This is a genomic window from Bacillus sp. N1(2025), assembly GCF_053470005.1.
Genome location: NZ_JBLTJB010000002.1, coordinates 516481 through 570742 on the forward strand (window position 1 = coordinate 516481; position 54262 = coordinate 570742).

Consider the following 54262-nt stretch of genomic DNA (forward strand, 5'->3'; position numbering starts at 1 on the left):
ATCAGAAATGTGTGGACCGCATTACGGAATTTAAAGAACGCGGCAAAACGATCTTTTTCGTCAGTCATTCCATCGGACAGATTGAGAAAATGTGTGATCGGGTGGCTTGGATGCATTACGGCGAAATGCGCATGTTCGACGAAACGAAAGCCGTTGTGAAAGAATATAAAGCTTTTGTGGATTGGTTCAACAAGCTTTCAAAGAAAGAAAAAAAGAAATATCAAAACGAGCAGATTGAAGGCAGAACGCGGGCAGCCGAGGAACAGAAAATCACTCAGGCGCAGCAAAAGAAAGCGAAGCCTAAATTCATTGCCAATACGATACAGATTACGCTGCTTGCATTGCTGGCTGTCGGCGCAGGCGCTTCGATGTTTTCAGACAAGCCTCTGCGTGCGATCGCATCTTTCGGTGACGTCAAACAGAGCGATGCCGGCCTTTATGAGTCTGTGAATAAACCTGCTTTGGTAAAAGCTGAAAAGGCGGACCTTTATACTGAAAAAGATATAAAAGGAAAAGCCTCCGCAAGTGTAAGTTTCGGCACGAAGGTGCAGATAGAAGCCGAAAATAACCAGGCGGCCAAAGTGAAATTAAACGATAAAGAGTACTTTATGAAAAAGACTGATCTGTATAAAGTGAACGCTTTAAAAAAGACGGGTGTTCAGCTTAATGATTTCAGCGGCAGTTTATCAAGCCAAACAGCAGAAGAGTTTCTCTCATATCTCAATAAAAGCCGGGACGATGTACAGAGTAAATTGAAAAATCCAGCTGCCGGACAAACGGCTGACGGACGGAACGTATTAAAAACATCCGATGCCAAAACGGATGTTGTGATTGACAATGATACAGTCTCCGAAGTGATTTTTCATTTATCGCGTCCCGCAGACATCTCAGCTTTAAGTGAAAAAGGCGGCAGCAAAATCAATCAGAATTTGCTCATGCTTAAAAACCAGGAATATACTTTTTCTGTGAACAATGCTGATAAAACACTGACGGTAACGTCTAAAAAGTAAAGATCACATAAAAAAAGCTGCCGGATTCGGCAGCTTTTTCTATTCGTCAGCTTCTTCTTTTTCAAGAAGATCCTTCATGAACGGAATCAATTTATGGCGGATATCCTGATCCTGTAAGGCAAATTCAAGCGTCGTCTCGATAAATCCGAGTTTTTCACCGACATCGTAACGTTTTCCTTCGAAATCATAAGCGAAGACACGCTGAATGTCATTGAGCTTTTGGATGGCGTCCGTTAATTGAATTTCTCCTCCTGCACCGACTTCCTGCTGTTCCAGGTACATGAAAATTTCAGGAGTGAAAACGTATCTTCCTAAAATAGCCAAGTTGGAAGGAGCTGTGCCCGGTTCAGGCTTCTCTACAAAATTTTTGACCTGGTAACGGCGGCCTTCATTTGTTAACGGATCGATAATTCCGTAGCGGTGTGTGTCGCTTTCAGGAACTTGCTGAACACCGATGATTGAAGACAATGTTTTTTCGTATTCATCCATCAGCTGACGAAGTCCCGGTTTTTCAGCCTGGACAATATCATCGCCGAGAAGAACGGCGAAAGGTTCATCGCCGATGAAGTTGCGTGCGCACCAAACGGCATGACCGAGTCCTTTTGGCTCTTTTTGGCGAATATAGTGGATATCCGCAATATTTGACGATTTTTTCACTTTTTGAAGCAGTTCGATTTTCCCTTTTTCTTCTAAATTACGTTCCAGTTCAGGGGCATTGTCGAAATGGTCTTCTATTGCTCTTTTTCCTTTTCCGGTTACGATAATAATATCTTCGATGCCGGATTCGACAGCTTCTTCGATAATATACTGAATTGTAGGCTTATCAACGATTGGAAGCATTTCTTTAGGCATTGCTTTAGTGGCCGGCAAAAAACGAGTGCCTAAACCTGCTGCCGGAATAATGGCTTTGCGTACTTTCTTCACTGAATAACACCATCCTTGTTTCTGCAAAATCTTTTTTTCAGAACTATAACCTAGTCTTTTTCCACTTTACCACAATTGATTAAAATTCACACCTTTTAATCCGCTTTCAAAGAGTGTTATAAAGGTTTTTGCTTTGTTTGCCATTAAGCTTTACAATATCTAAGAAACGGCATAAATATGTTAACATGAAGGGATATCCGACATATAAAACGAGGTGCAGACAAACCGTTGAAAAAACTAAAAGTAATGACCGTATTCGGTACAAGACCTGAAGCAATTAAAATGGCTCCGCTCGTATTAGAGCTTGAAAAATATCAGGAAATTGATTCGCTGGTGACTGTAACCGCACAGCACAGACAGATGCTGGATCAAGTGCTTGAAGCATTCAGCATTACGCCTGATTTTGATTTGAATATTATGAAAGAGCGTCAAACGCTTTCAGAAATTACATCTCATGCTTTGCTGAAACTGGACAAGCTGTTCCAAGAAGTAAAACCAGATATCGTTTTGGTCCACGGAGATACGACGACAACGTTCGCCGGAAGCCTTGCCGCCTTTTATCATCAAATCGCCGTCGGCCATGTGGAAGCCGGTCTGCGTACGCATAATAAATACTCTCCTTTCCCTGAGGAAATCAACCGGCAGATGACGGGCGTGATCGCTGATGTGAATTTTGCGCCGACAAGCCAGGCCGAGCAGAATCTGCTTTCTGAAAATAAAAAGCCGGATTCTATATTTGTCACGGGAAATACAGCGATAGACGCGCTTCAAACGACAGTGCGGGAAGATTATTTTCATCCGATTTTTGACAAGCTGGAAGGAAGCAGGATGATTCTTTTAACAGCGCACAGACGTGAAAATTTAGGCAGGCCGATGGAACAGATGTTTAAGGCCGTCAGAAGAGTCGTTGAAGAGTTTGAGGACGTACAAGTCGTTTATCCCGTTCATTTGAATCCCGCAGTTCGTGAGGCCGCAGAAGCCCATTTTGCTGATTCGGACAGGGTGCACTTAATAGAACCTCTGGAGGTCGTGGATTTCCATAACTTCGCTGCGAAAGCAAGTTTCATTTTGACCGACTCAGGCGGGGTTCAGGAGGAAGCGCCTTCTCTCGGAAAGCCGGTCTTGGTGCTTAGGGACACAACCGAGCGCCCCGAAGGAGTGAAAGCCGGGACATTAAAGCTGGCGGGTACAGATGAAGAAACGGTGTATCAGCTGACAAAACAGCTCTTAACCGATCAGGCTGAATATGAACGGATGTCAAAGGCGTCAAACCCTTATGGTGACGGATCGGCTTCAAAACGGATTGTGGAAGAACTGCTTTATCGGTACGGCTATAGAAAAACCCGTCCGCAGCCTTTTACAGAATAAAAAAACTCTGCATCATATGCAGAGTTTTTTATTATTTCAGGCTTTCTTTTAATTCTTTTTTGACTGAAGCGAGGCTTGCTTCATCTAATTTGTAATAATAGATATTGTTGATTCTCGTTCCCGTTCCCTTCAGTTCATGCTGAGTGACTTTGCTGCGGGCGTTTTTATAGTCAGTCATAACCGTCCACATATCATCGAATGACATGTTTGTTTTCATATTGTTTTCAATGACCTTAAACATATCTCCGAATTTCGTGACAGACGAGATGTTTGCCCCTTTAGAAATAATCCCTTCAATCACTTGGCGCTGGCGCTGCTGCCTGCCGAAATCCCCCCGGGGATCTTCTTTTCTCATACGCGTGTAGGCAAGTGCTTCTTCGCCGTTCAGGCTGATGTTCCCCGTTCCGAAAGAGTGCCCGTCGTAGTTGAAGGCAAACGTGCTGTTCACCGTAATCCCGCCGAGTGTATCCACGGTATCTTTGAAGCTCTCCATGTTTACTTTCACAAAATAATCTACCGGCACGTCAAGCAGGTCCTCGACGGTATCCGCGGCCATCTGCGTTCCGCCGAAAGCATAGGAGTGGTTGATTTTATCCATCGTACCTTTGCCGGAGATTTTCGTATACGTATCACGCGGAATGCTGACCATTTCTGTTGTATTCGTTTTAGGATTGACGGTCATATAAATCATCGTATCCGCGCGCCCTTTGTCATTTTTCCGCTCATCGACGCCCATGATTAAAACAGAAATCGGATCCTTCTTTCCGAGATCTATATCCGTGTCACGTTTGTCCGATTTTTTCAAGTCTTCCTGAATGCTTGCCACCGTTGAAGCCGCTTTGTGCCACAAGTAGTAGACGTAGCCTCCTGATGATAAAACTAACAGCCCGATGATTGTTACGATTGTCAGAAGAACTTTTTTCTTCTTTCTTTTTCGTTCAGCTCTCATTTGTCATCACCTTTTCTATTAACTTTCCTGATACAATTTACTAATCTTTATAAACCCAGTCATATTTTTACTTATAACCATGTAATAGACGAAATTCTTAAAAAAAGGTTACAAAAAGACCTTAAAATTACCTTAAAAAAAAGTTAGTATAAGACGATACATAAAGATGAGGTGAAAAAAATGAAAAAAACTATTGCAGCTTCGTTCTTAATACTGCTTTTTTCTGTTGTATTGGCAGCGTGCGGAACGGCGGATCAATCAAAGAAGGGAAGCGGTTCTTCGGAGAACCAGGCTCAAAAAGAAACGGCATATTATGTCGGTATGGCGGATACGCACACAATTGAAGTAAAAGTGGATGATCAGCCCGTCAGCTTTGAATTTTCTGATGACTTCTCTGATGTTCTGAATAAATTCAGCGAAAATGACAAAGTCAGCATTACGTATTTCACAAATGATAAAGGCCAAAAAGAGATCAAGGAAATCGAGAAAGCAAAATAATACACCATGATCAGCAAAAGGCGGGATAAAAATTGAAGAAAACAATATGGGCTGTCTGTTTTTCTGTGATATTCAGCCTGGCTTTATTACCGGAAAGCACTTTTGCGTCCAGTTCTGATATCTCAGTAAAACTGACGAATTATATTGGTAATAAATCGACTCTGAATATCGAACCTTCAGGAACTTATAAACTGACGGGAAGCGATGTCTCCTCCGTTGCCAGATTGGGAGGCGCGTCCAAATATGATACGGCTAACGCCGCGACATCCAAGTATTGGAAAAACCCGTCCAACATAGTCGTCGTTAATACGGATGCTTATTTTGCGGACACGCTTTCCGTCATTCCTTTAGCGAATAAACTGAAAGCGCCTGTTCTGCTGACTGAAGCGAAAAAGCTGAGCAGCAGCACAGAAGCGCAAATCAAGAAATTCAGTCCGGATAATATTTTAATCATCGGCGGGACGAACAGTATTTCGTCAGCCGCGGAAAAGACATTGAAGAAATACGGCCGTACGAAACGGATCAGCGGAAAAAACAGATATGATCTGTCCAAAAATATTGCGGCCGAAATGGGCAGCTATGACCAGGCGGTCGTAGTAACGGGGGATGTATATACGGATGCGCTGGCAATCGCGCCTTATGCTGCGCAAAACGGCTATCCGATTCTCCTGACGAAAAAAGACTCCCTTCCGAGCTACAATCTGCCTAAAAAAGTGATCATCATGGGAGGCACTTCAAACGTCAGCAAAGATGTGGAGAATCAAATTAAAAAGAAGGCCTCGGTCACCAAAAGAATTACCGGATCAAACAGATATCAAATATCAGCAAACGCAGTCACTTCGCTTGGCATGGATGCAAGCAAAACGGTGGCTGCCAACGGGACTAAATTAGCGGACATCGTTGTCGGATCAAATATTGCCGCCGCAAATCACATGCCGCTTGTATACATCAAAAAAAGCGAAACACCCGCCGACGAGGCCAGCCTTTTTAAAACGAAAGGCACCTATTCTTATACATTAATAGGCAGCGCGAATTCAATTGCCGATTCAGTTAAGGCTGCTTACGCAAAAGAGTTTTATCTCGTAAACGGAAAGACGTACCGTATTGAAACGTCCGGCGGCAAATTAGGCGTTGCAGGCATTAACAGCGGAAAAACGTCTTTCAAGGCGGTTCCTGAAAAATATTCAACAGCAAACACAATCAGCATTGACGGGAAACCATATCTGGGGAATATGAGTTTCACTGCGGAATCCGGAAAATATGTAAGACCTGTTAATGAAAACATTCCTTTTGAGGATTATCTGAAAGGTGTCCTGCCGAATGAAATGCCGGGAAGCTGGCCGACAGAAGCGCTGAAAGCCCAGGCTGTTGCCGCCCGCACCTACTCTATCGGCAAGATGGGACAAACGGTCGCGGATACAACGGCCTTCCAGGTTTACGGGGGATACAGCTGGTATCCAAACGCCACCGCAGCCGTTAACGGAACAAAAGGGAAAGTGCTCACTTATTCCGGCAGATTGATAGATGCCACTTACTCATCAAGCAATGGCGGTTACATGGAAGCCGGCGATGAAGTGTGGGGATCGAAAGTGCCGTATTTAGTAGCCAAAAAGGATACAAAAGATCCGGAAATCAGCTGGTCTTTAACATTGCAGAAGCAGCAGCTGCCAGCGGGTCTGGATATGAAAAATCCCGCATCCTGGTGGTCTAAAACAAACGAAGCAAATGCCGCGCAGCTCAACGGAATAAAAAATTGGCTGATGAAAAATAAAGAAACCAATGCAAGTTCCATAAAAATTGCAAGCATCTCTGATCTCTCGCTCACCGGAAAAACAAAAGGCCAGCGCGCGGAAGACGCCGCGGTGAAGGTCACGTACCATGTGAATGACAAGTCGAAGGGCTATGTCATGAACAAGACTGCATCTGTTGAGGTGAAAGCGTCTGAACTCAGGACGATGATCGGAGCTTCATCTTTTAAAAGCACATACGCCAGTGCGTCCGGTAATTCTTCGCAAATCACGATATCAGGAAAGGGATACGGTCACGGCGTAGGAATGAGTCAATACGGAGCAAAAGAAAGAGCGGAGGCCGGAGAGCCGTATACTTCTATTCTTGCGTTCTATTATCCTAATACAGCACTTACAAACTACTAAACTTCTGTGGAGGAGATCGGATTGAAATTCATCATAAAATGTCTCCCCGTCTTCATTCTCGGGGTCATTCTATTTGTCCCTTCCGCTTTGGCTGACAACACGGTTAAAAGGATCGGCGGAAGCACCCGGTATGATACGGCTGTACTGGCGGCAAAACAATCATGGGGTGAAGCGAAAACGGTCATTATCACCGGCGGAACTTCATATGCCGATGCAATTGCCGCTGCGCCGCTTTCATATCAAAAAAATGCGCCGCTGCTGTTTACAAATAAAGATCAGCTGTCTGCCGGCACAAAAAAGGGATTAATTGATTTAAAAACGAAAAATGTGATTATCGTAGGCGGCACACCTGCCGTTTCGAAAAATACTGAAAATCAAATTGCTAAATTAGGCATCAGTGTCAAACGATTATCAGGAAGCACGAGATATGCCACAGCTGCAAAAGTGGCGGGTGAAATGACAAGATCTTCTACAGCCCTTGTGGTTAACGGGTTTGTTGATGCAGATGGAATGGCTGCGATTTCTTATGCGTCCGCTAAAAAATATCCGATTTTATTCACTAATGATTCAACGTTAAATGGTTCTACGTCCAATGCGATCAAAAGCTTGGGGATTAAAAACACGATTGTCATCGGCGGGACAAGCAGCATCAGCAGCTCACTTTACAATAAACTGCCGAACCCTTCAAGAATCAGCGGAAAAAACCGCTATAACCTGTCTGTGAATCTTGCAAAAAAGACAGGCTTAAGCACAGGCTATACGTTTGTTACCAATGGTTTTAAAGAGGCGGATACCATCGTCGGAGGCGTGCTGAGCGCCAAACAGGGAAGAGTTCACCTGCTGACGAATGGAGACAGTTTGTCAAAAGACGTCCGGACGTATATCGGAAGTAAAAACATCACCAGCTTCACCGTCATAGGAAGTGCTTCATCTTTAAGCAACAATGCCGCGTCGCACCTTAAAAATCCCGTTGTCGGCAAAACGGTCTTTATTGATCCGGGGCACGGCTATCAGGATTCGGGTGCAACCGGAAACGGCTTGCTTGAGAAAAATGTAAACCTTGATATCGCTACGCGTCTTAACAATCAATTATACGGCGCGGGCGCGCTTACTGTAATGTCGAGGAAGGGCGACACCTTTGACTCGCTTGAGGAGAGAGTGAACAAAGGGGCGAAGGCGAACGCCGATATTTTCATCAGCGTCCATGCAAATGCGAATGATAACAGCAGTGCAAACGGTACGGAGACGTATTATGATAAAACGTACCAATCCGCAAACAGTCTGAGGCTTGCCCAAAATATTCAGCCGAAAATGGTTTCTGCTCTCGGCACGCGTGACCGCGGTGTGAAAACTGCCGGATTTTACGTCATTAAATATTCAAAAATGCCGAGTGTCTTGTTAGAAACCGGTTTTGTCACAAGCCCGATTGATGCCAATATTTTAAAACAATCAACGAAAAAGGACAGACTCGCGGCGGGGATCACCCAAGGCGTTTCCTCCTATTTCCGATAATTTTTTCATGGAAACAGACCGGTTCATACCGGTCTGTTTTTTTATTTTTCATTATGCTTTGTCTCAAATATGGATATGAATAGATTTACAATAAAAAAACAATAATCAAAACATTCTAATAAACATTAACGCTTCCTTTACTTCCAATTAACATCCATCTGCTAAACTCACGGCATAGGTCATCAAACATCCCAACAAATCGTGAGGTGTGTGTCAGTGGGAGTAGAGAAAAGCATGAATGTAAATAATAACTATGCAGTGCGGCAGGGGACTTCCGCTGCCGTTACGGAAAGAACGGCCCGTTATTTGGCTTTTAAGCGATTCATGGACATTGTGTTTGCGCTTGCGGGGCTTTTGGCGGCGCTCCCGGTGATGGGCCTGTTCTCCATACTGATTCGTTTGGAGTCGCCCGGCCCGGCTTTTTATAAGCAGGAGCGGGTAGGCAAAGACGGGAAGCCGTTTTATTTGTATAAGCTCCGCTCTATGAAAATAGATGCTGAAAAATCGGGGGCGGTCTGGGCGCTGAAAAAGGATCCCCGCGTGACAAAGGTCGGCGCTTTTATCAGAAGGACCCGTATTGATGAGCTGCCGCAGCTGGTAAATGTGCTTCGGGGAGAAATGAGCCTGATCGGCCCGCGTCCCGAGCGGCCCGTGTTTACGGAACAGTTTCAGGCTGAGATTCCGGGGTTTACGGAGCGGCTGGCCGTTAAGCCGGGATTAAGCGGGTGGGCGCAGGTCAACGGGGGATATGACATGACACCGAGGGAAAAACTGATGTTTGACTTATACTATATCCGCAACCTGACCTTTTCATTGGAACTGAAGATTATGCTCAAAACGTGCAAAGTGATCTGGACCGGTGACGGGGCGCGATAAAAATTCTGGTCAGCAGACAAAAAAGTAGGGAAAACGATGCCTAGTATTACAAATCAAATCTTGAGCGGCGCCAAATGGACAAGTATTTCGACAGCGTGTATTACGGTCATTCAAATCATCCAATTCGCCCTGCTCGGGCGGGTCATGTCACTGGCTGAATTCGGTCTTGTCGGCATGATCACAACGGTAGTGGTGTTTGCCCAAATTGCGCTTGATATGGGTTTTGGCGCCGCGCTCATTCAAAAAGATCATGTGACTGATAAACAGATGTCTTCCTTGTACTGGCTGAATATCATAACGGGGCTTGCGCTGTTTGCGCTGCTGTTTTTCAGCAGTCCGCTCATCGCCGATTTTTATCGGCGGGAGGAGCTTGTCTATTTAATCCGCGTGCTGGCCGTCATGTTTTTAATCGCGCCGATCGGTCAGCAATACCAGTATATGCTGCAAAAAGCGCTGGCATTTAACACGTTAAGCAAGATTGAAATCTTTTCAAATGTGCTGTCCTTCGTGTATTTGGCGGCCGCGGTTTTTTATACGGACCCGATTCTCGCCTATGTGATTTCTCAGGTGCTGCTGCAATCGTCAAAAGGCATTCTGTACTGGATGTCCTGCAGAAAAACATGGAGACCGGCGTTGGTTTTTGATCTGAAAGGAATGAAAGGCTTCTTTTCTTTCGGGGCTTTTCAGCTGTCTTCCCGGCTTGTGAACCGGCTCGGAGCGAATATTGATATGATTCTGATCGGCAGTTTTATCGGCGCCGAGGCGCTCGGCATTTACAATCTGGCCTACCAGATTGTCACGCTTCCGGTATTAAAAATTAATCCGATCATTACGAGAGTTGCGTTTCCCGTCTTTGCGAAAAACAAGCATGAAAACAGCGTTATCAGAGAAGGATTTCTTAATATGACCAAAATACTGGCGCTGATATCCTTTCCGCTTTTGCTCGGTTTGGTTTCAGTGTCGGATGCATTCGTGGCTTCGGTATTCGGAGAAAAATGGCTGGCGGCTGTCCCGGTTTTAAACGTTCTCGCCATCGTCGGGATTTTAAGGGTCCTGATGAATCCGAACGGATCTGTGCTGCTCGCAAAAGGGCGGGCCGATCTGGCGTTTTATTGGGACGCCGGGGTGATGCTGCTGTATGGAGCATCTTTGTACGCCGCCGTGCTGTCCGGAAATCTCTTGACGGTAGCCTGGACGTACGCTTTCATCAGCATCCTGAATTTCCTGATCGGGCGCTGGCTGTTGGCATATGTCATTAAGCTGCGTCTGTCGGCTTACTTCAAAGCCGTGGCCAAACCGTTTCTCCTTACGGCGGCAATGGGTGTCATCGCCTTTACAGCCAGCTTCGGCACGGAGCGGATCAGCCTTGATGTCAAGCTGCGTCTGGCAATCTCCGTAGTCTGCGGCGCGTTGTGTTATTTATTCCTGTTAGGAAAAGCTTATCCGCATATGAAAAGTAAATTAAGAAAAGGACGTTTGCTATGAAGGTATTGTGGATGACAAGTGTATATCCGAGCAGTGAGAAGCCGGGAGAAGGGGTTTTTCATGAGACGCAGGCCCAAGAACTGAGAAAGCTTGGCGCGGAGATGACTGTCATTTGTCCGCGGCCGAAACTCGCCGCGCCATTCCGGGTGCTGAAAAAGACGTATCGGCAAAAGGATATAAGGCCGGAGCATGAATGGCGGAAAGGCGTGTCCGTCCACCGGCCGTTTTATCAGGCGGTTCCCGGGCAGCTGAAATGGGCGCAGCCGCATAAAAGAATGGCGGCATCGGTTCTTTCCGCGATTAGAAATCATGGCCTGAAGCCCGATCTGATTCACGCGCATTTCGCCATGCCGTCAGGCGGAGCGGCCGCCATTGTGTCGAAGGCTCTAGGCATTCCGTATGTACTGACCTTGCATGGCAGTGATGTCAATGTCTATCCGCATTACAGCAAAAGCGCTCATCGCGCATTTACATTTGCGGTGCGGGAAGCAGCCGATATTTACGCTGTGAGCGGCAGTCTGCGGGAACAAATGAAAAAGCTCATCGAAGCGGAGTGCAGCGTGCTTCCGATCGGCATCACGCTTGACGCCTTCCGAAAAAGGAACGAGACGAAAGAAGCCGTCAGAAAACGGCTCGGCCTTCCTCCGGATAAAAAACTGATCGTGTTCATCGGCAGGCTTGTCAAAGAGAAAGGTGTTTTCGACTTATCAAAAGCCGCTCAGTCATTGGATGAAAGATATGAAGCCGTCTTTGTCGGTGACGGTTCCGCCGCATCTTCATTGCGTGAAGCCGCTCATATCGTCACGGGGCAAGTGCCGAACGACAAGGTACAGGACTATCTGCTGGCTTCGGATGTAATGGCGCTGCCGTCCTACAGCGAAGGCATGCCGACTGTGGTCATTGAGGCGCTCGCTCTGAAGGTGCCGGTGATCTGCACCGATGTCGGAGGATTGGCTTCTTTATTCGGGAAACACCGGGGGTTGCTGATCAAGCCGGGTTCACCTGAGACGCTTGCAGAATCGATTCTGCAATATGACGAAGGAGAGGCTTGGACGCCGCAAACAGCCGAGGAACTTTATCAAACCGTCCGCACGTATTTTGACGCAAGCCAAAACGCGAAAACGCTGAAAGAGAAATACCGATCCGTAATGAACCGGGCCGGGCAAGAGGAGAACCTTTCGAAAGAGGGATGAAGCTGTGAAAAAAATCGCTGTATTAGGAACAGGGTATGTAGGTCTTGTATCTGGAACTTGTTTTGCGGAAATCGGCCATCATGTGACTTGCTGTGACATCAATGAAGCGAAAATCAGAAGCTTGCAAAACGGAGTCATCCCGATATATGAACCGGGGCTTGAGGAATTAGCCGAAAAAAATGTCAGTGCCGGGCGCTTATCCTTTACGGCCGGCATTGAGCCGGCTGTGAAAGCCGCTGATATCATCTATATCGCAGTCGGTACGCCGATGTCAAAGACGGGTGAAGCCGATCTGACCTACATTAAGGCAGCGGCGCAAACAATCGGAGAACAGCTGAACGGATACAAAATCATTGTCACCAAAAGCACTGTTCCGGTCGGGACGGGAAAGCTCGTTTACCAAATCGTCAACGAAGCGTCAAAGGGAAAATATCCGTTTGATGTCGCGTCAAATCCTGAATTCCTCCGCGAAGGTTCGGCGGTGCGGGATACGATGCAGATGGAGCGGGCGGTCATCGGCGCCACAAGCGAACATGCCGCTTCGGTCATTGAAGAGCTTCATAAGCCGTTCCGTACGAAGATCGTAAAGACCAATCTTGAAAGCGCGGAAATGATTAAGTATGCCGCAAATGCTTTTTTAGCCGCCAAAATATCTTTTATTAACGATATCGCCAATATTTGCGAACGTGTCGGGGCGGACATTTCCCACGTGTCAGAAGGCGTCGGTCTTGACAGCCGGATCGGGAATAAATTTCTCCAGGCGGGCATCGGATTCGGCGGATCCTGCTTTCCGAAGGATACAACGGCTTTATTGCATATCGCAAACGCCGCCGGCTATCCGTTTCAAATGATGGAAGCCGTCATTGAAACCAATCAGAAGCAGCGGGTCCGTATTACGGAAAAATTGAACCGCGCCATCGGTCCCTTAAAAGGGAAAACCGCGGCCGTACTGGGGCTGGCCTTTAAACCGCACACAAATGACGTCCGCTCCGCCCCGGCTCTTGATATCATCACAAGTCTTAAAGAGCAGGGCGCTCACGTGAAAGCGTATGATCCGATCGCGATTCCCGAAGCGTCAGCGATATTAGGAGACGGCGGCATTGAATATCACACAGAGCTGTACAGTGCCATCAAAAACGCGGACGCATGCCTGATTACAACAGATTGGCCGGAAGTCAAGGAGATGGATCTTCAGAGAGTGAAGCAGCTGCTCAAACAGCCGGTCATCATTGACGGCAGAAATATGTTTCCGTTGGAGTATATGAGGGTTTCAGGATTCACTTATCATTCCGTCGGACGTCCGGCGGTTCATGCCGATCGGCAAATAAAAGAACTGGCAAGATAGAAAAAGATTGTCTTCAGGCTCTCGGCAGCCCGGCTCGGCTGCCGGTTTTGGAAAGGGGTTTGCCATGTGAGTATCAAACGTTCAGCGGCACATGTTCTTGTGCTGCTTGCCGCTCTCATTACAGGAGGATTCATCATGCTGGAGGCGGTCAGGGCGGATGCCGGCTTCGGAAAAATCACCGTGCTGCTGTTTGCCGCCATGATCGGCTTTGCCGGACTTGCTTTGCTATCCGCCTTTACAACAAACGGTCAGATGTTTATGGGGCTCATTTATATACTGATCGCGTGTACATTTTTAAACCAGGCCTTCTTTGCGGTCCATCTCGGATTTTTCAGCTTATTTATATACCGGCTGTTATTAATCGGAGCGGGCGCCCTGCACATCGCCGGCATCCTGACAAACCGCCATCATATTGACAGATGGAATCGGGTGAATGTAAAAGGGGTTCTGATGTTTTTCGCCTTATGGTTTACATACGGTCTCCTATCGTTATTGTGGGCAAAATCCGTGACGTACGGGATTAAATATTTAGCTTTAATGGGAATGGGCATGTTTCTGATTTATCTTATTGTCATGTTCATTCAGCGCTTTGATCAGCTGATGGTTTTTTACGGCATATGGCTTGTGATGACCATTTTTGTGATGGCGATCGGCTTTTACAACCATTTTACACACCACCATCTGCCGAGCTCCACGCTTTATAACGGCCCGCAGTACAAACAGCATTATCCGACGTCCGTTTTCTTTAATCAAAATGATTTCGCGACGTTTTTGTGCATCAGTTTCTTTCTGTATGCGGCGGCGGTGAAAAATATGAAAAACGGCTATGTGAAGGCCGTCAGCCTGCTCTTTGCGATCTGCGCTTTGTATTTAATCATTTTGACCGGTTCGCGCGCGAGTCTGCTGGGCATATGCGCGGGGGCGGCTGTATACGTCTTCATCATGCTGCCTTCCCTGTTGAAAAAACTCGCGCTGTACGCAGCGGGAGCGGGAGCGGCGCTGTTTGCGGTTTTATTTGCGGGCCGTATCACCAATGCCGTCTTGAATCTGTTTTCAGCTCCGCAGGCGATGCCGGGACAGCAACCGCTTCCTTCCAACCTTGCGAGGGCGAATCTTTTAAAAAACGCCTTTCACTATGTGATTGATTCCTGGGGGTTCGGAGTGGGTGCCGGAAACGTCTCTTACTATTTAAAAGCGGAGCCCGTTTATGATACGGGCGGCGTAGTTGAGGTGCACAACTGGCTCGTCGAGATTATGGCGAACTTCGGCGTTCTTACGATGCTCGGTTACCTGACAGTCTATTTGTTCCTTTTTTGGACACTTTATAAATGTCATGAAAGAAAATCGGAAAATCAGTCAAGACTGATCACAGAAGGACTTATCACGGCGATGGCCGGTTTTTTGGTAAGCAGCATCAGCCCAAGCTCCGTATCAAATTTATTTTTCCACTGGGTATTTCTCTCGCTCGTGATCGCGGCGGTCAATATATTGAGGCGTTTACAAAAGGAGCCTGCCGTCACGGCGTACTATGAAAAACAGGGAGATGCGAGATGAAGGATATGTTGACAAGAATAACCCGGCGTATCAAAAAGAATATCATTTGGATCATTGCGCTGCCCGTTGTGTTAGGGGCAGCGGGATATGTATTGCCGTCAAAAATCAGCGGGGGCAGCAGTTTTACATCAGAAGCCGCGATCGCCGCGGGAAATTATGATCATCCGCTTTATAACAATACAAAAGAAATCCCGCTCCTTTTGACGAGCGATGCCTTTTTAAAGCAGGCTTTGCCTGATAAAACAGACGAAGAAAGAGCGGCCGTGAAAAGTAAACTGACTGTCGAAACACAATCAGATTCATTGATCACGGTCAGCTACAGCGGCCAAAACAAACAGGAGACCGAATCGGTGTTTCAAGCCGTCATAAAAACTTTTCTGAAGAATGATCAGGACCTGTTTGAAAAACGGGCAAAAGTAGTGCGGCAGAGTATTGCTGCGCTTGAAGGAGAAACCGTCAGCGCGGACGCCAAAGTGGATAAGGAACGATTTTTATACGAATTGAAAAATACGCATCTGAACCTGAAAGCGGCCGGCATCATCAATTCAGAGCCGATGAATGAAACGGCGGGACAAGGCATGCCGCCGAAAAAGAAAGCGGTTCTGGGCGTTTTAATCGGCATTGCAGTTGCATTTATGTTCATTGTCATTCCTGAGTTTTTTAGAGAGTCCTTGTAAAAATCTGCGATGGAGATGTGACCATGACAAACTGGAAACCTTTCGTATCTGTCATTACACCGTCTTATAATGCAAGTGAATATATCGAAGACACGATTCAGTCCGTTTTACATCAAAGCCACCCGCATTGGGAAATGATTATCGCGGATGATTGTTCAACGGACGGAACGAGAGATATTTTACGGCAATATGAACAAAAGGATGAGCGGATCCGCGTCGTTTATTTAGAGAAAAACGGGGGAGCCGCGGCTGCCAGAAATACAGCCCTTAAACATGCCAAGGGCCGTTATGTCGCATTTCTGGACAGCGATGACAGATGGAAAAAGGAAAAGCTTCAAAAACAGCTTGCGTTTATGGCAGAGCGGTCCTGCGCTTTTTCATTTACGGGCTACAGCGTCATGGAGCAGGACGGAACGCCGACGGACAAAACGATTCAAGCCCCTGAAAGCCTGTCATATGATGAAGCTTTAAAAAACACGATTATCGGATGTTTAACGGTCATGATTGACAGAGAGCAGACGGGGCAGATTCAAATGCCTGATATCAGAACGCGGCAGGATTTAGCGACATGGCTTTCCCTGCTGAAAAGGGGATTTACGGCTTACGGCCTGAATGAGTGCCTTTCAGAATACAGGCTTGTGCAGAATTCGATTTCAAGCAACAAGTGGAAAGCCGCAAAAAAAACGTGGTTTGTTTATAGAGAAATTGAGCGCCTGCATTTTATCAAGGCTTCGTGGTGTTTTATGCAATATGCAAAAAACGCGGTCTTGAAAAGACTGTAGGCGTCAGAGGAGCTGGGTGATGAAGGTGGAACCGATTATTCACGTAATCGTCGGAGCGGCGGAATGGGGGCATGACCGGCTGAGATACAGACGGCACCGGCTGGCTGAATTTCTCGCCCGGCAAAAAGAAACGAAAAGCGTCATTTGGGTATGCCCGTCTCCGCGAGCCAATGATGGTCAGATGGCCGGGATCGCCGAGGGAATCCGGCAGTTCACTGTAAAGGATCTCATGCAGCAAAAAGCTTTCCGCTTCGGCAGGTATACAGACATGTGCTACAGGCATAAGCTTTCACCATTGGTGAACATGCTGAAGGAAGAAGGAGAAGGGGCCCGCTGCTGCTTATGGTACACCTTCCCTGGTTTTCCGCTTCTGGCAGATCTGTTTCCTTGGGATGAAGTGATTTATGATTGCAGTGATCTGTGGGCCGCTCCGATCAGCGGCCGGTCCGGGGTGTTGTCAAATGTTAGAAGAAACATCATTAAACAAGCGGAAATGAGAATCATTCAGCGTGCCGATTCCATTACGTGTACATCTGACTGTCTGCACCAGGAGGTCGGAAAAAAGCTGGAGAACCCGCACCAGAAAGTGTTCACCATTGAAAACGGAGTGGAATATGACCTGTTTTCACGGGAAAATAAACAGCCGGATGAAGACATTTTACGGGGATGGAACGGAACGGTTCTCGGTTTTATCGGCGGAATCAAACCGAAGCTCGATTTTGCGCTTATGGCGGAAACGGCAGATGTGAGGCCTGACTGGACGATTTTATTGGTAGGCCCGAACACGGCTCAGGACGATCCGGATTTCAAGTCGCTTCTGAAGCGTCCGAATGTCATCTGGACGGGACCTGCCGCGCCGAATGAAGTGCCGTCCTATATGCAGCTTGTCGACATCGGCATCATGCCGTATAAAAATTCACCTTATAATGACGCGGTATTTCCGCTTAAGCTTTTTGAATTTTTAGCCGCCGGGAAACCGGTTGTCGGCTGCAACCTTTCTTCTACGTCAAAAATCAAAAGGCCTTTCGTCTATGAATACGTTGAAGGCAGTGACCCCGCAGATTTCATTGCGGCCTGCGACGCGCTTCTGGCAGCGGACCGCAGCGGATCATATGAGGCTTTGCGCCGTGAATTGGCCCGGAGACGGGATTGGAATGTTTTATTCGGCCGAATGCTCGAATGCACGGGTATATTGAAAAATGCGCAATCCCATTAAAAGGGAAAGCGCATTTTTTGATTTGCGTGTTTCTTTTTGATGATGCTTGTTATAATAACTAGTAAGAATTATAATGGAAGGAACGGTTCAATATCAGAAAAGACTTCATATAATTCCAAAGGAGACTTCTTTATGCTTGACGAACGCATGTTTCGCATAGTTGTTGCGTTTTTTGTCTCTCTGCTAACGGTTTTAATCCTAACTCCTATCGTAAAAAAAATTGCGATCAAAATAGGTGCAGTTGACCAGCCCAGCAACCGAAAAGTACATGATAAAATAATGCCCCGTATGGGCGGCCTGGCCATCTTTATCGGCGTAGCGGCGGGTGTGCTCGCGGCCGGTATATATAATGAAACGAAAATGACCGCCATTACAGTGGGTGCGTTTATTATTGTTATTTTAGGAATCCTCGATGATAAATACCAATTAAGCGCAAAGGTAAAGTTTTTCGTCCAGCTGGCCGTGGCCATTATGATTGTGAGCACGGGACTGAAAATGGACTTTTTCTCCGTACCGTTTTTAACGGAACGTTTAGAATTGGGATGGGTCGCTTACCCGCTGACTGTGTTATGGATCGTCGGTATTACGAACGCGATGAACCTGATTGACGGTTTGGACGGACTCGCTGCCGGCCTGTCGGTCATCGGACTCTCCACTATCGCCGTTATGGCGTTGTCCGGAGGGAAAATCCTTATTCTGTCACTTTCACTTGTCGTGATAGGAAGCACACTCGGATTTTTATTTTATAATTTTCACCCGGCAAAGATATTTATGGGAGATACCGGATCGCTCTTTCTCGGATACGTCATCTCAGTACTCTCATTATTAGGTCTTTATAAAAGTGTTACTTTATTCAGTATCATCATTCCGATCATCATTTTGGGCGTGCCGATTTTTGATACGACATTCGCCGTCATCAGGCGGATTTTAAACAAACAGCCGATCTCAGCGCCTGATAAGTCACATATACACCACCGGCTGATGGCCTTCGGGCTGTCACACCGTACGGCTGTCATTATCATTTATTTAATCGGCTTTATTTTCAGCGTCAGTGCCATCCTGCTGAAAAGCGCGACCATATGGCTTTCGCTGTTTATTATTTTTGTATTGATTGTATTTATGCAAATCATAGCAGAGGTCACAGGGTTAGTAAATGAACAATTTAAACCATTTACCAAGTTTTACAAGAGATTGGTAAAGAAAAATTAAAAAGAGCAGATCATGCGAATGGTCTGCTTTTTTGTGGATTCTGCTATTCTCTTATTATATAAAAAAACCCGATCCTTCTCAAAGGATCGGGTTTACTCTTAATAGCCTGTTGTGCCGCCGGACTGTGTGCTGTCCGTACCGTTTGCACCAGCAGTACCGTTGGTTGAGTCGGTTGTGCCGCCTGTTCCTGTGCCGCCGGAAGTTGAATCGGTTGTGCCGTCTGTTCCCGTGCTGTCGGAAGTCGAATCAGTCGTACTGTCCGTTCCGGTGCTGTCAGAAGCAGGATCGGACGCCGTGCTGCTTCCGGATGGGTAATCCAAATGTTTCTGCAATTCCTGCCGTATTTTTTCGAGATTGGTCGGATCTGGTTGGAAATAATATGTTCCGCGCGTAGTTGCAGTTCCGCCTAAATATAAATCTGATCCTGTTATGGTCAGTGTATCAATCTTCTTGCTGGTAAAGCCGCTGTAAATCTGCTGAAGAGCGAGTCCTTCAGTGATTCGGATATTCGTTTGGACGTTGTTGCTCGCTGTTTCAGCGATTTTATCGATTTTAGCAATATTTCCAGCTCTGGACATTTGGTCGATCAGTGCATTTAGGATTTGCTTTTGGCGGTCATTCCGGCCGAAGTCTCCGCGCTTATCCTGTTTTCTCATCCGCGCATAAGCCAAAGCCTGCTCACCGTTCAAATGCATGTTTCCTTTCTTGAAATAGATCCGTTTCTTTTTACTGACGTCACTCATCTCGTCGAAGTCAAAAGGCACTTTTACATCGACCCCGCCTACCTCATCAATAACATCCTTAAAGCCATTGAAGTCGACAGTGACATATTTATCAATCGGTATGTCTAATAAATCTTCTACGGTTGACACGGTTTCATCCGCTCCGCCCTTAGCAAAAGCCGCATTGATTTTTGATTTTTTACCGGTTGTGTCGCCGGCAAGCGTCACCCGCGTATCACGCGGAATACTCAGCATTTTCATTGTTTTATTTCTCGGATCAAGGGTAACGACAATAAGGGAATCTGATCGTCCGCCTTTTCCGCTGGTGGCATAATTTTCGATCCCCATAAACAAAATGGAGAACGGTTTTTTCTTCATATTGATGACTTTATCCCGCAATTTTGATTTGTCTCCGCGGGAAAGGGCATCATATGCATTATCTGCCGCATTGATCGTTTTGTATACTTTGTATCCGCCAAACCCGGCAGCGACTAACAAAACGAGGGTAAGCAGCAGCAAAATCCGTTTGAATATGATCTTTCGTTTGCTTTTCTTTTTCTTTCGAACACGCACTCTTACACGTTCAGCCATTACATTAGTCTCCTTTAGGGCTGACGTCTGTTTCTAAATACGTCAGTTCTCCCTCTGTATTCTTACTCTTGCCGTTCGTCAGTTCTGTCATCCATTTGATAAACTCGTTTTTGTCTTTTTCTTCAACGTACGTTTCAAATTCGACATGATCCGCATAATGGATATCTTTCAGTAAAAAAACTGATTCTCTCAGTTCGTTCTCTATCTTGCCGAGCCACGTATAATCCGCTGATGTATGCATAATCCGCATCAGCTTCCGCTCCGTAACTCCTATATGATTTAAGCCTTCAGACACTGACTTCCCATATGCACGAATCAATCCGCCTGCACCGAGCTTTATTCCGCCGAAATACCGGGTAACCACCGCGCAGGTATCTTTCAGACCGCGTTTTTTCAGCACTTCCAGCATGGGGACGCCGGCTGTGCCGCTTGGTTCTCCGTCATCATTCGCCTTTTGTATATGGTCGGTTTCGCCGATCAGATAAGCTGAGCAGTTATGAGTCGCATTCCAGTGCTGTTTTTTAATCTTTTGTATAAATTCCTGCGCTTCCTCTTCAGAAGCAGCACGGCTCAGGTGACAGATAAAACGCGATTTTTCAATCACAATCTCATGTTCACCCGTTTCTTTAACTGTTAAATAGCTGTGCAGCATGATTGCTGGACCCTCCTGACAAGCATTAAAAGACTTGTTTCTACAAATTCGAACAGACTTTAGAATTTTTGCGCATATTTTGGTATCATGAAAGAGTAAGATACTATATAAAAATGTTTTTTTCTAGAATATACGCATTCTTTCATTATAATTCGACATAAATTGCAGTTCAATTACATTTATAATAAAAATACATAACAACACCGTTACGGAGGGAGACAGATGAATAAATCGAAGATGGACTCCAAAGTTTTGGATTCTATACTTATGAAAATGCTGAAAACCGTGGACGGGAGTAAGGACGAGGTTTTTCAAATCGGAGAGCAGTCGCGCCAGCAATATGAGCAGCTGGTTGAAGAACTCAAACAGATCAAACAGCAGGTCTACGAAGTCATTGAGCTGGGCGACAAACTTGAAGTTCATACGCGGCACGCACGAAACCGCTTGTCTGAAGTAAGCAGAAATTTCCATAAGTTCAGCGAAGAAGAAATTCGCAACGCCTATGAAAAGGCGCACAAACTTCAAGTGGAACTGACGATGATCCAACAGCGTGAAAAGCAGCTGCGGGAGCGCAGAGATGATTTAGAACGCCGGCTTTTAGGTCTTCAGGAAATCATTGAACGGTCAGAATCGTTGGTCAGCCAAATAACCGTCGTTCTGAATTACCTGAATCAAGACCTTCGCCAAGTAGGGCTTCTTCTTGCCGATGCGCAGGCTAAACAAGATTTCGGTTTAAGAATCATTGAAGCCCAAGAGGAAGAAAGAAAAAGAGTTTCCAGAGAAATTCATGACGGTCCCGCGCAAATGCTGGCAAATGTCATGATGAGATCTGAATTAATTGAACGGATCTTCCGCGACCGCGGCACGGAGGACGGATTTCAGGAAATCAGAAATCTACGGCAGAATGTGCGGAATGCCCTTTACGAAGTCAGAAGGATTATATATGATTTAAGACCGATGGCATTGGACGATCTCGGGCTGATTCCGACACTGAGAAAATATCTTTATACAACTGAAGAATACAACGGAAAGGTGAAAATACATTTTCAGTGCATCGGAGACACGGAGAACCAAAGGCTTGCCCCGCAATTTGAAGTGGCGCTTTTCCGTCTCGCTCAGGAAGCCGTCACAAATGCACTCAAGCATTCAGAATCAGAGGAAATTACAGTAAAAGTGGAAGTAACCGCTGATTTTGTCGTTCTCATCATTAAGGACAATGGAAAAGGCTTTGATATTAAGGATGCTAAACAAAAGAAAAACAAGTCATTCGGCTTGCTGGGAATGAAAGAAAGAGTAGATCTGCTTGAAGGAACGATAACGATAGACTCTAAAATAGGTCTTGGGACATTTATCATGATTAAGGTTCCGTTATCTCTCGGCCTATAATTTGTTAAATAGAGCCAAAAGACATATTGACCGAACAGCGGCGTATATAGAACAATAGGATAAGGAGGCGTAGCGTGTGACTAAAGTAAATATTGTTATTATCGACGACCATCAACTATTCCGTGAGGGTGTAAAAAGAATATTGGATTTTGAACCTACCTTTGAAGTGGTAGCAGAAGGTGACGATGGAGATGAGGCGGCTCGAATCGTCGAGCATTATCATCCCGATGTTGTCATAATGGACATCAATATGCCGAATGTAAATGGAGTAGAGGCTACTAAACAGCTTGTTGAGCTGTACCCCGAATCTAAGGTGATTATCCTCTCCATCCATGATGATGAAAACTATGTGACTCATGCTTTAAAAACAGGTGCAAGAGGCTATCTCCTGAAAGAGATGGACGCAGATACTTTAATCGAAGCAGTGAAAGTGGTAGCTGAGGGCGGTTCTTACCTTCACCCGAAAGTAACCCACAATCTTGTCAACGAATTCCGCCGTCTTGCGACAAGCGGAGTTTCTGCTCATCCTCAGCATGAGGTTTACCCGGAAATCCGGAGACCATTACATATATTAACGAGACGGGAATGTGAAGTGCTGCAAATGCTTGCAGACGGAAAAAGCAACCGCGGAATCGGTGAATCATTGTTTATCAGTGAGAAAACAGTGAAAAATCACGTGAGTAATATTTTGCAGAAAATGAACGTTAATGACCGGACACAAGCCGTTGTCGTGGCCATTAAAAACGGCTGGGTAGAGATGCGTTAGTCATGTGTGAGAAGACTTGCCTGTTATGGCAAGTCTTTTTTTACAGCTGCATATCTATTAAAATACTTATTAAGTACTTAATAAGGCAGGTAAAGTGATGAAGATTGCAGTTGTAACAGACAGTACAGCATATATTCCGAAAGAGATGAGAGAAGAACATCATATTCATATGATCCCTCTCCAAGTGGTTTTCGGTGAAAAAACATTCCGCGAAGAAACAGAACTCGACTGGAGAAGTTTTTATAAAGAAGTAAAAAATCATGATGAGCTGCCGACTACGTCTCAGCCTTCTTTCGGTGAATTAATCGCATTGTACGAAGAACTGGGCAAAACATATGACGCAGTCATAAGCATACATTTGTCCAGCGGAATCAGCGGAACTTATAACAGCGCCGCCTCGGCAAACACTATGGTTGATCATATTAAAGTTTATCCCTTTGATTCAGAGATCAGCTGTTTGGCACAAGGTTTTTATGCATTAAAGGCAGCACAGCTCATTAAAGACGGTGTTGACTCACCGGAAGAGATTATAAAAGAGCTGGAAGAAATGAAAAAAACAGTCCGTGCGTATTTTATGGTGGACGATTTATCACACCTCCAGCGGGGCGGGCGTCTAAGCAGTGCTCAGGCTTTTATCGGCGGTCTGTTAAAGGTAAAGCCTATTCTTCATTTTGACAATAAGGTAATTGTTCCTTTTGAGAAGATTCGGACACGCAAAAAAGCGATTTCGAGAATTTTTGAGCTGTTTGGGGAGGATGCAAGTAAAGGAATCCCGATGCGGGCAGCTGTCATCCATGCAAACAGGGAAGAAGAAGCGGCGGATATTATACAGGAGTTAAGCGGTAAATATCCTCATGTCGAATTCTATAACAGCTATTTCGGTGCCGTGATCGGAACCCATTTGGGGGAAGGCGCCATCGGAATCGGCTGGTGCTTTAAAAACTAAGTGAAAATCTCCGTTTTCAAGGGCGGAGATTTTTTTATTATTAAGTTTTCGTGATTCGACAAAAAAATTCCCGGCAGGCATACTTTGAGCAGAAAGGAGGCAGGGAGATGTCCGAAGGTGATTCAGAATTTTCAGAGGTGCGGGATTTCTTTTACGGCCGGCGTTTATTGAGATCTGAGATACCGTTTTCAGACCAGCGCATCAAGCGTTTAACAGAAAAAGAATATATAACGGCCGAGCCGTCAATCATCCGCCGGAAAAACCGTTACGTCTGCCAACGATGCGGTCAGTCTGATCAAGCCAGCTTTGCGGCATTTTGGGCGCCCTCTGCCAAAAGGCAGATTACCTATTGCCGTGCCTGTGTCATGATGGGAAGGGCTGATGAACTGACATCATTATATTCTTGGAATCAAGCCCCTGAAAACAGCTGGGAGCCTGTAAAGCTTTCTTGGGAAGGAACACTGACAGACGGACAGAAGCGGGCGGCCGCCGCGCTTACAGATGCGATAAAAGAGAGACAAGAGCTTTTAGTATGGGCGGTTTGCGGATCGGGGAAAACAGAGATGCTGTTTCCGGGTATCGAGTTTGCGCTGAATCACGGTTTGCGCGTTTGTGTCGCAACTCCGCGTACAGATGTCGTACTTGAACTGCTGCCGAGACTGAATCAAGCATTTGAGAAAGTCGAAGTTTCTGCTTTGTACGGCGGCAGCGAGGACAAAGGCCGCTTGACTCCGCTGATGATTTCAACCGCTCACCAGCTGATGCGCTACCGAGACATTTTTGATGTCATGATAATAGATGAAGTAGATGCGTTTCCTTTTTCAGCCGATGAGACATTAAGATTCGCTGTTGATAAAGCGAGGAAGAAAAACAGCGCCCTTGTTTATGTAACGGCGACTCCTTCAGACACATTAAAAAAGAAGGCTGAAGCCGGTTTGCTGAAAAGCGTCCGCATACCGGCCAGATATCATCGGAAACCCCTCCCGGAGCCGCGTTTTTTGTGGTGCGGCAATTGGAAGAAGAAGCTTCAGAAAGGAAAACTGCCGCGCTCTGTAACGGATTGGGTCCGCCAAAAACTTCAATTACAGCTGCCGGTTTTCTTATTCGTCCCGTCTGTACACGTATTGAAAAAGACAACGGATTATTTTCGGAAATTAAACATACGGGCAGAAGGCGTACATGCGGAAGACACATTCAGAAAGGATAAAGTGAAACGATTCAGAGACGGCCGGCTTGACCTGCTGGTAACGACTACGATTTTAGAAAGAGGGGTTACCGTGCCCAAAGTTCAGACATGTGTCCTCGGCGCAGAAGCACCTATCTTTACTGAGAGCGCGCTCGTACAGATCGCGGGCAGAACGGGAAGGCATTATAAACATTTCAGCGGTGATGTCGTCATGTTTCATTTCGGAATTACAAACGGAATGAAAAAAGCAAAAAAACATATAGAGCATATGAACAAATTGGCACAAAAAAGTAAATTGTTGGACTAGTTAATTTCAGAAAACGTGATACAGTATACTCATACTTTCCTATGAGGAGCTGTCAGCATGCTTGTCAATTCTAAAGAAATCATATTAAAGGAACTTCTCGACCGCCATATGCCTAAGCTTCATATGAAATGCACATGCCGGGTATGCAAAAATGATGTACTGGCACTTTCACTAAACCGGGCTGAACCGGCATATGTTACAGATAAAAAGAAAGTTGCTTATGCAAAAGCAGAGATAGTTGATAAACAGAAAAATACGGCGCTGCTTGTCATTCTGGCTGAATCAGCGGCGATTGTTTCGGTTAATCCAAGCGAGTTCTGTGAAACTCGGGAAGGAGCGTAATATCTCTGAATTGTTTATTGTGTGACTCACCAATTTCAAGTTCATTGACTTGGAGATCTCTGTTTTCTCTGGCGCCCGAGCAAGAGATATGCAGCATATGCAGCAGCCAATTCGAAAAAATTGAAGGTCCCGTATGCAGTATATGCGGGAGGCCTCAGGAGTCAAATGAAAAATGCGCTGATTGTGCGGCCCGGGAATCAAAAACGGAAAAGCGCTTTTTGCTGCGGCAAAACCGTTCGGTATATTTGTATAATGATGCGATGAAGGACTCATTGGCCCGGTTTAAATTCAGGGGTGATGCGAAAATCATTCAAGCATTTGAACGTGACTTTGCTGCCGGCTTTAAAGCGGCATATCCATCAAATACACATACTCTCATCCCTATTCCGCTGAGCGGCGAACGGCTGGCGGAACGCGGATTCAATCAATCCGAGCTGCTGGCCTCTCTGCTCGGAATGCCCGTCATTTCCCCCCTCATCCGACTGAACAATGAAAAACAATCCAAAAAGAGCAAAACAGAAAGGCTGTCCGCAGAAAAAAAGTTTTCAGCAGCCGAAAACTCCGCCGAAGGTATGAACGTCATCTTAATAGACGATATTTATACGACGGGCGCCACACTGCATCAAGCCGCCGAAGTCCTGCTGACAGCGGGTAAAGCGTCATCGGTCTCCTCTTTTACTTTAATCAGGAGCTAAATCATTCTTTTTTTCTGCCGATATAATTGATAGAAATATAAGGCAGATTAAAGAAGGAATAGGAGTTAATACGATGGGTGAATTGGCGAATTGTCCAAAATGCAATGCTTTATTTTTTAAAACGAACCTGCAGACCGTGTGTCAGGCATGTATTAAAGAAGAAGAAAAAGCATTTGAAACCGTCTATAAATTTTTGAGAAAGCAGATCAACAGACAGTCGACGATGCAGCAGATCACTGAGGAAACAGGTGTGGATGAAGAGCTGATCCTCAAGTTTATCAAACAAAAAAGGATTCAGATCAGCCAGCTTCCAAATTTGGCATATCCTTGCGAAAGATGCGGAAATCCAATCAGGACGGGGAAATTTTGCAAGTCCTGTCAGACAGATATTGAGTCGCAATTAGACCATATGAACCAAAAAACAGCCGCTGAATTCGATGAAAAAAACAGTACAAAAGACACATACTATGCCTATAATACCAAAAACACCTGATTCCCTAAACTAACTGATAACGCAGTCGATAAAAGAATTAGACTGCGAACAGAAAGCGAGAGGAATCCTATGAAAATCAATCAGTACGGAACACAATCCGTTAATCCATACCAAAAAAATTACGAAAAGCAAGCCGTACAAAAAGAGGCTGCAAAGCCGAAGGACAAAGTGGAAATTTCTTCTCATGCAAAAGAGCTTCAAAATGCGTCAGATGCGGTCACTAAAACACGTCAGGAAAAAATCGCTCAGCTTAAAGCGGATATAGAGAGCGGAACATATAAAATAGATTCAAACAGCATCGCTGAAAACATAGTGAATTTCTATAAAAAGCAATAAAAAGGAGAAAGCCAATGTCAGCAAAGCCAATTATTGATCAACTGAAGCGACTTTGCGCACTGCATGAACATCTGCTCACGCTGTCTGAGGAGAAAACGGAAGCGCTGAAAGCAGGTAAAACAAAAGAGCTCTCCAACATATTGACCAAAGAGCAAAAGTATATTCAGGCAATCGGGCAGACTGAGGAAGAACGAATCAGGTTAACTTCTCAGTTTCTCAGCCGCGGTGAGGACAATACAATTGCTGCATGCATCTCCAGAACTTCAGGCAGTGAAAAACAGGAGCTTGAACGGTTATTTCACTCTTTGTCTGCGCTTCTTGACCGTCTGAAAGAAGTGAATGAGATGAACAAACAGCTCACGATTCAGGCTTTACAATTCATCTCCGGGGCATTCGATATGATCATGCCGGGTGAAAAAGAGAATATGAATTATAAAGAGCCGCAAGCGGCGCGCAAGCCTGTCAGCCGTTTGACATTATTCGATTCAAAAGCTTAGAACGGAGGATTTTCAATGCCATCGACTTTTATGGGGCTCGAAACAGCAAGGCGTGCATTGAGTGCGCAGCAGACTGCATTGAGCACAGTTTCAAATAACGTTGCAAACGCAAATACAGAAGGATATACGAGGCAGCGCGTCACATTACAATCGACAAGCCCTTATCCCGCAGTATCAAAAAACAGTGATCTGACGGCCGGCCAAATCGGAACAGGAGTAAAAGCCGGTTCAGTTGAGCGCGTCAGAGACAGTTTTTTAGACTATCAGTACAGAACTGAAAATACAAAATTAGGGTACTATACAGCCCGTTCCAATTCATTGTCGCAAATGGAAGGCGTCATGAAAGAGCTTGACGATAACGGATTAAACGGATCGCTCAGTTCGTTTTGGAATGCCCTTCAGGATCTGGCGACGAATCCGGAAAATACGGGAGCGCGCTCAGTTTTGCAGGAGCAGGGGAAATCTCTTGCCGAAAGTTTTAACTATATATCTACCTCTTTGACTAACATTCAGGGTGATATTAAAAAGAACCTGGATAACACAGCGGATCAGGTCAATTCCATTCTCAATCAGCTGAATGACCTTAACAATCAAATAGCGGCAGTTGAGCCGAGCGGTATGCTCCCTAATGATTTGTATGACCAAAGAGACAGATTGATTGATCAATTATCTTCTATGGCAAATATAAAAGTTTCATATAATAAGTCGGGCGGACATGCCTTGGCGACTGCTGAGGGCACGGTTAACGTCGAATTGCTGAACGGAAACAACAATTCTCTCGGTACGCTGCTCGACGGTAACACAAAAACAGTTTCAGAAATGAAAATCAACTACGACAAGGACAGCGGCCTCGTGTCGAGTGTGTCAGTCGGCAGCAGTACGGTCAATGCGGATGCATTTACCGGTAAAGGCTCACTTTTAGGTCTTATTGAATCATACGGCTATATGTCAAATGGAGAAGAAAAAGGTCTTTATCCTGAAATGCTGACGGCTCTTGACAATATGGCACTATCCTTTGCTGACGCGTTTAATGCAGTTCATGAAAAAGGGAAGACCTATACAGGCGAACAGGGTGCAGCATTTTTTGATTTCAGCGGTGATGAAGCGGTGCCGGCAAAAGGTGCGGCAGCGAAAATAAAAGTCAGTGACAAAATTCTTGCGTCTACTGATAATATCGCAGCGTCGTTAAACGGAGAAAAAAGTGACGGCACAAACGCGACAAATCTTGCAGCCGTACAGAACAGCAAGCTGACTATTAACGGTGAAACCACTACAATTAATGACTTTTATGAATCCCTTATCGGAAAGCTGGGCGTTAATTCACAAAAAGCGGCCAATCTTATGAACAACTCTGAAAGCAACACCCTTTCAGCCGATGAACGGAGACAATCAGTCAGTGCAGTTTCTTTAGATGAAGAAATGACAAATATGATTCAGTTTCAGCACGCTTATAATGCGGCTGCGCGGATCATAACGATGCAGGATGAAATATTCGATAAAATTATTAACGGTATGGGCACCGGAGGAAGATAGGAGATAAGTAAATGAGAGTAACTCAAGGGATGATCGCAAAAAATTCTCTTCGATTTATCGGCTCAAGTTATGATAAGCTCGATCGGCTTCAGCAGCAAGTATCTACGGGGAAAAAAATCACGAAAGCTTCTGATGATCCGGTCGTTGCAATGAAGGGAATGCAGTACCGTACTCAGCTTGCGCAGGTAAACCAGTATCAGCGGAATGTTTCGCAAGGTTTTACATGGCTGGAAAACTCGGAATCAAGCGTAAACTCGGAAACGGATATTATGGGGAAAATCCGAGACTTGATGGTTCAGGCGAAAAGTGATTCGAACGGTGAAACAGAATTGAAAGCAATCGGTACAGAAATCGGCCAGCTGAAAAAGCAGCTCGTTTCTGTCGCGAATACTCAGGTAAACGGACGTTATCTGTTTAACGGAACAAATTCAGACGTCCCGCCGATCACTGAAAATGCCGACGGCACATATACGTACAACTATGAGAATTATACCGGTGCTTCGGATGTTAACATCAACATCTCAAACGGAGCAGTGCTGAAAGTGAATTCTGATCCAAACTCAGCTTTCGGAGGCGTCGCACAAAATGGAGATAATGTATTTGAATTTCTCAACTCCTTAGAAGCTTCTTTAAGCAAAGGTACGCTGTCCGAAGCAGATTCAGATCAAATTCTGTCAGATATTGACGGTTTTACTGATAAAATGAATGCTGAAAAATCCAATATCGGCGCACGCACAAACCGATTGGAACTCATTCAGACAAGATTGGAATCACAAGCGGCAACCGCTGAAAAAGTATTGTCCGATAATGAAGATGTAGAAATGGAAGATGTAATTGTTGATTATTTATCTCAACAGACGGTTCATAGAGCAGCGCTGTCAGTGAATGCGAATATCATTCAGCCGTCACTGATTGACTTTCTGAAATAATATAACTGACCGTCTTCAATATATAAAAAAGCGACTCACACCAGGGAGATCGCTTTTTTTACTAAAATACTATAAACAGGGGGGATCTCTGTGCAGATACCGAGATTGATTATTGACAGTGTGCCTGCTAAAATCGGTATAACCTTTCAAAAGGAAGAAATCGAGATGGAACAGCCGCCCGCTGACTTGGAAATCGAGCAGCCACCGGCAGAGCTGAACATTGAAAGCACGCCGGCCAAACTGACGATTGACCAGACGAGGGCGTGGGAGAACTTGAATCTCAAATCATTTGAAAAGCTGAACGCTGAAGCCGCCCAGAAAGGTGCGGAAGCCTGCAGCGAGTTTATTGCCAAAACAGTCAGGGAAGGGAAGGAAATGGCGGCTATCGAAAAGAAAACGGGCAATGTGATGGCCCGGCAGGCAGCAGATGTCAGTCCGCCCGATCCATTCGGCGAATTCAGCGACTTTCTGCCTGCGCAGTTTCTCGTCGACATTGACTGCATTCCTTCAAAGCTTACGATTGAAATTGAAGCCCGCAAACCTTCAATTGAAGCAGCCGTCAATAAACCTGTATGGAATTATACGCCGGGGAAAGTTCAGATTGATATGATGCAAGACCCTAAGGTGACGATTTCGGTTGACGATGGCAACGCAGAATAAAAGATGAAAGTGGTAAAGGATTGTGAAGCATGATAATTAAAACAAAATATCACGGAGAAATCAGAATAGACGAAGGGCAGATTATCTCATTTGAAAACGGCCTGCCGGGATTTAATGACGAGACTCAATTTGTTGTTCTTCCTTTGTCGGAAGATTCACCGTTTTTGGCGCTGCAGTCTGTGAAACAGGAGCACATCGCCTTTATTGTCGCCAGTCCGTTTATTTTCTTTAAAGGGTACGAATTTGACATTGACCATGCGACGCTTGAGCTTTTGCACATTGAAGATATAGAGGACGTCGAAGTGATGGCGATTTTAACGCTGGAAGAGCCTTTTGAAAACACGACCGCCAATTTAAAAGCGCCGATTATCGTCAATAAAAAGGAAATGAAGGCGAAACAAATCATTTTACATGATGCTTCCTATGAAACAAAACATCTGATAGGAGGAGGATCATGCTAGTTCTCTCAAGAAAAGTGAATGAGTCCATTCAGATCGGGCCGGATATTGAAATAAAGGTGATCGCCATCGAAGGAGAACAAGTGAAGCTGGGAATTGAAGCGCCTCAGCATGTAGATATTCACCGGAAAGAAATCTACTTGTCGATCCTGGAAGAGAACAACAGAGCCGTATCTTTTAATACTGATTTATTACTTAACTTATCCTCACAAAAAAAGTGAGGATTTTTTTATTTTCAATATAAACAATAGAAGCGGCCATCCGATATATATAGTGTAGCCAATGAGAGGAAAAATTTTCTTCAGAATGACGCTGCGCAAATGCACAAGGACGTGCGAAAAACAATTCAGGGAGGAAATACAAAATGAGAATCAACCACAATATCGCGGCTCTTAACACTAGCCGTCAGCTGAATGCAGGTTCAAACTCTGCTGCAAAAAACATGGAAAAATTATCTTCAGGTCTTCGCATCAACCGCGCTGGTGATGACGCTGCGGGTCTTGCGATCTCTGAAAAAATGCGTTCTCAAATCCGCGGTTTAGACATGGCTTCTAAAAACGCTCAAGACGGAATCTCTCTTATCCAAACATCTGAGGGTGCATTGAACGAAACTCACAGCATTCTTCAGCGTATGAGCGAGCTTGCTACACAAGCGGCAAACGATACAAACACAGATTCTGACCGTTCTGAGCTTCAAAAAGAGATGGACCAATTATCATCTGAAGTAACAAGAATCTCTACTGACACTGAGTTCAACACGAAGAAACTTCTTGACGGAACTGCAAAAGATCTTACGTTCCAAATCGGAGCTAACGAAGGTCAAACCATGACTTTGTCTATCAATAAAATGGACTCTGAAAGCCTGAAAGTTGGTACGACTTATACAGCTCAAGCTGATGGAACACTTAAATCAGGTGATGGAAATAGCACTGCTACTTGGGCAGATGAAGAAGTAACAGACGGTAAAGTTACAAAAGAAGCTGGTTATTATGATGATAAAGGTGCTCTAGTAGGAAGTGAAAAACTAGAAGAAGGCGAAAAGTTATCTAAAGGTATCGACATCTCTTCTTCAGCTAAAGCTGCGTCTTCAGCTCTTACAACAATCAAAACAGCTATCGACACAGTATCTAGCGAGCGCGCTAAACTTGGTGCGGTTCAAAACCGTTTAGAGCACACAATCAACAACCTTGGTACTTCTTCTGAGAACCTGACTTCTGCTGAATCACGTATCCGTGACGTAGACATGGCTTCTGAGATGATGGAGTACACGAAAAACAACATCCTTACTCAGGCTTCTCAAGCTATGCTTGCGCAAGCTAACCAACAGCCTCAGCAAGTTCTTCAATTGCTGAAAGGTTAATGACGGAAAGATCCTGGTTCTCCAGGGTCTTTTTTTTATTTCTTCAGCTATCTCCCCCCTTCAGCAAGCCAAAGAACCCTATTGACAAAATGAAACATTATATTTTGCAGTTAAATTATTGAAAACCTTTTAATATGACCGATATAAGAATAAGATCATACATTTATGGAGCTGTGATATGATAAACAGTCGGAAACTCACTGTTGTCATAGAGCCGTCTACGACTAAACGCCGAAAAGGAGAGGGTACATATGGTCACAAGAATCACAGGCCTTAATTCCGGTCTTGATGTAGATTCTCTGGTGAAAAAACTAATGGATGCCGAAAAGCAGCCGCTTAATAAATTAAATCAGCAAAAACAGACGCTTGAATGGAAGCGCGATGCTTATCGGGAAATGAATACCCAGATTGCCGACATGTATTCTACTACATTTAATAATATGCTGATGTCCACAAACTGGAATAAAAAAACAGTAACAAGTTCGGATTCCAGTGTCAGCGCGGCGGCCGTCAGTGCTGAGCAAAATATTTCAACGAGTATGTCTGTACAGCAGCTGGCCACGTCGACGACATATAAATCATCGGGCGCCATCAATTTCACTTCAGGTCAGAGCCAAACATTGAAATTCAATGTCACAAATCCGGGTGAAACGAAGCCGACTGAGGTAAACGTCACGATCGCCGCAACCGATACGATTGACGATGTCATTTCTAAACTGAACAGCTCAGGCCTTGGGGTGACGGCTTTAAAAGAGAAAATCTCTAATGGCACGGATTATGTGGATACGATTGCGTTCACTTCCAATAAAACGGGGGAAGGATTTACCCTTTCAGCAGGTGATGACGCAACCAAAAGCTTTCTGAAAGATCAGCTCGGTTTTGCCGTTGATGATGCGACAAATGAACTGACGGCCAATGCGGAAGGGAAAAATGCGAAGTTTACGTTCAACGGGCTTGAAATGACAAAAACGTCCAATAACTTTACGATCAACGGCATCAAATACACGCTGAACAGCGTGACGGACAGCAATAAAACGGTTACGATTAACAGCACGACTGATACGGACGGGATTTTTGACAACATTAAAGATTTCGTTGATAAATACAATACGTTAATTAAAAGCGCAAACGCGAAGGTGACAGAATCAAAATACCGCGATTATAAGCCGCTAACCGATGAACAAAGAGAAGCGATGACCGATAAGCAGATTGAGCAGTGGGAGGCAAAAGCCAAAAGCGGTTTATTACGGAGCGACAGCACGCTGCAGAACGGTTTGGCGGAGATGCGGCTTGATTTGTACTCAACGGTTACGATTGACGGGAAAAAATATCAGCTTGCCGATTTCGGAATTGAGACGTCTGATAGTTATACGGATCAAGGAAAACTTGTTATTAAAGACGAAGCGAAACTGAAACAGAAAATTACCGAGAACCCTTCTCTCGTGGCTAAACTGTTTAATGCAGACAGCCCTGATACAGCGAAAACCAAAAACCCGGAGGAACAGGGGATTGCCCGGAGATTAAAAGACACATTAAACAAAATGCAGACTCAAATTTCAAAACAGGCGGGTACGGAAAGCTCGGTATCAACCAGCTTTGCCATCGGAAAAAGCCTGAATGAAATAGAAACAAATATTTCCAATATGAAAACGAAGCTGGATGATATCGAAACGAGATATTATAAAAAGTTCAGCGCACTGGATACGGCATTGGAGAAATTGAACAGCCAATCTTCATATCTCACGTCAATGTTAGGATCTTCAACATCATAACCTTGGAGGTTTTATAAAAATGGCAATAAATAATCCTTTTGCTGCTTATCAGCAGACATCCGTCTTTACAGCCGCTCCGGAAGAGCTGACCCTTATGCTTTATAACGGCTGCCTGCGATTCATTAAGCTGGCAAGGCAGGCGATGAAGCAAAACAACCTTGAAGCCAAAAATGAAAATATCGTAAAGGCGCAAAACATCATTCAAGAGCTCAGCATCACGTTAAACCGGGAGATTGAGATTTCTGAACAGATGTCATCCATTTATGATTACATCCGCCGCCGGCTGATCGACGCGAACGTGCAGAATAACGGAGAATTTTTAGATGAAGCGGAAAAGCTCGTTACTGAATTTCGCGACACGTGGAAGCAGGCCATGCAGAGTGAACGGAAAAACAGCCATGGCGCGGGCGGCCTTGCCTGATGAACAGCAATGTCTTTGCTTTGTATAACGAAACGAAGAACATGTACGCCGCGCTGAAGGACGCCCCGGAAAGCGACAGTCTTATCAGCAGCGTTACGGCATTTACGGAGAAAAGGGAGGAGATGCTTGCGGGCATAAAGCCGCCTTTTTCCGAAGAAGAAAAAACGCTGCTTCAGCAGGTGGCCGCGATGGACCGCCTGATTACCGGCGAAGTGAAGCGGATTCAGGATGGTATCCGAAATGAAATAAAAACGCTTAAGAAAAAACGAATCTACCATAATACGTATTTCAATCCGTATCATCAAACGACAAGTGACGGCCGTTATTACGACAAACGCAAATAGGTGAGTGTTTTGAGAAGTTTGAACGATTACCATTTGGTGTCAGCCTATTACCAGCTTCTTTTTACGATTGATGAGGGGCTTTGCTACCTGTTGGACACGCAGGATGATTTTTTTAAGACGGAGGGCGAGCGGATTTACAACGATTTGATTCAGGCTTTTTTTCATCTCGATTCCTCTCATGCGCTTCTGCTGTCTATCATTGAGTGCCGATGCGTGGAGACGGCGATCCGCTCTTTTGACGAGATCTTTCAGGATTTCAGCATGTTAAATGATTATGATTTCCCGTCCGCCCCTTTTCAGGAGTTTTTAAAAACCATCTTTCTGCCGCATTATAAGCTATGGATGGAGCAGACGCACGCCTGCATCAAACCGTATGTTCTTCACTAGACCTGCTGCAAGCGGCAGGTCTTTTGCCTGCGTCTTCTGCATATACTTATAATCCTGCCGGAAGCTGCCGGATAATACCGACACCATTCGTCATCGTTCACCGAATTTACACATTATTTTAACGTTTCAGCAGGGATCAGAAGGGGTAAAAGAGAAATAGTTACATATCCTTAGATAAAGGGAGGCGTTCTTTGATGAACTACAATATCAGAGGAGAAAACATTGAGGTTACACCTGCGTTAAAGGATCATGTGGAGAGAAAAATCGGCAAGCTGGAGCGATATTTCGAGCAGAGCGTCAATGCCGATGTGAACGTCAACTTAAAATTCTATAATGATAAGGAATCCAAAGTTGAAGTCACCATTCCGATGACTGATCTGGCGCTTCGTTCCGAAGTGCATAACGAGGATATGTACAATGCAATTGATCTCGCAACAAACAAGCTGGAACGTCAAATCCGAAAGCACAAAACAAAAGTCAACCGAAAATTCCGCGAGCAGGGTCTTCCGAAACATTATTTCGAAAACGGCAGCGCTGCTGATACGGGCGTAGCGGTTCAGGACGAAATTGAAGATGACAGCCCGGAAATTGTCCGTCAAAAGCGTTTTAATTTAAAACCGATGGATAATGAAGAAGCGATTCTCCAAATGAATATGCTCGGACATAATTTCTTCGTATTCACCAACGCGGAGACGAATCTCACAAATGTCGTTTACCGCAGAAATGACGGCAAATACGGATTAATTGAACCGACTGAATAAACCCACCCAGCCTTCCGTGAACGCGCGGAAGGTTTTTCTCTATCTTTATCTGCAAATTCTTTGGAAATAGCAAAAGGTATGTTATGATAATGAGAGGTATACATGGACAGAAAATTATCATTTATTCCATGCAAAATCTGCATGTGAACATAGAGGAGCGTTATAGATGCTTGGGATTTTAAATAAAATGTTTGATCCGACCAAACGTGCGCTGAACAAATACGAAAAAATAGCAAATGACATTGATGCCGTAAGAGGAGATTATGAAAATCTCTCTGACGAGGCGCTTAAACATAAAACGGCAGAATTTAAAGAGCGGCTTGAAAAAGGAGAAACAACGGATGATCTTCTTGTCGAAGCGTTTGCCGTCGTTCGTGAAGCTTCCCGCCGCGTAACCGGCATGTTCCCGTTTAAAGTGCAGCTGATGGGGGGCATCGCCCTTCATGAGGGGAACATTTCCGAAATGAAAACAGGGGAAGGGAAAACGCTGACGTCCACGCTTCCCGTGTATTTAAATGCCTTGACGGGAAAAGGCGTTCACGTCGTAACGGTCAACGAATATCTGGCGAGCCGTGATGCCCAGCAAATGGGAGAAATCTTTGCGTTTCTCGGGCTTACAGTCGGCCTGAACCTGAATTCGATGTCAAAAGACGAAAAACGCGAAGCTTACGCAGCCGATATCACGTATTCAACGAACAATGAACTCGGCTTTGATTATTTGCGTGACAACATGGTGCTCTATAAAGAACAAATGGTGCAGCGCCCGCTTCATTTTGCCGTTATTGATGAAGTCGATTCAATTTTAGTCGATGAAGCGAGAACGCCATTGATTATTTCCGGACAAGCTCAGAAGTCCACAAAACTGTACGTGCAGGCAAATGCGTTTGTCCGCACACTCAAGAAAGATCAGGATTATACGTATGACGTCAAAACGAAGGGCGTTCAGCTGACGGAAGAAGGAATGACGAAGGCTGAAAAAACGTTCGGCATCGACAACCTGTTTGATGTCAAAAACGTGGCCTTGAACCACCATATCAACCAGGCTTTAAAAGCCCATGCGGCGATGCAGAAAGACGTGGATTATGTTGTTGAGGACGGCCAGGTCGTCATCGTTGATTCCTTCACCGGCCGTCTGATGAAAGGACGCCGCTACAGCGAAGGTCTTCACCAGGCGATTGAGGCGAAAGAAGGCCTGGAGATTCAAAATGAAAGCATGACATTGGCGACGATTACGTTCCAAAACTATTTCCGTATGTACGAAAAGCTGGCCGGTATGACCGGTACCGCAAAAACGGAAGAGGAAGAATTCCGTAATATTTATAACATGCAGGTTGTATCCATCCCGACCAACCAGCCGGTCATCCGTGACGACCGTCCGGACTTGATCTACCGCTCAATGGAAGGGAAATTCAAGGCGGTGGCGGAGGATGTCGCCCAGCGCTACATGACCGGACAGCCGGTTCTTGTCGGTACGGTTGCCGTTGAAACGTCTGAATTGATTTCTAAACTTCTGAAAAACAAAGGGATTCCGCATCAGGTGCTGAATGCCAAAAACCATGAGCGTGAAGCTCAGATTATTGAAGAAGCGGGACAAAAAGGCGCTGTCACGATTGCGACCAACATGGCGGGACGCGGAACCGACATTAAACTCGGCGAAGGCGTAAAAGAGCTTGGCGGCCTCGCAGTCGTCGGTACGGAACGCCACGAATCCCGCCGGATTGACAATCAGCTCCGCGGACGTTCAGGACGTCAGGGAGACCCGGGCATCACACAATTTTATCTTTCAATGGAAGATGAATTGATGCGCCGTTTCGGAGCTGAACGGACGATGGCGATGCTTGACCGGTTCGGTATGGATGACTCCACGCCGATTCAGAGCAAAATGGTGTCACGCGCCGTGGAATCATCTCAAAAACGTGTCGAAGGAAACAACTTTGATTCACGTAAACAGCTTCTTCAATATGACGACGTGCTCCGTCAGCAGCGCGAAGTCATTTACAAGCAGCGTTTTGAAGTCATTGACTCTGAAAACCTGCGTGACATTGTGGAAGGCATGATCAAGTCTTCACTGGAGCGTGCGATTGCCGCTTATACGCCAAAAGAGGAGCTTCCGGAAGAATGGAATCTTGACGGCCTCGTGGAGCTGGTGAATACAACGTATCTTGATGAAGGCGCTCTTGAAAAGAGCGATATCTTCGGAAAAGAACCGGATGAGATGCATGAGATGATCATGGACCGCATCATGACGAAATATAATGACAAAGAAGAGAATTTCGGCGAAGAGCAGATGCGTGAATTTGAAAAAGTCATCGTATTGCGTGCCGTTGATTCAAAATGGATGGATCATATTGATGCGATGGATCAGCTGCGTCAAGGGATTCACCTCCGCGCTTATGCGCAGACAAATCCGCTGCGTGAATATCAGATGGAAGGCTTCGCAATGTTTGAGCACATGATTGAGTCCATTGAGGACGAAGTTGCGAAATTCGTCATGAAGGCCGAGATTGAAAGCAATCTGGAACGCGAAGAAGTTGTTCAGGGCCAAACGACGGCTCATCAGCCGCAGGACGGCGATGAGGCCAAACAAGCGAAAAAAGCGCCGGTGCGCAAAGTTGTGGATATCGGACGCAACGCGCCTTGCCATTGCGGCAGCGGAAAAAAATATAAAAATTGCTGCGGCCGGACAGAATAGTCTCGACTGTATGAAGCGAACATGACCGGGTCTGCGTCTTATGGCGCCCCGGATCTTTTAATGAGGTGAATGGAATGGAATTATCAGAAATCAGGGCAGAGCTCGAAAATATGGCTTCTCGTTTAGCGGACTTCAGGGGGTCTCTTTGACCTCGAATCAAAGGAAGCCCGCATTGCAGAATTAGATGAAAAGATGGCGGAACCGGAATTCTGGAATGACCAGCAGAAGGCCCAAACCGTCATTAACGAAGCGAACGGTCTGAAGGAATACGTGAACTCATATCATCAGCTGAGCGAGTCTCACGAAGAGCTGCAAATGACACATGATCTTTTAAAAGAAGAACCTGACCAGGACCTTCAGCAAGAGCTCGAGAAAGAGCTGAAGTCATTAACGAAGGAATTGAATGAATTTGAGCTTCAGCTGCTGCTCAGTGAACCATATGATAAAAATAACGCGATTTTAGAACTTCACCCGGGCGCCGGCGGTACGGAATCTCAGGATTGGGGTTCCATGCTGCTCAGAATGTATACCCGCTGGGCGGAAAGACGCGGTTTCAAAGTTGAAACGCTAGATTATCTCCCGGGAGATGAAGCAGGAATTAAGTCAGTCACACTGCTTATTAAAGGCCACAATGCATACGGCTATTTAAAAGCGGAAAAAGGCGTACACCGCCTCGTGCGGATTTCTCCATTTGATTCATCAGGCCGCCGCCACACGTCATTCGTGTCATGTGAAGTCATGCCTGAATTCAATGAAGAAATCGACATTGATATTCGTACCGAAGATATTAAAGTTGATACGTACCGGGCGAGCGGTGCCGGCGGACAGCACGTCAATACGACTGATTCAGCCGTTCGGATCACCCACCTGCCGACAAATGTAGTCGTCACGTGCCAGACGGAACGTTCACAAATCAAAAACCGCGACCGGGCGATGAAAATGCTCAAAGCGAAGCTGTATCAGCGCAGAATTGAAGAACAGCAGGCGGAGCTTGACGAAATCCGCGGTGAACAGAAAGAAATCGGCTGGGGCAGCCAAATCCGCTCGTACGTCTTCCATCCGTACTCCATGGTGAAAGACCACCGCACCAATACGGAAATGGGGAACGTGCAGGCGGTTATGGACGGAGATATCGATATCTTCATTGACGCCTATTTACGTTCTAAACTGTCGTAATCCGGGAACACACCTGCCTGTGGCAAGGTGTGTTTTTTTATCCGTTCTCTTTTTCCATTTTTCACAACAGCGCTTTAGCAAATTAATACGGTATTTGGCTGTTATTTACTTCTAAGCCGGGAAGACTTAAAATGCTATCGAGAGAAAATCGGAGAACGGAGGATTTTGCATGGATGTGAATCACAATAAGCCGCTCCGTCTGATCAAAGATTATATATACATCATGATCGGCGCGGCGATTACGGGGGTCGTGTTTAACGTATTTTTGCTGCCGAACCGTATAGCAGCGGGGGGAGTAAGCGGGATCAGCACCATTTTAGAAACGTTTGGTTTTGAACCGGCTTACGTGCAGTGGATTATTAACATCCCTTTGTTTATCGCCGGAGTGATTATTCTCGGCGGGAAGTTCGGAATGAAGACACTGGTCGGTTCCATCGTTCTGCCGCTCGCTGTCTATTTAACAAGAGATCTGCCTGCCGCGACGACCCATGAACTGCTGGCCGCGATTTTCGGAGGCGTCGGGATCGGAACGGGAATCGGCATCGTGTATCTCGGCAAAGGCTCCACGGGGGGAACGGCTCTGGCGGGGCAGATCATTCACAAATACACGGGACTGTCGCTGGGAACGTGCCTTGCCATCATGGACGGATTAATTGTGCTGAGCGCGATGCTCGTTTTCGGAGTGGAGCAGGGACTGTATGCGATGCTCGGGGTATTTATTTCAAGCAAAACGATTGATGTCGTGCAGGTCGGGTTCAACCGCTCCAAAATGGCTTTAATCATTACGCAGCATGAAGAAGCCGTCAGGTCGGCTGTGTTTAAAGAAATCGACAGGGGTGTGACGAAGATTTCCGCAGTCGGCGGGTATACGGAACATGACCGGCCGATCTTAATGTGTGTCGTCGGCCAGACCGAATTCACAAAACTGAAACAAATCGTCAAACAAATTGATGAGTCAGCCTTTGTCATTGTCGCAGACGCAAGCGAGGTGCTCGGCGAGGGTTTCAAACGCGCGTAAACGGGGTTATAATAGCGAAGGGGTGCATCTTACATATGAAATCAAAATGGGCGCTGCTGGCGCTGGTTCTGACCATGTCCGTCCTGCTGGCGGCATGCGGCGGTTCCAATGAATCGAAAAAAGAAAGCTCTGACAGCTCAGGCGGGTCAAAAGCATCTGCGTCAGCGGGAGAAGAGCTTTATCAGCAAAGCTGTATCGGCTGTCACGGTAAAGACTTAGAAGGCGGCGGAGGTCCGAATTTACAGGAAGTCGGCGGGAAGTATGATGAAGCTAAAATTGAAAGCATCATTAAAAACGGACGCGGCAATATGCCGAGCCATCTTGTAAATGATGAGGAAGCCGCGAAGATCGCAAAATGGCTGTCACAGAAAAAATAACAGAAAAACCTTGCCTGTTATAGGGGCAAGGTTTTTTCACGGCCTGGGAATGAAAAGAAACTGTAATAGTAATATGTCTAAATTTGACGTATAATGAAGTGTACTGAGGAAAAGGAACTTTCAGATTTTTCATCTGTTTCCTGGTAAATCGGCCATAAACCGCTGTACGTTTGCGAACTCTATGGCTGCAAGACATAATTAAAAGATTAGGTGATTTCATGATAGAGATGAAAGAAGTATATAAATCCTATCCGAACGGTGTAAAAGCGATTAACGGGCTGTCAGTCATGATTCATCCCGGAGAATTTGTATATGTCGTAGGACCGAGCGGAGCCGGTAAATCTACTTTTATTAAAATGATTTACAGAGAAGAAAAACCGACAAAAGGGCAAATATTGATTAATCATAAAGATCTCGCGTCTGTGAAAGAAAAAGAGATTCCTTTCGTGCGGCGTAAAATAGGTGTTGTTTTCCAAGATTTCAAACTTCTTCCGAAACTGACGGTATTTGAAAACGTCGCGTTCGCGCTTGAGGTTATCGGAGAGCAGCAGTCAGTCATTAAAAAACGCGTGCTCGAAGTGCTCGATCTTGTGCAGCTGAAGCATAAAGCGCGGCAGTTTCCCGACCAGCTTTCCGGAGGAGAACAGCAGCGTGTTTCCATCGCAAGATCCATCGTCAACAATCCTGACGTCGTGATAGCTGACGAACCGACGGGCAACCTTGATCCGGTAACATCATGGGAAGTCATGAAGACGCTGGAAGAGATTAATAACCGCGGAACGACCGTCGTGATGGCGACACACAATAAAGAAATAGTAAACACCATGAAGAAACGGGTCATCGCGATCGAAGACGGAATTATTGTGCGTGATGAGTCAAGAGGGGAGTATGGTTCTTATGATTAAAATTCTCGGGCGCCATTTGCGTGAGAGTTTTAAATCTCTCGGAAGAAACACATGGATGACATTTGCATCCATCAGCGCCGTTACCGTTACATTGATTTTGGTCGGCGTGTTTTTAGTCATTATGCTGAATTTAAACAACATGGCTAAAAATGCTGAAAAAGAAGTGGAAATTAAAGTATTAATCGATCTGACGTCTAATAAGAAAACGCAGGATACGCTGCAGAATGAGATTAAAGACATCTCGGGAATCCAAAGCGTAGAGTTTTCATCTAAAGATAAAGAGCTTGATCAATTGGTCAAAAGCTTCGGCGACAGCGGAAAGGCCATGAAAATGCAAGATCAGGAAAACCCGCTGAACAACGCGTTTATCGTCAAAACGACAGATCCGCATGATACGCCGAAAGTCGCGAAAAAAATTGAGAAGCTTGATCATGTGTATAAAGTGACATACGGGAAAGAAGAAGTCAGCCGTCTGTTTAAGATCGTCGGGGTGTCACGCAACATCGGGATTGCGTTAATCATCGGCCTTCTGTTCACGGCGATGTTCTTAATTTCAAATACGATTAAAATCACGATTTTCGCCAGAAGAAAAGAGATTGAAATCATGAAGCTTGTCGGCGCGACAAACTGGTTTATCCGCTGGCCGTTCTTCCTGGAAGGGCTGCTGCTGGGGGTATTCGGTTCTATCATACCGATCGCTCTCGTGCTGAGTACGTACCAGTCGATGGTCGCTTGGGTGGCCCCGAAAGTTCAGGGCTCATTTGTTTCACTTCTGCCGTACAGCCCGTTTGTGTTCCAAGTATCACTTGTGCTCATTCTGATCGGCGCGGTTATCGGAGTATGGGGAAGTCTGACTTCCATCCGGAAATTCCTTCGTGTATAAATACAAAAGCCAGTCTGATATAGACTGGCTTTTTTTAATGGTTTCGTTACTGAATGACGGGCAGGGCCGGTGATCCGGGCTTTAATGTAAAGTCATAAGACGATTCGTCACGGTACATCGGGTCCGCATAAATGGAATCCGAATCGTTTGCCGTTCCTTTTTGGTACGCTGTGAATGAATCATATTCTCTGTTCTTCCAATACCAAATGCCGTCTTTTCCCGCTTCTTTGTGATAGACGTTATGATTAACGGTATTGCCTTCGTTTTTCGTATAATCATTTGCGATAAAAATCCGTGAACCGCTTGCCGTCATGATGTTTTTTTCGATCGTGTTCCCTTTTGTGCCGTACTGCAGCAGCAGCTGGCCGCCGTCAAGGTCCTTCGTGTCATTTCGATACATAATGTTATGAGCGATCACCGAATTGATGGTGCCGCCGCGTTTCGTGTCATAGCCTCCGATTGAAATACCGGTGTAAGCATTGCCGTACACCTTGTTATCCGTAATCCGGATATCTCGTGCGTATTTCCCTTTATGTTCGGAAGTGGCTTCAATGCCGAGGTCATTGTTGTAAACGGTGTTATTCTTAATGTCCACATGTTCTGCGCCGTCAACGTAAATACCGCCCGCTGAATATTCATCTCCGTAAGCGGGATTTCCGTAAGAAGAGTTATGGCTCACCGTATTGTTTTCAATGACGCCGTTTCGTGCATAGTCGTTTTGCTTGGACGTTCCTTCGTATCCGATCACGTCAATCCCGATATTGTTATTGTCCCGGATGGTATTGCCGGCAATCTTAAATCCGTCAACATTCCCGTTCAGCACGACCGCTTCGCTTGCGCCGAGCGTCAGTTTTTCAACCGTATTATTTGTGATGCTGACATCCTTCATGGCGCCTGTGCCGTAAAACGCAATGCCGTGTGCATTTCCCTCATCAGCCGTGGTTTTAATGTTTCGGATATGGTTGCCGTCAATGTTGATATGACTGCTTGATCCGGTAACGCAGATCCCCATGGCCGTCGCATCTTCTGATGATACGGAGAGATTCTCAAGCGTAACGCCGTGAATGGTAATGTACTGTTTATTGCGGATTTGAATTAACGGAGTTTCAGAATCGCTTTTTGGCGCAGATTTGCCGCTGATTGAGACATGCTCATTCTGATAGTTCCGAAATGTAATCGGCTTTTCGGCCGTGCCGCTGTGCTTTACTTCAAACGTTTCATCGTACGTCCCTTCCCGAATCAATACGGTTGTCCCGGCCTCTGCCTTTTCAGCCGCATGTTTTAATGTGCGGAACGGCTTTTCTTTCGTTCCTTCATTTTGGTCGCTGCCTGCCGGAGAAACATACAAGGCGTACGTCTGCGTTTTTTCATTGGCCTCTGTTTTTGGCCAGACAAAGGCGGTAATGCCTGCGGCCAGAACCGCCGCGGATAAAATCGATAATTTTATTTTCATATCGCATTCTCCTGTATATTTAATGAATTGCATACAAAATATTATACGTTACCCATATATATGTAACAATCTCGCTTTTTCATTTTTTTGTTGCCGTTACATGAATTCTTTGCAATTTACACATACTATCTCCAGGTTTTCGTAAAAGGACTAAGAGGAGGTAAACGATGAAGCAGAAAATGATCGCAGTGATAGCTGCCGTCAGCATCATGTGCGGCGGAGCCCATATTGCCGGGGCGGCACAGCCGAATTCATCAGACGCAGAAAGAAGCCGGGCAATGGATAAAATCGAAAAAGCATATGAGCTGATCTCGAACGAATACGTGGAAAATGTAGATAAAGAAAAGCTTCTTGAAGGAGCGATTCAGGGGATGCTGTCTACATTAAACGACCCTTATTCCGTTTATATGGACAAGCAGACCGCCAAGCAGTTTTCCGATTCTCTTGATTCTTCTTTCGAAGGGATCGGCGCTGAAGTCGGTATGAAAGACAATAAAATCATTATCGTATCACCGTTTAAGCAATCTCCGGCGGAAAAAGCGGGCCTCAAGCCGAATGATGAAATCATCAGCATAAACGGCGAGTCAATGAACGGGAAAGGTTTAAACGAAGCCGTGCTGAAAATCAGAGGAAAAAAAGGATCGAAGGTTTCTATTAAAATACAGCGTCCGGGTACTGATAAACAGCTGTCATTCCGGATTAAAAGAGCGGAAATCCCGCTTGAAACCGTATTTGCTTCCCGCAAAGAATCAGGCGGCCATCATGTCGGCTACATCGGCATATCGACATTTTCCGAGCATACCGCCCAGGACTTCGCCGCGGCGCTGAAAAAGCTTGAAAAACAAGGGATTGACGGTCTCGTCCTTGATGTAAGAGGGAATCCCGGCGGCTACCTTCAAAGCGTCGAACAAATTTTAAAGCATTTCATCACAAAAGACATTCCGTATATCCAAATTGCGGAGCGTAACGGCGATAAAAAACAATATTTCTCAACCTTAAAACATAAGAAGCCGTATCCCGTCAATGTCATTACGGATAAAGGAAGCGCCTCCGCTTCAGAAATTCTTGCGGGTGCGTTAAAAGAAGCGGGACATTATGACGTTGTCGGTGACACTTCTTTCGGTAAAGGAACGGTTCAGCAGGCCGTGCCTATGGGAGACGGGAGCAACATTAAATTGACGCTTTACAAATGGCTGACACCGAAAGGCAATTGGATTCACAAAAAAGGCATTGCTCCGACAATCGCTGTGAGCCAGCCGGATTATTTTGCGGCGGGACCGCTTCAGCTGAAACAGCCGCTTCAGCTTGATATGAACAGCGCGGATGTCAAGCACGCCCAAATCCTGCTGAAAGGCCTAGGCTTCGACCCGGGCAGAGCAGACGGCTATTTCAGCAAAACAATGAAAAAAGCCGTTCTGGCGTTTCAAGACCGGTACAAGCTTGATAAAACAGCGGTCATTGATAAAAAGACAGCGGAAAAAATGAATCAGCTGATGAATGAACAGAAATCTGACGAAAAAAATGATTTACAGCTGCAAATGGCGTTAAAATCATTATTTGTAAAATAAATGAAAAGGAGGCGTTTTTTACGTCTCCTGTTTCTTTTGTCACTCTCTAAAAATGAACTAAAAGACATATAATTATGTCGGTTTTGACAAGATATTAAAAAAATTTTCACATTTAAACATTTATAAAGGACAAACATTACCCGATATTTATAGAGAAGAGAGACTTTATGCCGAGTTAATATGTATTCAAAATGAAACTTTTGAAAGTTGCCTCAGTCAGTTTTAGTTCTTACAATAAAAGAAGGTTCTAATAGAGAACAGTTTTAGTTTGGCAGCTGCATTTCAGTATCGAAAGCAGAAGTGTTTGCGGCGCTTCAGCACGGCAGCTGTAATCACCCGTGCTTATCTGGATAAAAAAATGGGGGTTCACAATTGAAGAGGGCAAGTATTGTGCGTGAAAAAAAATATTATGAATTAGTGGAACAACTAAAAGACAGAACAAAAGACGTCACATTTTCATCAACAAAAGCACTAAGTCTTCTTATGCTGTTCAGCAGATACCTGGTCAATTACACAAATGTTGAATGCGTTCACGAAATCAATGAAGAGTGTGCGAAGCATTATTTCACTTACTTAATGAAAAACCATAAACGTTTAGGAATCAATCTGACGGATATTAAGCGGTCCATGCTTCTGATCAGCGGCGTGATCGAGGTGGAGGTTGACCACTATCTGAAAGATTTCTCTCTCTCAAATGTAACGCTGTGGATGACGGAAGAGAGATAGACGTTTGAGATATTCAAGCCAATGATTATTTGGTAGAATAGAATTAAAATGTTTGGCTTGAGGCGGTGAAAGCAGTGTCTGTTCAATGGGGAATTGAACTTCTGAAAAGTATCGGTCTGTTTTTTTTGCACCCGATGTTCTGGTTTTTTATCATCATAAGTCTCGCATGCGGATATTTGCGGATCAAACGTGAACGCCATACGTTTCATACAAAAATCGCGGATATGTATGACGAGCTTATCTTTACATACATAAAAGGACTTATACCGGGTATTCTTCTCTCCATATTATTTTTTGGACTGGGAATTTCGATTCCATTCGGTCTTCTCGGCATAATCGCGGCTGTGACGGCTTTGGCTTCGCTGACGTTCCGTATGAATTGGCTGTCCTCAGCTTATATTGTCAGCGCCGGCATGTTCATTGCGTTTATCCTTCAGTATACCCACACAGTGCCGTTTGCGGATCGGTTTCCGCAGGCATTCGGCGTGAATTGGGCATCGGCGGCCGTGTTTATGGGCCTTTTGATTATCACGGAGGGAGCGGCTGCCTGCCGTTCAGCGCATCTGAAAACATCTCCGGCGCTTGTCGTCAGCAGCAGAGGCCTGCCCATCGGCCGACAATTGGCGAATCGCGCATGGCTGTTTCCGCTTTTCTTATTGGTGCCGGGCAGCGGGCTTGAGTCACACCTTTCCTGGTGGCCTGTCTTTACCGTGCCGGGCGGCTCTTTCCATTTGATCTGGATTCCTTATATCGCCGGCTTCGGACAGCGTGTGCAGGGGTCACTTCCGGAAGTCAGCATAAGGATAACGGCGAAACGTGTCATGATTCTCGGGATTATCGTGGCCGTATTCGGGGCAGCGGCCCTTTGGTGGACTCCGCTTGCCGGAGCTGCCGCTTGTATTGCGGTGCTCGGACGCCTGTTTTTATCATTGAGACAGCGGCTGAACGATAACGCGGCTCCGTTTTATTTCTCTAAGCGGGATCAGGGCTTAATGGTGCTCGGCATCATTCCGAACACACCCGCGGACGATCTTGAGCTGAAGATCGGTGAGATTATTACGAAGGTAAACGGCATCCCCGTGAAGCATGTATCGGATTTTTATGAAGCACTTCAAAAAAACCGCGCATTTGTAAAATTGGAGATCATCGGCCTGAACGGTGAGATCCGGTTTGATCAGCGCGCGTCCTATGAAGGCGAACATCATGAATTAGGTATTTTATTCGTGCAGGATGAACACGAGCACGAAGAAATGACAGCATTATAATGTGATTTTTCATAATTATTCGGAATAGTTTCAAGAACTCCTAAACTAGATTTCAAAATCAGCTAGAAAGTAAAACAGCTAAGAAAATTATATTTTCTTAGCTGTTTTATTTTGAAATAATAAAAAAATAAATGAAGGAGAGGTATGGCTTATTGGAAAGGTTATTGCTAACTCCAAAACCTTTAGAAGATGAATCTTTAGCAGGATATATATTAAGAATAACTGATTATAATGGTTATGAAAATTCTAGTTTGATATATACTATGGCAATATTTGAGGAATCCATGTTGCGAAAAATTCTAATGATTTAAAAAGCATTCTATGAGAAAAATTATACTGGAAAAATCCATTCTATTTCTGGTCCAAAGTTCAATGATGGAAATAAAATACTTTTCCCCATTAATGTATTAAAAGACATTCAAGTCCACAAATACCACTTTTAAAATTCAATTACAAACGTAAAACACCTACCTATTACATGTTTACCAAAATACGTAACTGGTAGGTTATAATATCACCATTACATCTTCACTTTTATAAAGATATCCTTCGCTCCCATCAATCTCAATACCTGAAATCGGCTCAATTCCCATCCCACTTTAATTTTTTCATCATATACACAGAGATGGTATTATGCTTTTCCGCAATTTCTTTTAGAGTAATATATTTTTTTGAAACATCTGTATATCTTCTAATGCAAACCTTTTCCCTCCTGAATCACCATTTCCTATTAAAAATCCTCTTTTTATCCAACTTGAAATTACTGATTGTCTTAACCCTATAATTTTGGCGTTAAGTTTGAGGTAGGAAAGATGTACTGTGAACAACAAGATTGGATATATTCAATTATGACTGAGGATGATATAAGAAAGGGATATAGCTTAAAAGGAACGACTTTTTCAAATCCTCTTGAACGGGGACAATATGATTCAGAAGGAAAAGCGTGTATTACTATGCAAGGGTTTATATATATGCTACATATAGAACTTTTAGATTTAATTGCAAATTCTTACGATTCTAGAAGAGGGGCTACGCCTAGAGAATTATGGGAAAGAGGAATGAAAGAAAATCCACAATTAAAATTTGGAACTATACAGTTAATGTTATTTGTCCCATACATAATTTGTATTTGGTTAATGAATGCCCAAGATGTAACAGTAAGATATCTCCGATAAGAAAAACATTAAAAAAATGTAACTGTGGATTTGAACTGAAATTGTTAGATCATGTAAAGGTAGAAGAGGGTTGTATTAGTTTTGTTCATTTTTTTTATAATTTATATTATGAAATTAAAACCTTTGATACTCAAATAGATGCGATATGGAACCTTAAATTTGTAGAATTACTTAATTTAATGATTACAATTTGGTTAAGGATAGGAGGGTATAATAAAGAGAAGAGGCCAATTGTTGATTTTTCAATGCAAAATGAAGTAACTATTAAAAAAAATCTGGGAGGATTATGGTGGATATATTAATTACTGGGGCAAATAGGGGCTTAGGGCTTGGATTTGTCGAAGTTGGATTAGAAAAAGGGTACCGAGTTTTTGCTGGAGTCAGAGATCCGAATGAACAAAAAAGGACTCAATTAACCAAATTAAAAGAGAAAAATAGCAACCAGTTAGAAATTCTTCATTTAGATGTCACAGACGAGGAATCTGTTCGTGAAGCAGCTCGTAATGTAGGTGAAAGTCTTGATGTGATTATCAATAATGCTGCCATTCTTAATGGAAGGGGTACGTCTATTGAGGATCTTGATATAGAGGCTATCAAACTAGCATTTGATGTCAACACGTTAGGACCAGCCCGTGTGATTAAACATTTTCTACCTTTGCTGAAAAAGGGTGAGAATCAATCCATTATCAACATCTCGTCAGAAGGTGGTAGTCTAACAAATGCATATAGTGGTGATTATCCTTATGGATTGTCGAAAGCTGCCTTAAATATGTTGTCCGAGAAGCTCCATGTAGCATTAAAGAATGAAGGCATTCAAGTCCTTTCCGTCCATCCAGGGTGGGTAAGGACGGATATGGGAGGAATGATAGCCCCGACACATCCAAAAGAAACAGCAGAAGATATTTATAATCTCATTAATCGACAAGTTCGTATCGATAGTGAATTTGTTTTCGTTGACTATCAAGGGAAACCGATGAGCATTTGATGTAGCACCGTCTGGATGATCAAGAAAATGACTGCTGTATGATATAAGATATAAGTTGAAATTTAAGATTTATACACAAGCGTGCAGAGGCTGTTTGCCTTTCTGCACGCTATTAAATTGGAAAATGTAAAAAAATGATATATTGAGAACAGATCGCATCCTGAAATGCTACATGACATGATAAGAAGGACATAACTTTTTCCTCAAAAAATCGTGTCTTGACAACGGGGGCATTATTGAGTGTTTTTTTAAGTGATTCTGATTATTACTATCCAAACCGAAGGCTAAGGGCGGTGGGTTTAAACCACGACCTTTGAGCTGGAAAAATTTTAAGAATTTTGTTGATATAATCCTTAAATATAATATAATAGAATTATAGAAGCCAATATACATAAATAATTCTCAACATAAATTTTAATATTAAAGAGGCAAGATCAAGACGTTGCATCAATTGTAACAAAGATAATATCGCAGCATAAAAACAATAACTTTTTAAGAGGTGCAATATGAAACCCTATACAAAATCAGTATTAGAGGATGGAGTTAATATAACACTTGATCAATTACTTGGAATTTATGCTAACGAGAAATCAAGGGGAGTTTACTTTACTCAATCCGATGGCTCTGAATTGTTTGAGTCTTATGAAAGTCTTTATTTTAATGCCAAATCCATCTTAGGGGCACTACAAAAGCAGGGATTTCAGAAGGGCTCTTATATTATCTTTCAGACAAACAATAATTTATTCTTTATAAGGTTGTTTTGGGGTTGTATTTTAGGAGGCATGATCCCCGTTCCTCTGTCTGTACCGCTAATTGCATCGCCTGACACTGAAGCTTTCAAGAAGTTAGTGAAAGTAAGTAAGCAGTTGCCGAATGCGTGGATAATTACTGATGAAAGAAATTTAAATACGTTTAGAGAAAGTTATGAAGCCAATAATTTGAAATACTTAGAGTATGAAACCTTAGCATGTAATATGGAAGAGGGGCAATGCGTTACAGTAGATTGTCAGGACTTAGCGTATATACAATATTCGTCTGGCAGCACAGGTAACCCTAAAGGAGTAAAATTAACACATGAAAATCTAGTTTATAATTTGGCACAGATAGTAGATCGTTTGAAACTAGACACAAATGATGTCATGGCTAGTTGGTTACCATTGACACATGATATGGGCTTGATCGGTTATCATTTAACTCCGATATTTGCGGGTATATCTCATTCCCTTCTAAATTCGGGTACATTTTTAAAGAAATCTTGGCTATATCTTCAAAAATGTGCGCAATTAAAAGCAACGGTGCTTGTAAGTCCGAATTTTGGATTAGACTGGATGATAAAGACTGTAAAGGATTCACATTTAGAAAATATTGATTTATCTAGTGTGCGAAACATAATGTGTGGTGCAGAACCAATATCAATGGATACCATTAGACGATTTTATGAAAAATTCTCGTCTTCTGGCTTGCGTGAAAATACGATCCATCAAGTCTATGGTATGGCAGAAGCTAGTCTGGCTGTTACTATTCCTGAAGAAGGACATAATAGAAGTGTATGTATTAACCGTCATAAAGCTCGTATTGGTCAAGAAGTGGAGTATATAGAAACGAAGGAGCCAAATGCAGCAGAGTTTGCCATAGTAGGAGAACCATTATATGAATTAGAAATATTGATTGTAGATGATGAAGACCACATCTTAGGGGAAAATTACATAGGCAATATAGTGATCAAGGGGAAAAATGTATTTGAGGGATATATGAATCATGATAGTTCCCCTTTTAATGAACAGGGCTTCTTCTGTACAGGAGATTTAGGACTTTTACGCAATGGAGAACTCATTGTAATGGGCAGAAAGAAGGATATTCTGTTTGTAAATGGTCAGAATTATTATGCTAGCGATATAGAAAATATGTTAACATTGGCGATCCCAGAGTTGTCTCAAGTCGTTGTGTGTGGTGTTCGCAATCCGTCATCGATCAGGGATGAAATTATAGTATTTGTACATAATCGAAAAGATGCCAAGGCATTTTTGCCACTTGCCCATCAAGTGCAGGATATGGTATTAGAACGGGTTGGAATAGCTGCAGATTATGTAATTCCAATAAAAACGATACCGAAAACAACAAGTGGAAAGGTGCAACGTTTTCTTTTAATAGAGCGATTTGAGAATCATGAGTTTGATGATGTTATCGCAATAGCTCCATATTATTATGAGAGTAGCAAGGAATCTGCAAAGAAGCCAGCATGGAACAAAGCGGAGATTGAAAATCAAATCGTTGAAATTGCAAAAGAAGTATTCTCTATCCCTTCTTTGAAAGTAGACGATACGATTTCTCGGATGGGAGTTAGTTCGTTAACGTTGATTCGTTTCCAGGATGAAATCAATCAACGATTTCAAGTTGAAATCCCCATTGTAAGCCTTTTCAAAATGTCTACTCTAGAACAAATAATTACGATTGTAGGGGAACAACTACAGGTAGAGGATGTCCAAACATCTGAATTAACAGGGAATAAAGACATGTGGTATGAGCCATTTCCGGTAACAGAAATACAAGGAGCCTATTTAGTTGGAAGACAAAATATTATGGAAATGGGCAACATCTCCACACATGCCTATTATGAGTTTGAAACAGAATTAGATATTAAACGCTTAAACGATGCATTGAATCGAGTTTTAGAGCGTCAGCTTATGCTGCGTACTATTTTTGATGATACAGGAATGCAAAAAGTTCGGCGTTCTAATTCTTCTTATGATATTTGTATTGAAGATTTACAAGACTTGTCTTTAGAGGATCAACAAAAACGTATATTGGAAAAAAGAAATCACAGGTCACATTTTGTTTTTCAACAAGATCATTGGCCATTATTTGAGTTGTCTGCATTTATTCTTGGCGAGAAGAAAAATTATCTCTTCCTGGATATTGACTTATTAATTGCTGATGGAGGCAGTTTATTAATTTTAATACAAGAGATAATGGATTATTATGAGAAACCGAATATGGAGATTGAACCTTTAACCTTTCAATTTTCAGATTATGTAAGGGCATTGGAGAGCTTTCGTGAATCTTCCGCCTATCAAAAAGCTCAAGACTATTGGCAAGCCAAAATAGAGGATTTTCCCTATGCACCTCAGCTACCATTAGTTTGTGAGCCAGAATTCATAGAGAGACCAATATTTCAGCGCATGGAGAAGAGTCTGACAACTCATGAATGGAATGTTGTGAAAGGCTTAGCAGCTCAGTATGGTGTAACACCATCTGTATTCTTATGTACAATTTATGCGGAAGTTTTGGGCAAATGGAGCAATCAATCCAGAATGGCACTTAATTTAACTTTATTTAATCGGCAGTCCTTTCATCCAGACGTAATGAAGTTAATTGGAGATTTCACATCAGTTTTACTGTTAGATATTGATTTGTCTGTTCATAGTGCTTTTTGGGAGAGAGCATCTATGGTTCAAGATATATTATTTGAAGCAGTAGACCATCGTTTTTATAGTGGTGTTGATGTTATACGAAATATTGCAAGTAAGAGAGAAATGACTAGTAAAGCGATTATGCCAATTGTATTTACTAGTATGTTATTCGATAAATCGGAATTTACAGATGTTCTGCCAAAATTAGGAAAAATAAAATACGGAATAAGCCAGACCCCTCAAGTATTTTTAGATTTCCAAGTCACGGAAAGAGACGGACAATTAATGATGACTTGGGATTATGCGAAGGATCTGTTTGATGAAGATATGATCA

The 54262-nt window shown here is 44.3% G+C and carries 51 protein-coding genes (1 of these 51 cut by a window edge); 46 read left to right on the plus strand and 5 right to left on the minus strand.

Going from position 1 to position 54262, the window contains the following annotated elements:
• A protein-coding gene (gene tagH / locus ACNFN4_RS07505) for a teichoic acids export ABC transporter ATP-binding subunit TagH (protein ID WP_163094052.1) crosses the window boundary here: on the plus strand, positions 1-1010 show its 3' portion. It extends 535 nt beyond the left edge of the window; the window shows 1010 of its 1545 coding nt (coding positions 536-1545); the start codon falls outside the window, past its left edge; its stop codon occupies positions 1008-1010.
• 39 nt (positions 1011-1049) lie between these two features.
• Here tagH and galU read toward each other — a convergent pair whose 3' ends face one another.
• Positions 1050-1934: a UTP--glucose-1-phosphate uridylyltransferase GalU gene (galU, locus tag ACNFN4_RS07510; RefSeq protein WP_003151367.1), complete on the minus strand. Its 885-nt coding sequence runs from the start codon at positions 1932-1934 to the stop codon at positions 1050-1052.
• A 228-nt stretch (positions 1935-2162) separates the two neighbouring features.
• Between galU and wecB the strand changes: the two genes are divergently transcribed.
• Complete coding sequence (wecB, locus tag ACNFN4_RS07515; protein ID WP_061047040.1) at positions 2163-3302, plus strand: non-hydrolyzing UDP-N-acetylglucosamine 2-epimerase; 1140 nt, start codon at positions 2163-2165, stop codon at positions 3300-3302.
• Positions 3303-3333: 31 nt separating this feature from the next.
• Here wecB and tagU read toward each other — a convergent pair whose 3' ends face one another.
• Entirely contained in the window at positions 3334-4251 is a 918-nt protein-coding gene (gene tagU / locus ACNFN4_RS07520) for a polyisoprenyl-teichoic acid--peptidoglycan teichoic acid transferase TagU (protein WP_003151369.1), read from the minus strand.
• Between the two features lie 180 nt (positions 4252-4431).
• On the opposite strand from tagU, the gene ACNFN4_RS07525 reads away from it, so the two are divergent.
• The 12 genes from ACNFN4_RS07525 (at position 4432) to ACNFN4_RS07580 (ending at position 18751) form a co-directional block, all read left to right on the plus strand.
• Positions 4432-4749 (plus strand): hypothetical protein, encoded by a 318-nt coding sequence (locus ACNFN4_RS07525; protein WP_007407496.1) that lies wholly within the window; start codon positions 4432-4434, stop codon positions 4747-4749.
• Positions 4750-4781: 32 nt separating this feature from the next.
• Positions 4782-6902 carry a SpoIID/LytB domain-containing protein gene (locus ACNFN4_RS07530; RefSeq protein WP_448200093.1) on the plus strand — a complete coding sequence of 707 codons (2121 nt, stop codon included), beginning with the start codon at positions 4782-4784 and terminating at the stop codon, positions 6900-6902.
• 21 nt (positions 6903-6923) lie between these two features.
• Positions 6924-8414 carry an N-acetylmuramoyl-L-alanine amidase gene (locus tag ACNFN4_RS07535; RefSeq protein WP_448200094.1) on the plus strand — a complete coding sequence of 497 codons (1491 nt, stop codon included), beginning with the start codon at positions 6924-6926 and terminating at the stop codon, positions 8412-8414.
• Between the two features lie 216 nt (positions 8415-8630).
• Complete coding sequence (locus tag ACNFN4_RS07540) at positions 8631-9290, plus strand: exopolysaccharide biosynthesis polyprenyl glycosylphosphotransferase (protein WP_448200095.1); 660 nt, start codon at positions 8631-8633, stop codon at positions 9288-9290.
• A 36-nt stretch (positions 9291-9326) separates the two neighbouring features.
• Positions 9327-10775 carry a teichuronic acid biosynthesis protein TuaB gene (gene tuaB / locus ACNFN4_RS07545; protein ID WP_029972830.1) on the plus strand — a complete coding sequence of 483 codons (1449 nt, stop codon included), beginning with the start codon at positions 9327-9329 and terminating at the stop codon, positions 10773-10775.
• Positions 10772-11968, plus strand: coding sequence for a teichuronic acid biosynthesis protein TuaC (gene tuaC / locus ACNFN4_RS07550; RefSeq protein WP_448200096.1), 1197 nt, complete (start codon positions 10772-10774; stop codon positions 11966-11968). Before tuaB ends, tuaC begins: the two co-directional genes overlap by 4 nt.
• 4 nt (positions 11969-11972) lie before the next feature.
• Complete coding sequence (gene tuaD, locus ACNFN4_RS07555; RefSeq protein ID WP_277507219.1) at positions 11973-13313, plus strand: UDP-glucose 6-dehydrogenase TuaD; 1341 nt, start codon at positions 11973-11975, stop codon at positions 13311-13313.
• 66 nt (positions 13314-13379) lie between these two features.
• Positions 13380-14867, plus strand: a complete 1488-nt coding sequence (gene tuaE, locus ACNFN4_RS07560) for a teichuronic acid biosynthesis protein TuaE (protein ID WP_448200097.1) — start codon at positions 13380-13382, stop codon at positions 14865-14867.
• On the plus strand, positions 14864-15544 hold the full coding sequence (gene tuaF, locus ACNFN4_RS07565) for a teichuronic acid biosynthesis protein TuaF (protein WP_326246002.1): 681 nt from the start codon (positions 14864-14866) through the stop codon (positions 15542-15544). The genes tuaE and tuaF overlap by 4 nt, the downstream gene beginning before the upstream one ends.
• A 23-nt stretch (positions 15545-15567) precedes the next feature.
• Positions 15568-16326 carry a teichuronic acid biosynthesis protein TuaG gene (tuaG, locus tag ACNFN4_RS07570; protein WP_012118576.1) on the plus strand — a complete coding sequence of 253 codons (759 nt, stop codon included), beginning with the start codon at positions 15568-15570 and terminating at the stop codon, positions 16324-16326.
• Between the two features lie 19 nt (positions 16327-16345).
• Positions 16346-17542, plus strand: a complete 1197-nt coding sequence (tuaH, locus tag ACNFN4_RS07575) for a teichuronic acid biosynthesis protein TuaH (RefSeq protein ID WP_448200098.1) — start codon at positions 16346-16348, stop codon at positions 17540-17542.
• Positions 17543-17674: 132 nt separating this feature from the next.
• Positions 17675-18751, plus strand: a complete 1077-nt coding sequence (locus tag ACNFN4_RS07580) for a glycosyltransferase family 4 protein (RefSeq protein ID WP_003151382.1) — start codon at positions 17675-17677, stop codon at positions 18749-18751.
• A gap of 98 nt (positions 18752-18849) precedes the next feature.
• Here ACNFN4_RS07580 and ACNFN4_RS07585 read toward each other — a convergent pair whose 3' ends face one another.
• Complete coding sequence (locus tag ACNFN4_RS07585) at positions 18850-20064, minus strand: LCP family protein (RefSeq protein WP_014419013.1); 1215 nt, start codon at positions 20062-20064, stop codon at positions 18850-18852.
• Between the two features lie 4 nt (positions 20065-20068).
• On the minus strand, positions 20069-20716 hold the full coding sequence (locus ACNFN4_RS07590) for a YigZ family protein (protein ID WP_021494097.1): 648 nt from the start codon (positions 20714-20716) through the stop codon (positions 20069-20071).
• Positions 20717-20938: 222 nt separating this feature from the next.
• On the opposite strand from ACNFN4_RS07590, the gene degS reads away from it, so the two are divergent.
• From degS to ftsX, 26 genes are all read left to right on the plus strand, one after another.
• A complete protein-coding gene (gene degS, locus ACNFN4_RS07595; protein ID WP_007407484.1) occupies positions 20939-22102 on the plus strand; it encodes a two-component sensor histidine kinase DegS in 1164 nt (387 codons plus the stop codon).
• Between the two features lie 76 nt (positions 22103-22178).
• On the plus strand, positions 22179-22868 hold the full coding sequence (gene degU / locus ACNFN4_RS07600; protein WP_003219701.1) for a two-component system response regulator DegU: 690 nt from the start codon (positions 22179-22181) through the stop codon (positions 22866-22868).
• 97 nt (positions 22869-22965) lie between these two features.
• Positions 22966-23814, plus strand: coding sequence for a DegV family protein (locus ACNFN4_RS07605; RefSeq protein WP_003151387.1), 849 nt, complete (start codon positions 22966-22968; stop codon positions 23812-23814).
• A gap of 107 nt (positions 23815-23921) precedes the next feature.
• Positions 23922-25307, plus strand: a complete 1386-nt coding sequence (locus ACNFN4_RS07610) for a DEAD/DEAH box helicase (protein WP_215797174.1) — start codon at positions 23922-23924, stop codon at positions 25305-25307.
• A gap of 57 nt (positions 25308-25364) precedes the next feature.
• On the plus strand, positions 25365-25649 hold the full coding sequence (locus ACNFN4_RS07615; RefSeq protein ID WP_003151389.1) for a late competence development ComFB family protein: 285 nt from the start codon (positions 25365-25367) through the stop codon (positions 25647-25649).
• Between the two features lie 5 nt (positions 25650-25654).
• Complete coding sequence (locus ACNFN4_RS07620) at positions 25655-26344, plus strand: phosphoribosyltransferase family protein (RefSeq protein WP_201741798.1); 690 nt, start codon at positions 25655-25657, stop codon at positions 26342-26344.
• 73 nt (positions 26345-26417) lie between these two features.
• Positions 26418-26837 (plus strand): TIGR03826 family flagellar region protein, encoded by a 420-nt coding sequence (locus tag ACNFN4_RS07625; RefSeq protein ID WP_014419009.1) that lies wholly within the window; start codon positions 26418-26420, stop codon positions 26835-26837.
• A gap of 69 nt (positions 26838-26906) precedes the next feature.
• Positions 26907-27173 (plus strand): flagellar biosynthesis anti-sigma factor FlgM, encoded by a 267-nt coding sequence (gene flgM, locus ACNFN4_RS07630; RefSeq protein ID WP_003151393.1) that lies wholly within the window; start codon positions 26907-26909, stop codon positions 27171-27173.
• 14 nt (positions 27174-27187) lie between these two features.
• Positions 27188-27670: a flagellar protein FlgN gene (locus ACNFN4_RS07635; RefSeq protein ID WP_031379255.1), complete on the plus strand. Its 483-nt coding sequence runs from the start codon at positions 27188-27190 to the stop codon at positions 27668-27670.
• A 15-nt stretch (positions 27671-27685) separates the two neighbouring features.
• On the plus strand, positions 27686-29203 hold the full coding sequence (gene flgK / locus ACNFN4_RS07640) for a flagellar hook-associated protein FlgK (RefSeq protein ID WP_014419008.1): 1518 nt from the start codon (positions 27686-27688) through the stop codon (positions 29201-29203).
• Positions 29204-29214: 11 nt separating this feature from the next.
• A complete protein-coding gene (flgL, locus tag ACNFN4_RS07645; RefSeq protein WP_007407477.1) occupies positions 29215-30132 on the plus strand; it encodes a flagellar hook-associated protein FlgL in 918 nt (305 codons plus the stop codon).
• A 90-nt stretch (positions 30133-30222) separates the two neighbouring features.
• Complete coding sequence (locus ACNFN4_RS07650) at positions 30223-30792, plus strand: DUF6470 family protein (RefSeq protein ID WP_448200099.1); 570 nt, start codon at positions 30223-30225, stop codon at positions 30790-30792.
• Positions 30793-30821: 29 nt separating this feature from the next.
• Entirely contained in the window at positions 30822-31253 is a 432-nt protein-coding gene (fliW, locus tag ACNFN4_RS07655) for a flagellar assembly protein FliW (protein WP_007407475.1), read from the plus strand.
• The gene (csrA, locus tag ACNFN4_RS07660) at positions 31247-31471 is read left to right on the plus strand and encodes a carbon storage regulator CsrA (protein WP_003151402.1); all 225 of its coding nucleotides are present in this window, start codon (positions 31247-31249) and stop codon (positions 31469-31471) included. Before fliW ends, csrA begins: the two co-directional genes overlap by 7 nt.
• 143 nt (positions 31472-31614) lie before the next feature.
• A complete protein-coding gene (locus ACNFN4_RS07665; RefSeq protein ID WP_022553864.1) occupies positions 31615-32610 on the plus strand; it encodes a flagellin N-terminal helical domain-containing protein in 996 nt (331 codons plus the stop codon).
• Positions 32611-32861: 251 nt separating this feature from the next.
• Positions 32862-34382, plus strand: coding sequence for a flagellar hook-associated protein 2 (locus ACNFN4_RS07670; RefSeq protein WP_448200100.1), 1521 nt, complete (start codon positions 32862-32864; stop codon positions 34380-34382).
• Positions 34383-34401: 19 nt separating this feature from the next.
• Complete coding sequence (fliS, locus tag ACNFN4_RS07675) at positions 34402-34803, plus strand: flagellar export chaperone FliS (RefSeq protein ID WP_003151407.1); 402 nt, start codon at positions 34402-34404, stop codon at positions 34801-34803.
• Positions 34803-35147 (plus strand): flagella biosynthesis regulatory protein FliT, encoded by a 345-nt coding sequence (gene fliT / locus ACNFN4_RS07680; protein WP_014419003.1) that lies wholly within the window; start codon positions 34803-34805, stop codon positions 35145-35147. The genes fliS and fliT overlap by 1 nt, the downstream gene beginning before the upstream one ends.
• A 9-nt stretch (positions 35148-35156) precedes the next feature.
• The gene (locus tag ACNFN4_RS07685) at positions 35157-35534 is read left to right on the plus strand and encodes a hypothetical protein (protein ID WP_014419002.1); all 378 of its coding nucleotides are present in this window, start codon (positions 35157-35159) and stop codon (positions 35532-35534) included.
• 194 nt (positions 35535-35728) lie between these two features.
• Positions 35729-36295, plus strand: a complete 567-nt coding sequence (gene hpf / locus ACNFN4_RS07690) for a ribosome hibernation-promoting factor, HPF/YfiA family (protein ID WP_003151413.1) — start codon at positions 35729-35731, stop codon at positions 36293-36295.
• A gap of 166 nt (positions 36296-36461) precedes the next feature.
• Positions 36462-38987, plus strand: coding sequence for a preprotein translocase subunit SecA (secA, locus tag ACNFN4_RS07695; protein ID WP_448200101.1), 2526 nt, complete (start codon positions 36462-36464; stop codon positions 38985-38987).
• Between the two features lie 74 nt (positions 38988-39061).
• Positions 39062-40163 (plus strand): peptide chain release factor 2 gene (prfB, locus tag ACNFN4_RS07700; RefSeq protein ID WP_096034905.1). Its coding sequence is split into 2 segments (ribosomal slippage): positions 39062-39133 and positions 39135-40163, totalling 1101 coding nucleotides; the frame shifts between segments, so codons are not numbered across the junction.
• A 169-nt stretch (positions 40164-40332) separates the two neighbouring features.
• Entirely contained in the window at positions 40333-41181 is an 849-nt protein-coding gene (locus ACNFN4_RS07705; RefSeq protein ID WP_007614078.1) for a YitT family protein, read from the plus strand.
• 35 nt (positions 41182-41216) lie between these two features.
• Positions 41217-41558, plus strand: a complete 342-nt coding sequence (gene cccB / locus ACNFN4_RS07710) for a cytochrome c551 (RefSeq protein WP_003151417.1) — start codon at positions 41217-41219, stop codon at positions 41556-41558.
• A gap of 218 nt (positions 41559-41776) precedes the next feature.
• Positions 41777-42463, plus strand: coding sequence for a cell division ATP-binding protein FtsE (gene ftsE / locus ACNFN4_RS07715; RefSeq protein WP_007407465.1), 687 nt, complete (start codon positions 41777-41779; stop codon positions 42461-42463).
• Positions 42456-43346: a permease-like cell division protein FtsX gene (gene ftsX, locus ACNFN4_RS07720; RefSeq protein WP_007407464.1), complete on the plus strand. Its 891-nt coding sequence runs from the start codon at positions 42456-42458 to the stop codon at positions 43344-43346. Before ftsE ends, ftsX begins: the two co-directional genes overlap by 8 nt.
• A gap of 46 nt (positions 43347-43392) precedes the next feature.
• On the opposite strand, the gene ACNFN4_RS07725 is transcribed toward ftsX, so the two are convergent.
• Complete coding sequence (locus ACNFN4_RS07725; protein ID WP_029972819.1) at positions 43393-44799, minus strand: right-handed parallel beta-helix repeat-containing protein; 1407 nt, start codon at positions 44797-44799, stop codon at positions 43393-43395.
• Between the two features lie 209 nt (positions 44800-45008).
• Here ACNFN4_RS07725 and ctpB point away from each other — a divergent pair, with 209 nt between their 5' ends.
• From ctpB to ACNFN4_RS07755, 6 genes are all read left to right on the plus strand, one after another.
• On the plus strand, positions 45009-46367 hold the full coding sequence (gene ctpB / locus ACNFN4_RS07730) for a carboxy-terminal processing protease CtpB (RefSeq protein ID WP_370530877.1): 1359 nt from the start codon (positions 45009-45011) through the stop codon (positions 46365-46367).
• A 372-nt stretch (positions 46368-46739) separates the two neighbouring features.
• Entirely contained in the window at positions 46740-47093 is a 354-nt protein-coding gene (swrA, locus tag ACNFN4_RS07735) for a swarming motility protein SwrAA (protein WP_014305920.1), read from the plus strand.
• 74 nt (positions 47094-47167) lie between these two features.
• Positions 47168-48358 (plus strand): S1C family serine protease, encoded by a 1191-nt coding sequence (locus tag ACNFN4_RS07740; protein ID WP_022553861.1) that lies wholly within the window; start codon positions 47168-47170, stop codon positions 48356-48358.
• An 848-nt stretch (positions 48359-49206) separates the two neighbouring features.
• Positions 49207-49533, plus strand: a complete 327-nt coding sequence (locus ACNFN4_RS07745) for a hypothetical protein (protein ID WP_142396137.1) — start codon at positions 49207-49209, stop codon at positions 49531-49533.
• Between the two features lie 289 nt (positions 49534-49822).
• Positions 49823-50518: an SDR family oxidoreductase gene (locus tag ACNFN4_RS07750; RefSeq protein ID WP_021494086.1), complete on the plus strand. Its 696-nt coding sequence runs from the start codon at positions 49823-49825 to the stop codon at positions 50516-50518.
• Between the two features lie 506 nt (positions 50519-51024).
• Positions 51025-54262: AMP-binding protein (locus ACNFN4_RS07755; protein WP_353771499.1), on the plus strand; the 3238-nt coding region annotated here is incomplete at its 3' end.

Coding starts and splice junctions, on each gene's coding strand:
- ACNFN4_RS07725 (WP_029972819.1), bottom strand. CDS start 44,799: ATGAAAATAAAATTATCGATTTTATCCGCGGCGGTTCTGGCCGCAGGC.
- tuaH (WP_448200098.1), top strand. CDS start 16,346: ATGAAGGTGGAACCGATTATTCACGTAATCGTCGGAGCGGCGGAATGG.
- ACNFN4_RS07670 (WP_448200100.1), top strand. CDS start 32,862: ATGGTCACAAGAATCACAGGCCTTAATTCCGGTCTTGATGTAGATTCT.
- ACNFN4_RS07605 (WP_003151387.1), top strand. CDS start 22,966: ATGAAGATTGCAGTTGTAACAGACAGTACAGCATATATTCCGAAAGAG.
- fliT (WP_014419003.1), top strand. CDS start 34,803: ATGAACAGCAATGTCTTTGCTTTGTATAACGAAACGAAGAACATGTAC.
- flgM (WP_003151393.1), top strand. CDS start 26,907: ATGAAAATCAATCAGTACGGAACACAATCCGTTAATCCATACCAAAAA.
- tuaC (WP_448200096.1), top strand. CDS start 10,772: ATGAAGGTATTGTGGATGACAAGTGTATATCCGAGCAGTGAGAAGCCG.
- fliS (WP_003151407.1), top strand. CDS start 34,402: ATGGCAATAAATAATCCTTTTGCTGCTTATCAGCAGACATCCGTCTTT.
- ACNFN4_RS07635 (WP_031379255.1), top strand. CDS start 27,188: ATGTCAGCAAAGCCAATTATTGATCAACTGAAGCGACTTTGCGCACTG.
- cccB (WP_003151417.1), top strand. CDS start 41,217: ATGAAATCAAAATGGGCGCTGCTGGCGCTGGTTCTGACCATGTCCGTC.
- ACNFN4_RS07705 (WP_007614078.1), top strand. CDS start 40,333: ATGGATGTGAATCACAATAAGCCGCTCCGTCTGATCAAAGATTATATA.
- tagU (WP_003151369.1), bottom strand. CDS start 4,251: ATGAGAGCTGAACGAAAAAGAAAGAAGAAAAAAGTTCTTCTGACAATC.
- hpf (WP_003151413.1), top strand. CDS start 35,729: ATGAACTACAATATCAGAGGAGAAAACATTGAGGTTACACCTGCGTTA.
- ctpB (WP_370530877.1), top strand. CDS start 45,009: ATGTGCGGCGGAGCCCATATTGCCGGGGCGGCACAGCCGAATTCATCA.
- ACNFN4_RS07585 (WP_014419013.1), bottom strand. CDS start 20,064: ATGGCTGAACGTGTAAGAGTGCGTGTTCGAAAGAAAAAGAAAAGCAAA.
- ftsE (WP_007407465.1), top strand. CDS start 41,777: ATGATAGAGATGAAAGAAGTATATAAATCCTATCCGAACGGTGTAAAA.
- ACNFN4_RS07625 (WP_014419009.1), top strand. CDS start 26,418: ATGGGTGAATTGGCGAATTGTCCAAAATGCAATGCTTTATTTTTTAAA.
- ACNFN4_RS07665 (WP_022553864.1), top strand. CDS start 31,615: ATGAGAATCAACCACAATATCGCGGCTCTTAACACTAGCCGTCAGCTG.
- degS (WP_007407484.1), top strand. CDS start 20,939: ATGAATAAATCGAAGATGGACTCCAAAGTTTTGGATTCTATACTTATG.
- secA (WP_448200101.1), top strand. CDS start 36,462: ATGCTTGGGATTTTAAATAAAATGTTTGATCCGACCAAACGTGCGCTG.
- ACNFN4_RS07615 (WP_003151389.1), top strand. CDS start 25,365: ATGCTTGTCAATTCTAAAGAAATCATATTAAAGGAACTTCTCGACCGC.
- tuaF (WP_326246002.1), top strand. CDS start 14,864: ATGAAGGATATGTTGACAAGAATAACCCGGCGTATCAAAAAGAATATC.
- flgL (WP_007407477.1), top strand. CDS start 29,215: ATGAGAGTAACTCAAGGGATGATCGCAAAAAATTCTCTTCGATTTATC.
- tuaB (WP_029972830.1), top strand. CDS start 9,327: ATGCCTAGTATTACAAATCAAATCTTGAGCGGCGCCAAATGGACAAGT.
- ACNFN4_RS07580 (WP_003151382.1), top strand. CDS start 17,675: ATGCTTGACGAACGCATGTTTCGCATAGTTGTTGCGTTTTTTGTCTCT.
- flgK (WP_014419008.1), top strand. CDS start 27,686: ATGCCATCGACTTTTATGGGGCTCGAAACAGCAAGGCGTGCATTGAGT.
- ACNFN4_RS07745 (WP_142396137.1), top strand. CDS start 49,207: ATGACTGAGGATGATATAAGAAAGGGATATAGCTTAAAAGGAACGACT.
- ACNFN4_RS07525 (WP_007407496.1), top strand. CDS start 4,432: ATGAAAAAAACTATTGCAGCTTCGTTCTTAATACTGCTTTTTTCTGTT.
- ftsX (WP_007407464.1), top strand. CDS start 42,456: ATGATTAAAATTCTCGGGCGCCATTTGCGTGAGAGTTTTAAATCTCTC.
- ACNFN4_RS07610 (WP_215797174.1), top strand. CDS start 23,922: ATGTCCGAAGGTGATTCAGAATTTTCAGAGGTGCGGGATTTCTTTTAC.
- csrA (WP_003151402.1), top strand. CDS start 31,247: ATGCTAGTTCTCTCAAGAAAAGTGAATGAGTCCATTCAGATCGGGCCG.
- fliW (WP_007407475.1), top strand. CDS start 30,822: ATGATAATTAAAACAAAATATCACGGAGAAATCAGAATAGACGAAGGG.
- tuaG (WP_012118576.1), top strand. CDS start 15,568: ATGACAAACTGGAAACCTTTCGTATCTGTCATTACACCGTCTTATAAT.
- ACNFN4_RS07590 (WP_021494097.1), bottom strand. CDS start 20,716: ATGCTGCACAGCTATTTAACAGTTAAAGAAACGGGTGAACATGAGATT.